Genomic DNA, 55,754 nt, shown 5'->3' with positions numbered 1-55,754 from the left:
GAATCCGAAGGCGCCAGGGTCGAACCGTCGCTGGTCAGGTCGTAACGATAGGATGGCTCCTCGCCCGCTGCGCCGGTAGCGGGCTTCGGGCCGATCGAACCGGCGAAATCGAAGGTCGAGCGGCCGGTTTTCACCAGCAAGCTTTCGACCTGGATCTTGTTCGACCCGGCGACGAGCGTCGCATCGAGATCGATGTCGGCCGGAAGCAGGCCGCGCGAACCGAGATTGAGCACCGACCCGGTCAGTGACAGGGCAGCGGTCAGCCGCGAACTGTTGTCGCCGGTCCCTTCCGACCCCGCCAGCTTCAAGGCGATCGCGCCCAATTTGCCGCCTGCTGCCGCAGCTTCGGCATCCGCCGCCTGGATGCTGGCATCCAGCGTGGTGATGCGTCGCGTCGCCGGATCGCGGGTGGCGGAAGCGGCGATGGTAAGTCCCCTGCCGTCGACATCCGCATCGGATGAAAACTCCATGCTTCCCGGTCCCGTCTGCGACACGGAGGCGTCGGCGATGGTGACCGACTTGACCGATCCGGTCTCGGGCAGTGCCAGCTCGACGTTGCGCAGATCGATCTGGCGCATCGAATCCACGCGCACCGCATCGAGCGCGCGGTTGACGTTGGCGAAGACGGCGGCGGAAAGTTTTTCCGGATCGATGAGGCCATCCTGGTTGCGCAGCCCGGCCGTCCAGTCGCCGCCGGACGGCATCGCGGCCATGACGATGTGCGCGTCGGAAATCCGGGCGCTGGTCAGCCGTACCTCGCCCGAAAGCAGCGGGATCAGCCGGATGCCGAAGCGGACCCGGCCGGCATCGGCCATCGGTTTGCCGTCGGCGGTCTTGAGGCTGACGTCGCTGACCTGCAGCGCAATGAAGCTCGACCCGTCAAGCGTCAGCCGGGCCGGCCCGACGGCAACGTCGACATCGAAGCCGGCCAATCTCTCGATTGCCGTTTCGGCTTCCGCGCGAAGCCGCTCCGAGCCGAAGCCGGACACGCCGATCGCGTAGACGCCGGCGCCAGCCAGCAGCACAAGGGCGACAAGGCCGGCAAACAGCCGCGCCATCAAACGGACGCCGCGACCGATCGACGCCTGGCCGAGCGGCGGGACGCGGCACGCGGACGGAAAGGTTCCCAGGTCGGTGATCTCGTCACGCCTGAACCTGATCTTCTCGTGCTGCGGTAGCTCCTGATCCACGCAATCTTCCGTTGAAACGAATTCGATCGTGGACGAATCCCCGCTCGACATTATATCGATGCAGCCTGGCGCGTAACCTCAAACAAGGGCATCGGTATGGCTGGCCTCGACGTGGGCGATGTTGCGCCGCAGTTCGATCTTCCGCGCGACGGCGGCGGTTCACTCAGCCTCGCCGCATTGCTGGGAAAACCCATCGTACTCTATTTCTACCCACAGGACGACACCACAAGCTGCACCAACGAGGCGATCGGCTTTTCGCAGTTGAAGCCGGAGTTCGAAAAGGCCGGCGCTGTCGTCATCGGGCTCTCGCCGGACAGCGTCAAGAAACATGACAAATTCAAGGCGAAATACGATCTGAGCGTCAACCTTGTCGCCGACGAAGAGCGCAAAGTGATCGAGGCTTACCATTTGTGGGTGGAAAAGAAGCTCTACGGCCGCACCTATATGGGCGTCGAGCGGGCGACGTTCCTGATCGGCCGGGACGGACGCATCGCCAGGATCTGGCGCAACGTCCGCGTCAAGGGGCACGCCGAAGAGGTGCTGGAGGCGGTTCACGCCCTTTGAGAGCTGCGCCAGGCCGCTGTAATTCGATACCCGTTTTGCGCGAAGACCTTTGCCTGTCGTTCGATCGGCAAAACTTTGTTAACCCTAATAATGTGTAATCAGGCTTGTCGTTGGTGTCGTAACGAAAGCTTGGTCCCGTGAACGTAGCCAGTCAGTCAGCGGTCTTCGGCAGACGCAGAGAGCCCCACACGGTCATCATCGCCCGGGGCGACCAGATAAGGCATTTCACCATACGCCCGTGGCTGGCTGCATTTTGCGGCTCGGCGCTGGCGGCGGTCGTCATCGGCTACCTGCTGGCGACCTCCTATCTGGTGCTGCGCGACGATCTAATCGGCGCCACGACGGCGCGGCAGGCGCGCATGCAGCAGACCTACGAAGACCGCATCTCGGCACTGCGCAGCCAGGTCGACCGCATCACCAGCCGCCAGCTACTCGATCAGCAACTGATGGAAACCAAGGTCAGCGAGCTGCTGGAACGGCAGAGCCAGCTCAGCCTGCGTCACGGCCGTCTCGGCCCGATCCTCGAACGAGCCGAAAACGAGGTCGCAACGCCGCCCATGCCGACGGCAAAGCCGGACGAACATGCCGACGCGACCGGCAGCATCCAGCCGACGGCCTATTCCGTCGCCAGCCTTGCCGCCCCCCTTGCCGCTCCTGTGGGCGTTGACGACACCAGGCCGTTCTCGCTGTGGTCGACCCGCGCCGATCCGCTGCCGAGCGAAAGCGCGGCCGACCGGGCAGACAAGCTCTTCGTTTCGATCAACAACTCGCTGAAGGCCATCGAGAGCCAGCAGCTCACCCGCATCGCCACACTTGCCGACAATGCCTACAAAAGCGCCGACGCGATCTCGCAGGCGCTCGAGGCCGCCGGCCTGCCCGTTGATAGCGAATTCGAAAAGAGCGACGTTGGTGGCCCGCTGATACCACTCGACAGCTCGTTGGTCTTCGACAGCAAGGTCAAGGAGTTGGACGAGGCTCTTGACGCGCTGGATCATCTTAAAAAGGAAGCGCGCCGGCTGCCGCTCGCCAACCCCGCCCCCGGCCGCAGCGTTACCAGCCCGTTCGGCGTGCGCACCGACCCCATCCTCGGCACGGCCGCCTTGCATTCCGGCATGGATTTCAGGGCGCCGGTCGGTATGCCGGCCAAGGTCACGGCAGGCGGTGTCGTGGTCAAGGCCGGCTGGAACGGCGGCTACGGCCGCATGATCGAGGTCGACCACGGCAACGGTTTTGTAACGCGTTACGGGCATCTCAGCGAAATCGACGTCGCCGTCGGCCAGAAGCTCGATGCCGGAGACGTCATCGGCAAGACCGGCAACAGCGGCCGCTCGACCGGCCCGCACCTGCACTACGAGGTCCGCCACAATGGCGAGGCGATCGATCCGCTGCGGTTTTTGACCGTCGGCAAGAAGGTCGAGCGGTATCTGTAGAGCCGGCGATTCATTCGGCGTGAAGCCGGCGCGCGGCCAACCGCCCGCCAGGCAATATCAGAGATAGATCGCATTCAGCCCTCAGCAGCGGCCATGAACGCGCCGAGCCGCCGGTTGAACGGCTCACCGGTCTGCTGAACGCTGTGCCCCGCGCCGGCGATCACGGCACGATCGGCACCAAGCACGTTTTCGAGCACGTCGCAGACGGCGTCGAATGCTGCGCTGTGCCCGCCGGATACCACCAGTTTCGGGAACGGCGCATCGGCAAGTTGCCGAAGCGGAATTTCGGCCTCCCATGGCCCGCGTTCGACGACGAGCATGGCCGCGCCTTGCGCGAGCGGGGGCGGCAGCGGGTCTGGCAATTGTGTCGCCGAGCCGACCAGATGGAGGAACTGGCGCAAGAAAAGCGCGGGATCGTCGCGGGGTCCGCTTTGCCAGTGGGCCTTCAGGCGCGTCACGAGTTCATTGACGGCAACATCCCCGCGCGCAAGGTCAAAGGCCGGCGGCTCGATCACCGTGAGCGAACGGATTGCTCGCGGGCGCATCGCTGCTGCAAGAAGAGAGATGACGCCGCCATAGGAATGCCCGACCAGATGGACGCGGCTTTCGCCCCAGAGGTCATGCTTCCGATCGAGGAATCCGGCGACCAGTCCGGCGTCGACGACGAAATCCTCGCGTTCGGCAGGGGAACTTGATCCGTATCCGGGCCGGTCGACCACAACCAGCTTCCAGCGCTCCGCAAGCGGTAGCTGCGCGGTCCATGTCATCATGCCGTTCGTGACGCTGCCGTGGACGAACAGAACCGGCGGCCCGTCGCCGCGCACCTCATAGCCGAGATCAATCCCGTCGAGGGTCAGCTTCGGCATCGCATCTCCTCCCGCAGACCGACGAGAGCAAGTATGCTCCCTGCAACGGAAAGGCGCAACGAACTCCGATCCCTGGCCGGCTCACAGCCGGTTCCGAAATGGGCTTCAGGGCGCTGATCGGAATGCCGGTCAAAGGTCATGCCTGGCGTCCCGTCCAGCCGGTGGCGCTTCATACTGGAAAATTGCCAGAGTTGGCCCATCCGCCGGCGGGCGCGAATCCGCCGGCGTTAGAAGGCCTTGGCCACAGGCGAATTATTTTTGAATTCCATTTGACTGAATAAATATTCGGTGCGAACCTCTGCTCTCTCGAGAGGGCGCCAGACATGGCATTGCGCGGGACCAATCAGGAGTTCGGGCGGCCGTATAACCGGCGCATCGTGCTCGAATCCATCCGCCTTCACGGACCGATCGCCCGCGGCGATATCGCCAGGCGGGTCGGACTCACCGTGCAGACGGTGTCTACCATCGTTCGCGAGCTGGAAGAGCACGGTTACGTGTTGTCGCTGCGCGAAGAGCCCAAGGGGCGCGGCCTGCCACCGGCAACGCTGCGCATCAATCCCGAAGGCGGCTATGCCGTCGGCATCCACGTCACCCCGCTGGGCATCAATGCCGCCCTGATCAACCTAAGCGGCGATGTTATCGAGAGCACCTACCGCGAAGCCCCAAATGCAACGCCCGACCACGCTTTCGAGCTGATCGGCGCCATGGTGCTCGAATTGACGGCATTGCGGCCCGGGGGCCGCGTTCTCGGCATTGGCATGGCGCTGCCCGGACCGTTCGGCGTGGAGTCCATGAGCTTTGTCGGGCCGACCACCATGACCGGCTGGAAGGATGTGGCGCTGCGCGAGCGGCTGGCCGCCTCGACCGGACTGCCGGCCTTTTTCGAAACCGATATGGCGGCGGCTGCTATCGGCGAGCGCCTCTACGGCCTCGGAACGGCGTATTCCGAGTATTACTATCTTTATTTCGGCGTCGGTCTCGGCGGCGTCATGGTGCATGACGGGGCGGCATTGCGCGGCGCCTGGGGAAACGCCGGTGAAATCGGCCACATTCCCGCAGTGCCGGGCGGGGAGCCCTGCCCGTGCGGCAATCGCGGCTGCCTCGAACGGTATCTCTCGCTCGAGGCGCTGCGGCGCCGCAACATCGCCGACGCCGAGTGGGTGAGCGAGATTGCGCCGATCTTCCGCAACGCCGTCACCATCATCGAAAACCTGTTCGATCCCGAAACCATCATCCTCGGCGGGCTGGCGTCCACCGAGCTGCTCGAAAGGCTTGCCGGCGCGGCCGCGCACCTGCCCAATTCGGTCTCGGCGCGAAGCGATCGCACGACGCCCCGCGTCAGCGTCGCGCGCGGCGGCCAGCATGCGGTGTTGCGCGGCGCCGCCGCGCTTGCCGTTTCCGGGGTGCTTTCGCCGCGCTTCGGCCAGATCTTCACCGCCGAGCGCGAACGCGGGCGAGATCTCTTGCATAACAAGGGGATCGCGGCATGAGCGAACCGCTGCTGGTGCTCGACAACGTAGCCAAGAATTACGGCGCCATCGAAGCGCTGAAAGGCATCAGCTTTTCGATCGACAAGGGCGAAGTGGTGGCGCTTCTGGGCGACAACGGCGCCGGCAAATCGACGCTGGTCAAGATCATTGCCGGCGGCCTGGAGCCGACCTCCGGCCGCATGCTGTTCGAAGGCAAGGAATTCCTGGCCAAATCTCCCGCCGAGGCCAAGGCCGCGGGGATCGAGACGGTCTACCAGGACCTGTCGCTTTGCACCAATGTCGACGTGGTCGCCAATTTCTTCATGGGCCGCGAGATCACCAGGAAGGTTCTCGGCATTCCGGTGCTCGACGAGCGCGCCATGGAGCAGGTGGTGCAAAAGGCGCTGGCCAGCGCCGGCACCCGCATTCCCTCGCTTCGCACCAATGTCGAGCATCTTTCCGGCGGCCAGCGGCAGGCCATCGAGCTCAACCGGTTCGTGCATTTTGGCGGCAAGCTAGTGCTTCTCGACGAGCCGTTCGCGGCGCTCGGTGTCGAGCAGACGCGGCGCGGCCTCGACATGATCCGCCAGGTGGCGAGCCAGGGCATCGGCGTCGTCATCATCACCCATATCATGCAACAGGCCTTCCAGGTCGCCGACCGGATCGTGGTGATCCGGCAAGGCGTCGTGGCGGGCGATGTCGCACGCAACAAAACAAGTCCCGACGCGGTGATCAACATGATCACCGGAGAGACGCTCGCCGGTGCCGGACCGGCGAACTGAGGGACAAATGAGGGGTCCGGCGCAAGAGGAGCGAACGACATGAAGAAAATACTTCTTTCCGTCTTCGGTATCCTGGCACTGGCCTTTGCCACGCTCACGCCGGCATTCGCCCAGTCCAAGGGCACCGTCTACTACATGGTGCCGACATTGCTCGATGAGTTCCAGACCGGCTCGGTGAGCGCGCTGGAACTGTTCCTGAAGCAGGTCGGCTACGAGATGAAGACGTTGAACGCCGACAACAAGACCGACGCTCAGCAATCGCAGATGAACGACGTCATCGCGCTGAAGCCGGCGGCGATCATCCTTGCCGCCGTCGATTTCAATGCGCTGAAACCGTCGATCGAGGCGGCCCGTGCCGCCGGCATCCCGGTCGTCGAGTTCGACCGCCAGATCACCTCGACCCCGTCCGACTTCACCTCGGTGGCCGGAACCGTCGAGATCGGCTACGTCGCCGCCGACCAGGCACAAAAGCTCCTGACCGCGAAGAACGGCTCGGTGAAGGGCAAGATCCTGCAGGTGCTCGGCGATCCGGGCGATCCCTACACGCTCGACATCCAGAAGGGTTTCGAGGAGAAAATGAAGGCGTTCCCGGACGTCAAGATCATCTCGCTGCCGGCCATGCAATGGGAGGCCAGCAACGCCGGCACCATCGTTGCCGACCAGATGCTCGCCAACCCCGACATCGACCTGATCTTCAGCCATGCCGCGCATCTTTCGGTCGCTGCCGTCGCCTCGCTCGAGGCCGCCGGCAAGAAGCCGGGCGACGTCATGCTGATGAGCTCGAACGGCGCTCCGGTCGGCCTCGACCTGATCCGCAAGGGCTGGCTCAACGTCGAAGTCGAGCAGCCGCTCTACGCGCAGGCCGCGGCGGTCGCGATGTTCATGGACAAGGTGGTCAACAAGCAGGAGATCAAGCCCGGCGAATATGATGTGCTTGGCCTGAAATCAACCCTGACCAAGGAAGCGTGGGGACCGAACATCAAGATCCCCGGCGCTGCGATCACCAAGGAAAATGTCGATAACCCGGCCTTCTGGGGCAACATGAAGCCGCCGACCGAAACCATAAAGCCGGTCGAATAGCGAACTCGCCAGAAGCTCCGGGCCATGCCGGCCCGGAGCCCAGCCCTGCAGCCCGGGTGCGTTCAAACGGACGCGCGCGGGAATGCTGCAGCAATTTTCAACCACGCCTGATAGTCCGAAAACCGAGTGGTTTTTCGGGGTCGGCGCCAACCGGATCCTGAGATGAACCCCCGCACGCGCCAAACCCTCGAGCTCATCCTCGACAATCTTGTCTGGTTCATGCTGGTCTTCGTGCTGGTGGTCTTTTCCATCCTTATCCCGAACTACTTCCAACTCGGTATCTTCGCCAACATCATCGAGGCGTCGAGCGTGCTCGGCGTGATGTCGATCGGCCTGGCGCTGGTCATCATCGCCGGCCATATGGACCTGTCGGTCGAATCGGTGGCGGCGCTCAGCGCCATGGCGGTCGGCATCCTGTTCTGCTCGTCCGGCATCGGCCTTGGCGTCCAGTTGCAGCCGCAATGGCTCATGGTTCCGGTTTCGCTGCTCATCGCGCTTGCCATCGGCGGCCTCATTGGCGCCTTCAACGGCTATCTGGTGGTCAGGGTCAAGATGAGCGCCTTCATAATCACGCTGGCTTCTTACATCTGGGTGCGCGGCCTGGTGCTGGTCATTTCCGGCGGCCGCTCGGCGCAGGACCTTGCGCCGGCGATCCGCTGGTTCGCCATCCAGCGCCTGCTCGGCCTGCCGCTCACCGCCTGGATCGCGATTGCCTGTTTCGTCATCTCTTCGCTGGTCATGGCCAAGACGCCCTTCGGCCGCCATCTGGTCATGATCGGTGGCAACGAGACGGCGACCTTCCGCGCCGGCATCCGCGTCAACCGCAACCTCGTCATAGCCTTCGTTCTCGCCGGCGCCATCGCCGGCCTTGCCGGCTGGCTGCTGGCGATCCGCACCTCCGGAGCCAGCGCCAATCTCGGTGCGGGATTCTTGTTCAACGCCTTTGCCGCCGTCGTCATCGGCGGCGTCAGCCTGAAAGGCGGTGTCGGCACCCTGCCCGGCGTCTATGCCGGCGTGCTGCTACTCTCGGCGATCAACACGGCGATCAATTTGATGGGCCTGCCAGCCAATTTCACCCTGGTGATACACGGCCTGCTGGTGCTTGCCGCCGTGCTGCTCGACGCATTCAGGCAGACAATCCGCCAGAGGCTGGCATGACCGGCCGTCTGGAAGACAAAGTCGCGCTGATCGTCGGCAGCGCACGTGGCATCGGCAAGGGCATCGCACAGCGTTTTGCCGAAGAGGGCGCGAAGCTGGTCCTGGCCGACACCGAGGCCGAGGCGGGGCAAGCGACCGCGAACGAACTCGGCGCCGCCTTCATCCGCACCGACATCTCGCAGATGGCCGATGCGGAAGCCGCCGTGGCGCTGGCCCTCGACCGTCACGGCCGACTCGATATCATGGTGCAGAATGCCGGCATCTATCCCTGGCAATTGCTGGAAAACACCAGTTCCGACGACTGGGACCGGGTCATGGCGGTGAACTTGCGCGGCAGCTTCATCGCCGCACGCGCGGCGCTGGTGCCGATGAAGGCGCAGCATTTTGGCCGCATGCTGTTCACCTCCTCGATCACCGGCCCGCATGTCACCAGCCCCGGCCACGGCCATTATTCAGCGACCAAGGCCGGCATCAATGGGCTGATCCGTTCGGCTGCGCTCGAATTCTCGGGCTACGGCATTACGGTCAACGGCGTCGAGCCCGGCAACATCCTCACCGAAGGCATAGAGCAGCATCGCGGTGCGGCCTTCATCAAGAACATGGAAGACGCCATTCCGCTCGGCCGGCTCGGCAGCCCGCGCGACGTGGCCAACGCCTTCCTGTTCCTGGCCTCTGACGATGCCAGCTACATCACCGGCACGACCATCATCGTCGACGGCGGGCAGCTTTTGCCCGAGGGCAAGGATTTCCGGCTGCTGCCGCCATGATCCTCGATTTCGGCGGCGGTGTCTTCCTGCGCCGGGCGACCACCGCCGATCATGCAGCGCTTGCGATGATCTGTCTCAAGACCGGCGATGCCGGCAAGGACGCCAGCGGCCGCGAGGACGACCCGGAACTGCTCGGCCTCCTCTACACTATTCCCTACCAGGTGCTCGAACCCGAGCTGGCCTTCATTATCGATAGTCCCGCAGGTGCGGCCGGCTACCTGCTTGGCGCGGCCGATACGAGCGCTTTCAATGCCAGCCTGGCATCAGACTGGTATCCCGACCTTCAGCGGCGCGTGGCAGACCCGGGACCCGACAGCTCGCGCTGGCGCGGCAGCGACTGGGCGCGGCATCGGCTCCATCGTCCCGATTTCGCTGTTCCGCCTGCGCTGACCGCCTATCCGTCGCATGGCCATATCGACCTGTTGCCGCAAGCGCGCGGGAAAGGCATCGGCAGGCGCGCGATGGCCTTCCTCGAGCAGGGGCTTGCCGCGAGCGGCTCGACCGGCATCCACCTCGAAGTCATGCCGGAGAACGATGGTGCGCTAAGGTTCTACAAGGCGATTGGATTTGAGGTGGTGCAGGACGCTGATTCATCGAAGCGTTGTGTTTATGTGGCGAAACGGATTGCTCACGCTCCGGCGATTGCAGGCTGATCTGCGACAGGCCAATCGCCCAAGTTGCAAAGAACCGGGAGGCCTATGGACGTACAATGCTGCCGTTCTGCAGCAGCCAGTTGCCCCGCGTGAACACCTTTGCCGCGGGAACGAAACCTTCGTCGCGTGCTCCACCGCAGACACGAAAGTCACCAGCATCAACACGGTGCGGGGCTAATCCGAGTGTTGGCGGAGCGTCTACTAGTGCAGTATGGGCGGCAGGGGAACATCCGCGACCGTTCCCCCGGCCACAATCGAGAGCACATAAAGCAGATAAATGGCTAATACCAACAGGGCGAGGAATGAACCGCTGGCAAAGACTCCTGCAACCGCGGCGTCGGGATAAGCTTCGACTTGTTCTTTCTTGAAGGTGTCTTCTTCGTTACGGGTTGTCTTCACAACCCGATCGCCTGGAAGCCGGTTTTTTTCAGCTTCCTTCGATATCTTATCCGCGAGATCTCCTGCGATCACGGGATCGTCCGGAAGATGACTCGCAAGCCATCCAGGAATATTTTCGCTCCCGCCCATGCCCATACGCAATTGAGATACTGCAAGTTGTAGCTTTCGGCAATCGTTTCCCTCATGAGAGGCAAGCAGATCAGACTTAAGTCCCTGCGGAAAGACAGTTTGAATCAGACCAAAGTCCGAGTAGCACAGTGGTCGGATGCGTCTCACCTGGCGATCAGCTTGAGCGGTGTAGCCCAAACTGAACACATCGAGGAAAATGGTGGGCGATGACGGGCTCGAACCGCCGACATCTTCGGTGTAAACGAAGCGCTCTACCAACTGAGCTAATCGCCCGCTCCGGGCCGGACCTTTAAGCAGTTAGGACCGGCTTCGCAAGGCCAAATGAGCGGCCAGTGGCTTGGCCGGGAGCCGGTTTCGGCAACAAAGTTCGGCTTGTCAAAAAACCTTCTGCTGTTTGCTGTTATGCTGTCCGGGTCCGCTTGACACCCGGTGGCTTACCCCTTATCCACCGCCCCAACGACGAACACGGCTGACACGTGCTCGTCCATGCGCGGGTGTAGCTCAGTTGGTTAGAGTGCCGGCCTGTCACGCCGGAGGTCGCGGGTTCGAGCCCCGTCACTCGCGCCATTTCTCCTTTGGGGTCACGTCCCCTGGTGTCGGAGAAATGTCGACGTTGATTTGTCAAAAACCGTCGTCGTTCATGATGTAATCCATACGGTCTCACCTCTTGGCGAGCAGCGCCTCGACTTCCTGCAGCGTCGGCATGGACGGCGCGGTGCCTGGGCGCGTCACCGAGATGCCGGCGACGGCGCAGGCGAAGCGCACCGCTTCCAGAGGTTCGATCCCCCTCGACAGCGCGGCAGCCAGGCCGCCGTTGAAGGCGTCGCCCGCGCCTGTGGTCTCGACCACCGGGCCGGCGGCGACCGCTGCGACATGCTCGGAACGATCGGCCGTGTGCAGCAGCGCACCGTTTTCGCCAAGCGTCACGATGACTGCCCCAACGCCCTTCTCAAGCAGGCTGTCGGCGGCACGGCGGGCGTCGTCGATCGAGGACACCTTGATGCCGGTCAGTTCCTCGGCCTCGGTTTCGTTCGGCGTGACATAGTCGCAAAGCGTGTAGATGCGGTCCGGAAGCCTGGCCGCGGGCGCCGGGTTGAGGATGGTGGTCACCCCTGCCCCGCGCGCGATCTCCAGCGCCCGCAGCGCCGCCTCGATCGGCTGTTCGAGCTGGGTGACGAAAACGCCGGCCGCGCGGATCAGGCCGGCATTTGCCTCGATATCGGCGGGCGAGATCAGCATCGCCGCACCCGGACTGACGATGATCGCGTTGTTGCCGCTCGTCTCCTCGATGAAGATATAGGCGGCACCGGTGTAGCTTTCCGGTGTGTCGATGACGGCGCTCTTCACGCCGGCGTGCGACCAGGTCTGTCTCGCCATATCGGCAAAGGGGTCGACGCCGAGGCGGGTAAGGAAGGTGACGTCGGCGCCGAGCCGGCCGGCCGCCACCGCCTGGTTCGAGCCCTTGCCGCCGGGGCCGAGCGTGAAGGACGTGCCCAGGATCGTCTCGCCCATGCGCGGCTGGCGGGCGGCGCGGTAGGCCGTATCGGCGACGAAGACGCCCAATATGACAACCGGCTTCATGACGATCGGATTCGCCGGCATCCCGCTACTCCGCATCCGGTGGCACGACGCCCTTGCGGAACGCAAAACAGGCATAGAAGCGGCGCTCGCCGGTCTGGATGACGCAATAGGCCTTCTTGGCGCGTTCGTAGAAGGCGTAGCGCTCGACCGAGATCATCGGCCAGGCCTTGCCCTCGGCGGCATCGATCTCTTTTTGCACTTCCTGCTGCACGGCGGGAATGTCGTCCGGCTTGCCGACGATCTCCATGCGCGCGGCGGCATCGTCGACGAAGGTGTCCAGCGGATAGAGCGACAGTACCGCCTTGACCACGTCGGCCGCCGACGCATCGATGCGCAGCAGCCGGCCAAGCACGGTCTGGCGCGCCACCGAATCGGACGGGAAATTGGTGTCGGCGATAATCAGATCGTCACCGTGGCCCATCGCCCGCAGCGCCTGCAGCACATCGGCATTGAGCAGCGGATTGATTCCTTTGAGCATGGTATTCCTCGCGAAGTTTGCTGGGGCGAAATCAGAGACGCTTACCGGTCTCTGCGTCGAAGAGATGCACCTGGTCGAGCCGCGGTTTCAGGTGCAGTGTATCGCCCGGCTTGAAGTCGTGGCGCTCACGAAACAGCGCCACCATCTCGCCCTCGCCGAAGCGCAGGAACACCAAAGTCTCGGAGCCGGTCGGCTCGACCACCGAAATCTTCGCCGGAACACCATCGGGATGGATTTCGAGGTGCTCGGGCCGCACGCCGTAGACGACATTACGGCCATCCTCGACGGCACTGGTCGCCGCAATCGGGAACGGCGTCCCGGCGATCTCGACGACGGGCTTGTCGCCCTTGCGCACGACGCCCTTGAGCAGGTTCATCGAGGGCGAGCCGATGAAGCCGGCGACAAACAGGTTGGCCGGCCGGTCGAATAATTCCAGCGGCGCGCCGACCTGTTCGATGCGACCGTCGCGCATCACTACGATCTTGTCGGCCATTGTCATCGCCTCGATCTGGTCGTGGGTGACGTAGATGGTGGTGGTCTTCAGCCGCTGGTGCAGTTCCTTGATCTCGGTGCGCATCTGGACACGCAGCTTGGCGTCGAGATTGGAGAGCGGCTCGTCGAAGAGGAACACCTGCGGGTTGCGCACGATGGCGCGGCCCATGGCGACGCGCTGGCGCTGGCCGCCAGAGAGCTGGCGCGGATAGCGCTTGAGGTAGGGATTGAGGTCGAGGATGTCGGCGGCGCGCTTGACCCGCTCAGTGACCACCGCCGGGTCGGTTTTGCGCAGCTTGAGAGCAAAGGCCATGTTCTGCTCGACCGTCTTGTGCGGATAGAGCGCGTAGTTCTGGAACACCATGGCGATGTCGCGCTTGGCCGGCGGCAGATGGTTGACGATGCGCTCGCCGATGGCGATGGTGCCGCCGGAGACCGTTTCCAGCCCGGCCACCATCCTCAGCAGCGTGGACTTGCCGCAGCCGGAAGGCCCGACCAGCACCACGAACTGCCCGTCGGCGATGTCGACGCTGACATCGTGCAGAACCTTGACGGTTCCGAACGCCTTGGCCACATTGCGGATCGCGACTTGAGCCATCATTCCCCCTTCAGTTGCCGTGAAGCTAAACAACGCAAACGGCGAGGGCAAGTCAGTCTCTTATAGATAAAAAACCCATTCACGTTGACACCGCACTTCGTTGTGCGAATAGTGACAGTGTCCGGCTTATGACCCTGTTCCGGGCGCACCGGTACGCTTGTCCGGCACTGAATGCCAAGCGTCGCGGGAGGGAGAATTCGGGCCGCTATTTACCGGAGTCGCTGTCGTTGGGGAACATAATCGGCGCTCCACCATCTGAACCAATTCACAATTGACCTTCTGGGAGGAACGAAATGAAAGTCAGCCTTTATAACCAACTTGTCCGCGCCGGGGCCACCCGCCGCGACGTGCTGAAGGGAGCGGCCAGCATGGCCGCCCTCGCGGCGGCCTCAAGCGCCGGACTTGGTGCGCTGACGCGCACGGCTGCGGCCGCCGACGACCTGCGTGCGCAGATCCTGCAGATCCCGGGTGTCGGCAAGGGTCAGCCGACCGATGCCGACTTCCAGCAGGTCGGCGAGCTTTGCCTTGGCGCCACCAAGGCCAATGTCAAGGAAGGCGAATTCGCCGGTGTCGAACTCACCTTCATGGGCCTCAACAACCAGAACCTGCACAATGTACTGTTTCGCGGCTTCCTGAAGCCGTGGGAGACCTATACCGGCGCCAAGATCAACTGGATCGACTTGGCGCAGGCTGACTACAACGCCCGCCTGCAGCAGTCGATCGCGACCGGCACCGTCGATTTCGACATCATCGAAATGGGGGCACCGTTCGAAGGCGACGTCTGCGGCAAGGGTCTCACCTCCGAGATGCCGGACTGGGTCAAGGACCAGATCGACATGAAGGATGTCGTGGCCTATCTGCAGCCGCCGGTGGGCACATGGGACGGCAAGCAATATCGCGTGACCGTTGACGGCGACGCACATAATTTCAACTACCGCACCGACGTGTTTGCCGATGCCGACCTCGCCAAGGCCTGGAAGGACGGCGGCGGAGAAGGCGAATGGGGCGTGCCGAAGACCTGGCAGCAGGTGCAGGCGGTGACGAAATTCCTCAAGGGCAAGCAGGTGAAGGGCCAGGATGTCTTTGGCTACCTCGATGCGCCCAAGCCCTGGGGCGGTTTCGGCTTCTATTTCCTCGGCAGCCGCGCCAGCGCCTACGCCAAGCATCCCGATGACAAGGCCTGGCTGTTCGATGCCGACACGATGAAGCCGCGCGTCAACAATCCGGCATGGGTGCGGGCGATCCAGGACGTCATCGATGCCCTGCCCTCCGAACCTGCCGACCAGATCAACGCCGACCCGAACACCACCGCCTTCCAGCAATTCTTGGCAGGCACCGGTTCGATGGTTACCTGGTGGGGCGACGTCGGTTCGAACGTCAAGACCAACGATTCCTCGGTCGTCGGCGACATCACCGGCTTCTCGATCCTGCCGGGCTCGGACGATGTCTACAACTCCAAGACCGGCCAGTGGGACAAGCTCGCCAGCGGCCCGAACCATGCGCCGAACTGCGCCTATCTCGGCTGGGGCGTTTACGTCATGGCCCGCGTCGACAGCGACGAAAAGAAGAAGAAGGCGGCATGGTCTGCCGCTGCCCATCTCGGCGGCAAGGACCTGTCGCTCTGGTGCGCGGCCTATCCGTCGGGTTTCCAGCCCTATCGCAACTCGCATTTCAACATTCCGGAATGGGTGGCGGCGGGCTACGACGAGGCGTTCATCACCTCGTATCTGAAGTCGGAAGCCGACAGCTACAACCATCCCAACGCGGCGATCGAGCCGCGCATCCCCGGCATCTTCCAGTACTACAGCGCCGCCGAGGACATTTTGGCCAACACCTTTGCCGGCAAGATGAAGGCGCAGGAAGGCGCCGACGCCATCGCAGCCGCCTGGGAGAAGCTAACCGACCAGATCGGCCGCGACAAACAGGTCAAGCTCTACAAGGCCTCGCTCGGCATGTAGGCTGAGATCGTGAAACCTGGTCCGGCGGCGCACAGCCGCCGGACATCCGCTTGACCGGCCCGGCCTCGATCGGCTCGGCCGGTCATCGAGCCTCCTGTGAACAGGCAAGACGCGTGGCTGACCGGACCCTGGCTGACCAGACTTTGTCGACAAGTGAATGGCCGGCAGGCGCCGTGCCATCCGACCTGATTCCGCGGAGCCGCAAACGGCTTGGCTGGGCGCTGATGGCTGCTGCGACGCTCGGCCTTCTGGCGGTGATCGCGCTGCAAATCCTCTACAAGAGCGAGGTCGACACTATCGGCTTCGACACCTGGCGGCCGGTGGTCTATGCCTACGTGCTGTGGGGTGTCGCGCTCGGCATCGGCCAGGTACTGACGCGCGGCGAGGACGGCCAGCGCGCGCTGTTCCTGCTGCCGGCGCTGCTGTTTACCATTGCCATGGTGATCTTCCCGACGCTGTTCGGCTTCTACATCGCGCTGACCGACTGGAACCTCAGTTCCTTCAGCGGACGGCAGTTCAACGGGCTCGACAATTTCTGGCAGATGCTGAACGACGCCTATTATCGCAACGCGCTGTTCAACATGGTGCTCTACGTGCTGGCGGTGTTCGTCGAATATGTCATCGCCTTCGGCCTGGCGCTGCTGCTCAACGCGCAGATTAGGGCACGAAAATTCTTTCGCGTCGTCTTTCTCATGCCGCTGATGCTGTCGCCGGTGGCGGTGTCGTGGATGATCGGCAAGTCGCTGATGGAATACCGCTTCGGGCCCGCCGCGACGCTGGCGCGCCATCTCGGCTGGGAAAACCCGGCCTTCTTCTCCAACCCGATCACCGCCCGCATCTCGATCATGGTGCTCGACGCGTGGACGTTCATCCCGTTCATGATGATCATGCTGCTCGCCGGCCTGCAGGCGATGTCGCGCGAGGTGCTCGAGGCAGCGCGTGTCGATGGCGCCACTGCCTGGCAGACCTTCTGGCAGGTCACCTTCCCGCTGATGCTGCCGGTGTCGGTGACAGCGGTCATCCTGCGCATCATCTTCAAGCTGAAGCTCGCCGATATCATCATCACCGTCACCTCCGGCGGGCCGGGCGGCGCGACCGATTCGGTGTCCAGTTTCATCTACCGCGAATATCGCGACCGCTCGAACGTCGGCTACGGGACGATGCTGGCGATGGCCTATTTGATCATCATCATCGTGTTCGTGACCTGGCTGCTGAAATTCGCCAGCCGCTTCGTGCGCAACGTCAACTGATCGGGCCGGCAAGATGAGCGTTCAGACCACCGACTATGCCGCTTCCGAAATCCGCTCGCCGGCGAGCTTCGTCGCCAACCGCGTCTTCATCTATGGCGCGCTTATCTTCTGGGCTTTCATCTGCCTGTTCCCGATCTATTGGACGATAACCACCTCGTTCAAGACCGCGGTCGACGTCACCCAGGGCCATCTGATCCCGTTTCTCGATTTCAAACCCGACTGGAAGGGCTGGCGTTCGCTCGGCCTGTCGCCGGACTCGATCTTTCGGACGTCGACGGTGCGCGACGAATTCATCAAGCGTTTCATGAATTCGGTCATCACTTCGGTCGGTGCGTCGACCCTCGCCATCGTCATCGGCAGCCTCGCCGCCTACGGGCTGACCCGCTATCGTTACAAGTTTGCCTGGTTCAGGAACGAGGATATTTCCTTCTTCTTCCTGTCTCAGCTGATCCTGCCGCCGGTGGTTTTGGCCTTGCCCTTCCTCGTGCTTTACCGGGAGGTCGGCCTGCTCGACACACGCGTCGGGCTGATCCTGCTCTATACGCTGATGGTGCTGCCGATCGTCATCTGGATCATGCGAGACCAGTTCAACTCCATCCCGGTGGAGCTGGAGGAGGCAGCACTCGTCGACGGCCTGTCGATCTGGGGCGCCTTCTTGCGCATCGTCATGCCGATCGCGCTGCCGGGCATGGTCGCCGCCTTCATCCTGGCGATGGTGCTGTGCTGGAACGAGTATTTCTTCGCAGCGCTTTTGACCTCGACCGACGCAAAGACCATTCCTGTCATGGTGGCCAGCCAGACCGGCTCACAAGGCATCAACTGGTGGTCGATGGCAGCGCTTGCCACCGCCGCCATCACGCCGCTCGCCGTCATCGGCATCGCGCTCGAGCGTTACCTGATCATGGGCATGACAGCGGGCGCGGTGAAATAACTGCGCCGGCTCTCCCTTCTCCCCTTGTTGCGGGAGAAGGGAAAAGCGCGCTAACCCGAAAGTGTTGCCCGCAAATGCTCGAGGATCATGGCAACCCCTTTTTGCCCCAATTCCGCCGAAGCTTCGGGCGCACTTGCCGTGTACCAGCCGGTGTTGTCGGCGAAGCGGCCGGCATCCACCGCCTCCGGGCACAGCGCCAGCATCAGCGACGTCTCGCCGATGCCGGCATGGTCGAACGGGTACTGGCTGTGCATTGAGGCCGGCATCAACGGATGCACCTGCACCCAGTTGAAGAAATTGCTGCCCTCGGCGTGTTCGGCATAATAGTCAGCCATCGCCGCAGAGCCCCACCAGCCTTCGCCACGTTCTTTCTCCAGGAAGCGGAAGATCGCCTGCCGGCCGGCGGCCTTGAAGGCGAGATCGGTTGGCATGCCGGCGGCAAAATTTTCGGTCTGGTGGTGAATGATGGCGTGGATGTTGCGGAAGCCGATGCGCAGCAGGCTATAGAACAGTTCTTCCGCGAATGGCGCCAGCACATTGCCGCCGACCTGCAGCGAACCACTGCCCTCCGGTGCTGCAACAGCATAGCTCGCCGCGCCGTAATAGAAGGGCGGCAGAATGACGATCTCGGCTTCTTTTTCGAACAGTTCCAGGCTCTTGACCACCGCCAGCGTGTCCATGCCGACGGCCATGTGCTCGCCGTGATATTCAAGCACACCCAGCGGCAACACGACCGGCCAGTTTTCGGCGATCACCTTGCGTATCTGATGCGGCAGCATCAATTCGTAGCGCATGACACCTACTCCATATTGGTGTGGCGGGCGCGCATCGCTCCCGGCGAGACGCCGGTCAGATCCCTGAGCTTCAGCACCATCACTTCGAAGAGGACGAACAGCACGCCTTCGAAAACCGAGCCCATCGGCAGGACGGATGTCTTTTCGGGACCCTGGTCGTCGGCCATGGTCTGAGCCGGGATAAGCAATGTGAAGTCGGCCAGCTTTGCGGCAGTGCTGTCGGCTTGCGCGGTGAGCAGCAGGACTGTGGCACCGGCCTCGCGCGCGACCTGCATCAAGGTCAGCACCGTCGACGTCTCACCCGGGCCGGAACTGGCGAGGAAGACATCGCCCTCGCCCAGCGGCGGCGTGGTCATGTCGCCGACGACCGACACCGGCAGACCGAGATGATAGAGCCGCATGGCAAAACCCTTGACCTGCAGCGCCTCGCGGCCGCAGCCATAGGTGACGATCTTTTTCGCACCGGCCAAGATGGCGCAAGCGGCGTCGATGCGGCTTGCGTCGATACGCTCCAGCACGGTGCCAAGCTCGTTCAGCGCAATCCCAAACAGGTTTTCGCCGGCGTCCGTCATGACATTTGCACCAGCCTGCCGGTGCCGGAGAACCATTTGAATATCTCAGTCACCTTTGCCCCGAACAGCTTGTTTTCATTCATGCTATCACCGCGAAAATCGGTGTCCAACGACACGCAGTGCTTTTGATGCGCTACAGCCGTGATAGTGTCACGGCAAATCGTGAATGAGGAAACGACGACATATGAAGACACGGCATTTCGACCGCATCGGCAATGGCGGCATCACCTTCACCGAGCTCGGCTTCGGCACCGCACCGCTCGGCAATCTTTACCGCGCCGTCTCCGACGAGGATGCCAATGCTACGCTGGAGGCGGCATGGCGGGTCGGCTGCCGCTACTTCGACACCGCGCCGCTTTATGGGCTAGGCCTAGCCGAAACGCGGCTCAATCCGTTCCTGCGTTCGAAGAAGCGCGACGACTACGTGCTGTCCAGCAAAGTCGGGCGCATAATGCGCGCCTGCCCGCCGGAACAGCGCACCGGCATCGGCAAATTCTTCGACACCCCATCGCGCCGAGAGCTCTACGATTACAGCTATGACGGCGTCATGCGCTCCTTCGAGGCCTCGCTGGAACGGCTCGGCGTCGACCGCATCAACATCCTCTTCGTGCACGATGTCGACATCTTCACCCATGGCAGCAAGGAAGCCTCGGACCAGCGCATCCAGGAATTCATGAGCTCCGGCTACTACGGATTGCTGGCATTGCGCGACCAGGGCGTGATCAAGGCATTCGGCGGCGGCATCAACGAGTGGCAGGTTGCCCAGACGCTGGCCGAGCGCGGCGATTTCGATCTGTTCCTGCTTGCCGGGCGTTACACGCTGCTGGAGCAGGAAGCGCTGCAGTCTTTCCTGCCGCTATGCCAGCAACGCGGCATCGGCATCGTTCTCGGCGGGCCTTACAATTCCGGCATCCTGGCAACCGGGCCGAAGCCCGGCGCCTACTACAATTATTCGGAGGCGCCGCAGGACATCATCGACCGCGTCACCCGCATCGAGGCCGTCTGCAAACGCCACGGCGTGCGCCTGATCGAGGCGGCGCTGCAGTTCCCGCTGCTGCATCCTTCCGTCGTCTCGGTAATCCCCGGCGGCCAGCGGCCGGGCGAAGTCGAAAGCAATCGCTCCCTGCTCGACGCAAAGCTGCCATCGGCGCTGTGGACCGATCTCAAGAAAGAAGGCTTGATGCGCACGGACGCGCCGACGGCATAACGCCGCCTTTTCCAACAGAAAAGAAAAACCGGATATGCCGGCTTTTCTTTTCTCTGAAAGACTTAAGGAGGCGCCTAGTTGACCGCGTCCTTGAGGCCCTTGCCGGCCGAGAACTTCGGCACGGTGCGCGCCGGGATCTTCACTTCCGCACCGGTCTGCGGATTGCGGCCGGTCGACGCGGCGCGTTTTGACACGGTGAAATTTCCGAAGCCGACAAGCCGGACATCGCCGCCCTTTTTCAGTTCGCCGGTGATCACGGAAAACACCGCATCAACCGCCGACTGCGCGTCACCCTTCGAAATACTCGCGGCATCGGCGACAGCGGACACCAGTTCGTTCTTGTTCATAAAAATTCCCTTCCATGAGAAAACCGGAACACTCGACTCATCCGGCAGGAAACGGACTTTAGAAAGAAGCGCTCCGGCAACCAAGTCGAAAAGCGCCAGGAAAGTCGAAAAAAGCCCGGAAATCCGCGGTTCTTCACATGAAAAAGCCGGGCTCAAGGCCCGGCTCTCTCTTTGTGCATTGCAACTTTAGCAAGCACTAATGCGCCAGCGATTTACCAGCCTCGTCTCCGACATCGACCACGGCCGGCGCATTGACGGGTTCGACCCACTGGATCGGTTCCGGCATGCGCACCAGCGCATGGCGCAACACTTCGCCAACCCGTGAGACCGGAATGATCTCCATGCCGCTCTTCACGTTCTCCGGAATCTCCGCCAGATCCTTGGCGTTCTCTTCCGGGATCAGCACCTTCTTGATGCCGCCGCGAAGTGCGGCAAGCAGCTTTTCCTTAAGGCCGCCGATCGGCAGCACCCTGCCGCGCAGCGTGATCTCGCCGGTCATCGCCACATCGGCCCTGACCGGGATACCGGTCAGCACCGAGACGATCGCCGTCGCCATCGCCACGCCAGCCGACGGTCCGTCCTTCGGGGTTGCACCCTCCGGCACGTGGACGTGGATATCGCGCTTGTCGAACAGTGGCGGCTCGACGCCGAAATCGATGGCCCGCGAGCGGACGTAAGAGGCCGCCGCAGAGATCGATTCCTTCATCACATCGCGCAGATTGCCGGTCACGGTCATGCGGCCTTTGCCGGGCATCATGACGCCTTCCACCGTCAACAGCTCGCCGCCGACTTCCGTCCAGGCGAGCCCGGTGACCACGCCGACCTGATCGTCGCTCTCGACCTGGCCGAAGCGGAAGCGCGGAACACCAAGGTAATCGGCAAGATTGTCCGCCGTGATGTTGATCGTCTTCTTCTTCGTCTTCAGGATCTCGGTCACCGCCTTGCGCCCGAGCTTCATCAACTCGCGCTCCAGGCTCCTGACGCCCGCTTCACGGGTGTAGGTCTGGATGATGCCGCGGATCGCGTCCTCGCCGACGGAGAACTCCTTCGGCTGCAACGCGTGGTCGCGGATCACCTTGGGCATCAGGTGACGCTTGGCGATCTCGATCTTCTCGTCCTCGGTGTAGCCGGCGATGCGGATGATCTCCATGCGGTCCATCAAGGGCGCAGGGATGTTCAGCGTGTTCGCCGTCGTCACGAACATCACGCTCGACAGGTCGTATTCGACCTCGAGGTAATGGTCCATGAACGTCGAGTTCTGCTCGGGATCGAGCACCTCGAGCAAAGCCGATGACGGATCGCCGCGGAAATCCTGGCCCATCTTGTCGATCTCGTCGAGCAGGAAGAGCGGGTTGGATTTCTTCGCCTTCTTCATCGACTGGATGACCTTGCCAGGCATCGAGCCGATGTAGGTGCGGCGGTGACCACGGATCTCGGCCTCGTCGCGCACGCCGCCCAGCGCCATGCGGATGAACTCACGGCCGGTCGCCTTGGCGATCGACTTGCCGAGCGAGGTCTTGCCCACGCCGGGAGGTCCGACGAGGCACAGGATCGGCCCCTTCAGCTTCTTCTGGCGGCTCTGCACAGCGAGGTATTCGACGATGCGGTCCTTGACCTTGTCGAGGCCGAAATGATCGGTATCGAGCACATTCTGGGCAAAGGCCAGGTCCTGCTTGACCTTGGAGTTCCTGCCCCACGGGATCGACAGCAGCCAGTCGAGATAGTTGCGCACGACGGTCGATTCAGCCGACATCGGCGACATCGTCCGCAGCTTCTTCAGCTCGGCTTCCGCCTTTTCGCGGGCCTCCTTGGAGAGCTTGGTCTTCTTGATCCGCGCCTCGATCTCGGCGGCTTCGTCGCGGCCGTCCTCGCCCTCGCCGAGTTCCTTCTGGATCGCCTTCATCTGCTCGTTGAGGTAGTATTCGCGCTGCGTCTTCTCCATCTGGCGCTTGACGCGCGAGCGGATGCGCTTCTCCACCTGGAGCACCGAGATTTCGGCTTCCATGAAGCCCATCGCCTTTTCCAGCCGTTCCTTGACGGACAGCGTGGCGAGCATCTCCTGCTTCTCGGGGATCTTGATGGCAAGATGCGAAGCGACCGTGTCGGCGAGCTTGGAATAGTCGTCGATCTGGCTGGCGGCACCCACCACTTCGGGCGAGATCTTCTTGTTCAGCTTGACGTAGTTCTCGAAGTCGGTGACCACGGAACGGGCCAGCGCCTCGACCTCGACCTCTTCCTCCTCCGGTTCGACCAGCGCAGCAGCACGGGCCTCATGGAAGTCGGGACGGTCGGTGAACGCGACGATTTTCGCGCGCGAGGCACCTTCGACCAGCACCTTCACGGTGCCGTCCGGCAGTTTCAGCAATTGCAGCACATTGGCGAGCGTGCCGATGTCAAAGATGGCATCGGGCTCCGGATCGTCGTCGGCGGCATTCATCTGGGTCGCGAGCAGGATCTGCTTTTCCTGACCCATCACTTCTTCCAGCGCCTTGATCGACTTTTCACGCCCGACGAAGAGCGGAACGATCATGTGCGGGAACACCACGATGTCGCGCAGTGGGAGGACTGCGAAGACGCCGTCGCTGGGAGCCTTGGATAATTTGGCCATTGTCCAACCTTTCATGTCGCGGCCGCCAATCGGCCAACCGCGAATCTCATATTAACGACCGGGGATCGTTCCGCCTACCACCGTTTGTGACGGGAGTTTTACAGCACAGAATTCGGCACCACGGCCTTCCGCCTTTAGTTGGAGGCACAGGGGGTAAAGATCAAGGGTCAACACGGTCCGTCCTCCAATCCGCAGCCATTACGCGGCGTCGTACGCGGTGTGCGACAGCAAAACGGCGCCCTGCGGCGCCGTTTCAGAAAAATCCATTGCCGGCTCACGTCAGGCGCTGACGTTGCCCTTCTTTTCCTTCTGCTCGGAATAGATGTAGAGCGGCCTGGCGTTGCCTGACACCACCTCTTCCGAAATAACCACTTCGCGCACGCCTTCCAGTGCCGGCAGCTCGAACATGGTGTCGAGCAGGATCGCTTCCATGATCGAACGCAGGCCGCGTGCGCCGGTCTTGCGCTCGATGGCGCGCTTGGCGATCGCCGACAGCGCGTTCTCATGGAAGGTCAGGTCGACATTCTCCATCTCGAACAGCCGCTGATACTGCTTGACCAGCGCGTTCTTCGGTTCGGTCAGGATCTGGATCAGCGCCGGCTCGTCGAGATCCTCCAGCGTCGCCAGGACAGGCAGACGGCCGACGAACTCGGGAATGAGGCCGAACTTCAACAGATCCTCAGGCTCGACCAGGCGGAAAACATCGCCGGTGCGGCGATCCTCGGGCGAAGCGACGATGGCGCCGAACCCGATCGAGGTCTTCCTGCCGCGATCCGAGATGATCTTGTCCAGGCCGGCGAAAGCGCCGCCGCAGATGAACAGGATGTTGGCGGTGTCGACCTGCAGGAATTCCTGCTGCGGATGCTTCCTGCCGCCCTGCGGCGGCACGGAGGCGACGGTGCCTTCCATAATCTTCAAAAGTGCCTGCTGCACGCCCTCGCCCGACACGTCGCGGGTGATCGAGGGATTGTCCGACTTGCGCGAGATCTTGTCGATCTCGTCGATATAGACGATGCCGCGCTGGGCGCGCTCGACATTGTAGTCGGCCGACTGCAACAGCTTCAGGATGATGTTTTCGACGTCCTCGCCGACATAGCCGGCCTCGGTCAACGTCGTCGCGTCGGCCATGGTGAAGGGGACGTCGATGATGCGGGCCAGCGTCTGCGCCAGCAACGTCTTGCCGCAGCCGGTCGGGCCGATCAGCAGGATGTTCGACTTCGCCAGCTCGACGTCGTTGTTCTTGCCGGCATGGGCGAGGCGCTTGTAGTGGTTGTGGACGGCCACCGACAGCACGCGCTTGGCGTAAGGCTGGCCGATGACGTAGTCGTCGAGAACCTTGAGGATTTCCTGCGGGGTCGGCACGCCCTCGCGCGACTTCACCATCGAGGTCTTGTTCTCCTCGCGGATGATGTCCATGCACAGTTCGACGCATTCGTCGCAGATGAACACCGTCGGCCCGGCGATCAGCTTGCGCACTTCGTGCTGGCTTTTGCCGCAAAACGAGCAATAAAGCGTGTTCTTGGAATCACCGCTGTTGTTGCCGACCTTGCTCATTTTCATGTCCTTTCATGGCCGCCCGCCGATGGTCTGGTTGAAAGGGCGCATATTCAATCTATCGCGGGAATCCGCCGCCGCCAGTGCCCCGGCTCCCGCAACGCATTCCGTACGAAACACAAATCGGAAAACGGGGCAATGATTCGAACAACCCCACGCAAAGCTAAGCCGTCGAAAATCAACATAGCCTTAACGTAGGCAATTGCACCCGTCGAGGGAACAGCCAATTGTGGCCGAAATGCCGCAAGCTGCGCCAAAAGCGCGTGATCCCGCCACTCATTGCCACCGCGGAGCCACCGCGGGCCTATAAGGCAATACCTTCGACCGGCTCACGTGACGAAATGACCTTGTCGATGAGGCCGAAATCCCTGGCCTCGTCGGCAGTCATGAAATGGTCACGGTCGAGCGTTTTTTCAATCTCATCATAACTCTTGCCGGTGTGCTTGACGTAAACCTCGTTGAGGCGGCGCTTCAGCTTGATGATGTCCTGGGCATGGCGCTCGATGTCGGAAGCCTGGCCCTGGAAACCGCCGGAAGGCTGGTGGACCATGATGCGGGCGTTCGGCGTGGCAAAGCGCATATCCTTGTGGCCCGCCGTCAAGAGCAGCGAGCCCATCGAGGCGGCCTGACCGATGCAGAGCGTCGACACCGCAGGCTTGATGAACTGCATGGTGTCGTAGATCGCCATGCCGGAGGTGACGACGCCGCCGGGCGAGTTGATATAGAGGTTGATTTCTTTCTTCGGATTCTCCGCCTCGAGGAACAGCAGCTGCGCGCAGACCAGCGTCGCCATGCCATCCTCGACCGGGCCGGTGATGAAAATGATGCGCTCCTTGAGGAGCCGCGAGAAAATGTCGTAGGCCCGCTCGCCGCGATTGGTCTGTTCGACCACCATCGGAACGAGGTTCATGTAGGTTTCGACGGGGTTCTTCATGGACTATCCCTTTTTGAGGATGGGATTCCGGCGCCGGAGATTTGCAATCGGGCAGAATCGGTTCTGGATCGTTATTGTGTAAATAGGATGCCGGCTCACCCTAGCGCAAGGCCGCCTCTCCTAGCCACTTGGTTAAAACGAATCAAGCTTGCCGGACGGTGCCCGGAGGATGCGGCACGGATCCTGGTGGATTGACTTCACCTCTTTGATCCCACGGTTTCGCGCGGCCATGGTGGCACTGGCGTCGCTCGCAACGCGAAGGACCTGGAACGTCGTATCGGGCGAGGAAGATTGACTGCGTTCCCGGGACGGCTAAGTAGCTGCCTCCGCGGGATTAAGCAGGCATTACCTGGCCCAACAGAAGCCGAACGCGCAACCACTCACTGATACTTTTTGCGAGACCGCGAAGGAATTCGACTCATCGAGTGCGATACGGATCAGCCTTGACCTGTCGCGGGGCCGGAACATGTTCTGAAACTCGTCCGGCAACGCGTCGGCGACCGACAGAATCTTTTCGACTGTTCCTCTTGCACGCTCGGTTCCGTTACCCACGTCGACCGCCATTCCCTCGCGCAGCGAAAACAGATAGTTGTCCGGCAGATAGGCGAGGACGTAGGACTTGCCGCCGTCGATCTGTAGAAGCGGATCGCCGAACCGCAGCACCTGGCCAGGGACCGGCACCTTGGCGCCAACGACCCCCTCCGTGACCGAGCGGATGTTTCCGCCGTCATATATGGCCTTTACCTCATCCATAGCCTCGCCCGATCTCGCACGGAATTGCGCCACCAGGGCGAGTTCGGATTTGGTCGCTTGCAGTTGACCGGTCAGATCAGCCAGATGTTCGGCGGCCTGGAAGCTGCCACGAACGGCTTCGTCCTTCGTCGAAGTCGAGACGATGCCTGCCGTGACGATGGTGTCGATTCTCGCAAGTGTCGTCCTGGTTTCACGCGCTGTCCGCTCGGCCAGCGGCATCACGGACTGGATCGCTTCGTGTCGGCTGTGGAGCTGGCCCTCGCGAACGGCGAGTTCACCCTGTCGCAACAGCAGCTCCGCGATCTCCTTGACCATGTCGAACGATTGAAGCTCGACGAGCAATGTACCGGGCTCGACCTTGTCTCCTGCCTTGACAAAGACATGCGTTACCTTGGCCGGATAGGCGGCATCGACGGCATACCGATCCTTCAGGACAATACCGTCCGCTGACAAGACGACCGCATCACCAATGAGGTAGTAGACGATCGAAGAGGAAAACAAACCGAGGAGAGCGAGGTAAACGATGCGATCCCAACTTCCCACACTCGCGCGCTGCTGTTTTCCCAGATTGTCCACTCGGACGTGTTTTCGAATGTATTTCATCTGAAGCTCGTTCTCTACCAGGGCCGCTCTAGCCGAACTTTGATCGGCGTGTAGTTGTCGCGATGTGAACCTGAGAACACCCATTCATCGATATAGGCGATCAATCGAACGGGTCTCATCACATAGGTCATGAACAGGGAGTAGCCGGGCAGGAACCATATGCTTCGCCAGAACCCCTGCCGCTCGGTGGTCCAACTGGCCAGCGCCAGCACAAACACGTCGAGAACCAGGAGGCCGCACTGCATGCCGATGAGGATCGCGGGCGTGAAAGAGCCGTACTGGAGGGCAAGCCAGACGAGATAGAGCGGGAATATCGCGGCACCAACGACGTTGAAAAGGAGGAAATCCCATTGGTGTAGGGCCTCCGGAAGCCGGAAACCCGAGTCCGAGACACGAAACAGGCGGTAGTGTTTGCGAAAGCGTAGCCAAATGGCATCGCGTTCCCAGCGCAATCGCTGGCGGATATATTGGTATGCGGTTATCGGGACGTCCGTATAGCAGATCGCATCCGGGACATAGGCCATGCGCCAGCCCGCCCGCCGCAATCTCAGCGTGACATCCAGATCCTCGCCACCGCCTACGTCGAACCCCCCAACCCCCAAAAGGGCTTTGCGCCTGAAGGCGCTGAACGCTCCCGAAATGCAAACGACCTGATCGAGAGCTCCAGCAATACGCTTTCCGACCGAAATCGACTGTAAATATTCGATCTCCTGAAACTGGGCGACGATAGTCGCGTGGCCGTTGCGCGGTGCAATATCGCCGCATGCCGCTCCAACCGCTGGATCCGAAAAGGGACCGAGAATATTCTCGATCGCGTACCGATCAAACGAACAGTCGCAATCGACATTGATCAGTATGTCGCCTTTGGCTACGCGGCACGCCAGATTGATCCCGCTCGCCTTGCCGCCCCTCAGATCCGTCGAAATGATGCGCGAGGCATAACCTCTCTTGACCAGAGCTTGCGAGACCCTGCTCATCCGATCGGTCGAACCATCACTGACAATGACAACTTCGAAGTCATTGAAAGACTGTTCCCGCAACGAGCGGACGCAGGTTTCGATGGACTCTGCCTCATTATGGCCAACCAGAATGATGCTTACATTGGGCCGTAATGGACGCTCATGCTCAATCGAACCCGCGGCATCACGCGAACGCATGGTCACAGCGGCCGCGACGAACGGAATGATGTAACGGGGGAACTCAAAGACCAGCGTGTACCAGAAAACGGAGGCCAGGCTCGCCGTCGATTGAGCTAGCAGGAATGCAAATCCGAGTTCGAGATCATTCAACGCGAGGCTTGCCCCGTTTTGGTCGCCACCCGAGGGCGAGGGTCAAGCTTTTCGCCCAAAGACGCCTCGCAGATTGAAAGCATTGCCGATATCTGCTCCGACAATGTCTCGTCGCCCTTCGCCGTCATGATGAAATAGTCGGCGGCGGCGCCTTTGTGCACCGATCCTGTCTCCGCAAGGTAATTGCTCAGGTTTTCGATGAAGAGACGGCGCAGTTTCTCAAACACGTCCTGGCCCTTTGATTTTATGAGCGAATCTCGTGCTCCGTAACGCAATTCCGTGACCGCCAACGGCGGGCCCTTCGCTCCGGTCATGCGTGCGCGGTCGAGTTCCTGAACCAGGGATGGCGGCAACCCCAACAAGGACGTTGGCAGCTTTTTCTCCGGACTGGTGAGCAGAGACAGCGCCTGATCCGTGAGTGCGTAGGAAAAAAAGTCGATACGTTTAACGCTGTCGCCATCAGCCCGCGCATCACAATCCTGGCAGACGAATCCAACAGCCGGCTCCGATGTCGAATCCTTGCACCTCCTGCAGATTTGCGAGTGGCCGGGCTTGTCATAGTCCTTTCCATAGTGACGCAATTGCTGGCTGCATTTGGGGCAGACCAGTGCGCTTCCCTGCCGAAAATCGCCTTCAGGACGAAGAGCCGCGCAACGATAATGATGAATAAGCTCGGCCTCGAACATATCGGCCGAACGGCAGGAGGGACATTCCTCGCGAACGGTAAGCCGCCGCGACCCGCAGGCGCCGCACTCATGCACGCGGTCGAAGAAGGTCTTAAGCAGAAGTCCGCGATGGGAGAGATCTTCGGCGATCGGGATTGTCTTGGCCGCCGACGGAAAGCCCGGATAGCTTATGGAGGCCGACGTCATCGGATAGCGCTTGGCTTCGATGCTTCTGCCGGCGGCGAAGGCATGCGCAAGAAAGCGCGTTTCGGGCGTATTTGTCGAACGGATGTGCGCGGCAAGCTGTTGGCGGCGGCGGCGAAAATCGAGTATGCATTTTGCCGTCTCCGCCCAAGTCGTTTGCTGCATCAGATCGAAATGTACATCCGCGAACCGGCCGGCACGGCCGCCCAGATCGATGACAGGCACCATCGCCAGCGGAATGTGGTCACGCAGGTTGTCCAGCGGCGAGTTACGCCGCTCATCGGCCAGAAGAACGGCATCGATGTCCCCTTCCGACGAGGAGTCGAACATCGTGCGGTAGATCGCCGAATGCAGAACGACCACGCGTGGGAACCATTCGACGGCAGGCTTCCAGGACAATCCCATTCTGGCCCAGAGTGCCAGGCAAAGGTCGGTGAGTTCATGGCTTGCGGTGGAAGCCGTCGGTGCCGGCAGTTGCACAACGGATTTCGGAACAAGTTCTGCGGGCATGTCGGCCTCCATTTGCCCGGCGCTCGCAAAGGAACGCCGCCACAGGTACGACTTGCAGCCTGGGTGGAGGATCCAAGGGCAACGTCACATTTACTGAAAGGATTATTGCAGGACGAGATATGCGGAAAACGCGGGATCGCATGCGACACCGGATGGCCAGCTACGTCCCCCCACGACGTTCCTGACCAGCGACCAAGTCAATCAACTCGAATACGTCAAATGTTATTCGTTGATTGTTAGCGGATGCTTAATTGGCAGCAAGAATTTGTCTGTCGGACTCAGGTAGTCGAATTAACGAAGTTTGATGAATCGCCTTTTCCACGACATGGCTTTCCCTACAGTTCAACGTTGAACCCGCTTCATGCGGTTCAAACAGGGGGAGTTCCATGACCAGGAAAGCTTCTTCCTTCGCCATTGCCGGCCTGACCATGCTCGGCACAATGTCGGAAACGGCGGCCGGCGGACGCGCGGTCGAATGCTACGAGCAGGTCAATCGGCCGGCCTTCTACGACACGGTCTACGAGGACGTGCTCGTCAGCCCAGCCGGCCAGCAGGTGCAGTATGAAGCGCCGATCTACGGGACGCGCGAGCGCGTGGTGCAGATCGCGCCGGCGCGCGTCAGCTACGAGATCGTGCCCGCCATCACCCGCACCATCTACCGGTCCGTGAGGGTCGATGACGGCGGCTATTCCTGGGAATGGCGCATCATCGATGGCCGCCAGGTGCTGTGCAAGGTCAGGCACAAGGCGCGCTATGAACGGGTGGCCGAGATCGTCGTGGTTGAGCCGGAACGCCGGCGGCGCGTTGTCCTCCCCGCCGAATACGAGAGCGTCGCCGAAGAGGTTCTGGTGCGGCCGGAGCAACGGCGCATCATCGACATTCCGGCGTCTTATCAGACAGTGGCCCGCCGCGTGGTGGTCAGGGAGGGCTCATCCAGCTGGCGCCGCGTGCATATTCCGAGGCATTGCCAGTATTAGCGCTCAGGCCACCTCCGCCCTGAGCCATTTCTTCAGGCCGCCGACATCGCCACTGCCGACGCAGGCCGCAACCCTTCTGCCGACCGCCGCGCCGAACTTGTAGCCGTGGCCGGAGCAGGCCGAGACGATCAGGCATCTGCCTTTCCGGTGGGCCAGGAACTTCTCGTCGGCGGTGAATGTGTAGGCGCAGGTGACCACTTCGGTGACCTTGTACTCCTCGATACGAGCGATCGGCGGCGAAAACAGGTTGCGGATCGCCTCACCCTCGCCCGGTACCGGCTGACGGTTCCAGTCTGCATCGCTGGTCGGCACCCTGTGCAGGCCCGAGCCGAATTTCATGCCGGCGCCGCCTGTCGGCGGGATTGCGTAGCCGTCGACAGTGCCGCCAATGTCGAGGACAACCGGCGCTGCCTGCCAGGCTGCCTGCAGATCCGCCGGCGGTTCGACATAGGCGAGCGCGGTGCGCCAGGTTTTCAGCTCGCCGTCCAGCTCCGGGAACAGTTTCAGCACCCAGGCGCCGGCAGCGACGACGATCCGGTCGGCCTGCATCGTTTCGCCGCCTGCCAGCACGATATGCCCGGCCTCGGCGTCGATCTCGACCACCTTGCTGTTCTCGTAGACATTGGCGCCGTTCGCGCGCAGCCACCTGGCGAGGCCGGCGGCGATCTTGCGGCAGTGCAGCGCGCCGCCGTCCGGCGAAAAATACGCATAGCGGAATGAAACAGGCTGCAGGAACGGCCAGCGTTCGACCGCGGCATCCGGCTCGAACAATTCGAACGGGTAGTTCCCGGCTTCCATGCCTTCTCGGTATTCCTCGGCCTCATCTCCCGGCTGGCGCGAAATGCAGATGAAGCCGCGCGGATCGAGATGGCTTTCGCCGAGATCGGCCCACATCTCATCCCAGGCTTCATAGGCTTCGGTGATCAGCCGGCCGTAGCCCGTTCCGGCCCGGTAGGCGCGGCGGATGATGCGATGATGGTCGCCCGACGCGGCAAGCGGATTGGGGATCGGTCCCTGCTCGACGATCGAGACGAGGTGCCCGGCCCGGACCAGTGACCACGCCGTGGATAGCCCGGCAATGCCTGCACCGACCACGATCACATTCATGAAAACCGTCCTTCCGCAACCGCTTCGGCGGCTCACCTCACTGGAGGGCCAACATACGGTCTGGCACCAGACTGGCAAGCCGCGCTAATGATCTGGCATGACCGAATTGAAGCCGCCCTACCTTGCTTTTGATCCAGCCACGCGTCGCCTGCGGCTCGATCCGCACGAGCCGGCGTTCTTCCAGAATCCGTACGAAGCCTACGCCTTCCTGCATGGCGCATCGAACGCCTTCTTCTGGGAGGAGTTTGGTTTCTGGTGCTTTGGCGGCTTCGACGACGTCAACCGGCTGCTGCGCGATCGCCGCTTCGGCCGGCAGAACCCGGCCGGCATTCCGGACAGCCGAGGCATCGGTCAGGACCGCACGCACCTCAGCGCGTTCGACGGCATCGAGGCCAATTCGATGCTGGAGCTGGAGCCGCCTGTCCACACACGGCTCAGAACGCTGGTCAACCGCGCCTTCGTCTCGCGCCAGGTCGAGCGGCTCAGGCCGCGCGTCGAGGCGCTGGCCAACGAACTGATCGACCGTTTCGAGCCGGACCGGGTCGACTTGCTGCCGGCTTTCGCCGCTCCCTTGCCGATCACCATCATTGCCGAGATGCTCGGCGTGCCGGTCGACATGGGGCCGCAGCTGCTCGACTGGTCGCATCGGATGGTCGCCATGTACATGCATGGCCGCACCCGCGAGACGGAGGACACGGCCAATCGCGCCGCGCGCGACTTTTCCGATTTTCTGCGCGGCTACGTCGCCGAGCGGCGAAAGAGGCCGGGCGAGGATCTTCTGTCGCTGCTGATTGCGGCACAGGAGGACGGCCAGAAACTGTCGGAGGACGAGCTGGTATCCTCGGCCATCCTTTTGCTCAATGCCGGCCATGAAGCAACTGTCCACCAGACCGGCAATGCGGTGCGCTCGATCCTTGCGCAAGGCGGCGACCCGCGCCGCTTCTTCGCCTCACCGGAAGCAACCGCCGCGACGGTCGAAGAGTGCCTGCGCTTCGACGCGCCGCTGCACATGTTCACGCGCTACGCCTATCAGGAGGTCGAGGCCGGGCCGGGGATCATCGTCCAGCCGGGCGAGACGATCGGGCTGTTGCTCGGCATGGCCAATCGCGACCCTACTGCGTTTGCCGAGCCCCTCGCCTTCAGGCCGGACCGTGCCGACCAGAAGAACGTATCGTTCGGCGCCGGCATCCATTTCTGCATCGGCGCGCCGCTCGCCCGGCTCGAACTGCAGGTGTCGCTGAAAACCTTGTTCGACCGGCTACCGCAGCTGCATCTTGCCGAACAGCCGCGCTTCCGCGACACCTATCATTTCCACGGGCTGGAAACGCTTGCCGTCAGAATCTGAGGACGGCTTCCGACGACAGGCTTCGAAGCCGGCTCCGGCGAATTCCGGTCAAATAGGTAACATCTCAAGGCCGCGAGTGCCAAATAATCGCTGATTGAACGATGAAGCTACCGGAAGCAGGACCTCACACTAAAAATCCCGGATGCCTACAGAAATTCGGTCATGAAGCTTGAAGAGAGACGGGATTTGAATCTTTTTGCGTCGTCTCGCGGACGATGTCGAGGAAGGCCTTCAGCACCGGCGAGGGTTGTTCATGCCGGTAGATGATTGAAGTGTCGATAGACAAGGTTCGTCCCTGGATAGGGCGATAAACGACGCCGCTCCGGCGCAAATTTTGCAGACAGGCGGGCAGCAGCGAGACGCCCAGCCCGACGGATACAAGTCCGATGATTGTCTGCTTCGGCGTTGCTTCTCGAACGATCCTCGGGCTGAACCCGGATGAACGGCACAACCCGACGATCTCGTCATAGAGGGATGGATTGATGCTGCGCGGGAACTGAATCAACGCTTCGGAGGCCAAGTCGGCTAGCGCGACCTCTGCTTCCGAGGCCAGCCGATGCGTTTCCGGCAAGGCCACGATCAGGGGTTCGACCAGTATGCTTTCGACCTTCAATGCGTTGTGAACGACGGGAGGATGAACAAAACCGATATCGAGCTGGCGTTCGGCCACAGCTCTGACTTGATTGGGAATGCGCAGGTCGGTCAGGCTCAACTCGACCTCGGGATAGCGCTTGGTGAAGCGTTGGACGACAGACGGCACCACGCTGTAGATAGCCGCGTCGATGAATCCGACAGCAAGATGGCCGGTTTCGCCACGATCGGCTTTGCGAGCAAGCTCCACCGCCTGCTCTGTCTGCTGAAGCACGGCCCTAACCTCATCAAGGAACACACGCCCCGCCGCAGTCAGTTCGACCTTGCGCTTGGTGCGCTCCAGCAAGCGCACACCCATCGCCTGTTCCAGTTGCTGGATCTGCTTTGTCAGGGGCGGCTGTGAGATATGCAAGCGCGCTGCCGCGCGCCCGAAATGCAGCTCTTCGGCGACGGCTATGAAGGACTGCATCAGCTTGTGGTTCATCTTCAGCCTTTAATTTCCCAAATAGAATTACCCATGCCTCAAACGATATTGGACGGAAAGTATCGGAATCTGCAAAATCCGGAAAGCTGCAAAATCCGGGAGACGCGCTTTGAAAAAATCCGAGATTTCACGCCGCCAGATGCTGAAAGTGCCGCTCATCGGCGCGACGGTCGCCGCGACATCTCAATCCGGTCTTGTCTGCGAGGCCCTTGCCCAGCCCGTTCCAGCTTCGTCGCCAGCGCCCCCTGGCGCTTTCGCCCACAATGTCGAAGCAGTGGGCTATACCGATCTCGATCATCGCCCAGCCTTCAAAATGGCGATCAGGCAGGTTGGCGAACGTTGGTATCTCTACACTGGGCACTTCTGGCACTCCGGCTGGAGCATCGTGGACGTGACCGACCCGGCCAAGCCCGAGACGGTCAAGTTCGTGCCCTATCTCGGCACGAATACTTGGACTCTACAAATAGATTTGTCCGGCGACACGATGGTGACCGCCCTCGAAAAGCCCTTTGCTAATTTCGGCGGTGACCCCGACGCACCGTTCGGCGAAGGCGTTCTGATCTGGGATATCGCGGACCCCATCAATCCGAAACAACTCAGTCACTACCGCACCGGCGGAAACGGCACGCATCGCAACCTCTATCCCGGTGGACGTTATGTCCACCTTGCCGCCGGCATGCCGGGTTACAGGGGCAACATCTACGTCATCCTCGATATTTCGGATCGCTCGAATCCGCGCGAAGCCGGACGCTGGTGGGTGCCGGGCCAGCACGAGGCCGGCGGCGAGAGCTTTGCGGCTGCGAAGTCCGCCGCCGACCAGGAGACCGCCGATCGCTACCGGTTGCGACTGAAGCCGCAATGCATGTGCGGCGCCTTCTGCGCCAGCACGGGCGAGGATGTCTCGCTGCACGGCCCGCCTTATGTCACTGGCGATCTTGTCTATTTGCCTTATGGTGCGGCGGGAATCGTTGTGCTCGATATTAGCGATGTCTCCCAGCCGAGGCAGGTCGGCGGCCTGAGCTTCAGCCCTCCGTTTCACTCGCGCTTCGGTGTGCATAGCGTGCTGCCGATTCCAGAGCGCGGCATTGCCTTCGCCAATTCGGAGAACGTCACCTATGGACTTGGTCCGATGCATCACGCTTCGATCGTCGATATTTCCGATTCCAGTGAACCCTTTCTGCTGTCGCTGTTGCCCGAACCAGTGCCACCCGAAGGCGCTCCCTATTCGGATTTCACAACTCGTGGCGGCTGGCGCGGACCGCACAACATCAACCACCACCAGCATCATCCCGATGTCCAGAAACAAGGCGATCTGTTCTATATCGCGCACTTCAACGCCGGGCTCAGGGTCTATGACGTCTCGAATACTCGGCTTCCGCGCGAGGTCGGCTACTTCATCCCGCCGGAGCCAGTCCGACGCTACGGCCCTATGCCGGAAGACAAGCTGGTTGTTCAGACCGAGGACGTGGTCGTGGACCGGCGCGGCTTCATTTACATAACTGACAAGAACCAGGGGCTCTGGATTCTCCGCTACACCGGCCCGCGGCCGGAAACGGATCGAACGTGACGGTCACATTCACCCTGACGTTTCATGGCACCGCGACATGATCAGCCGATACGGATTTCCCGACACGGAAATCGATCGCTTTTGTAAAATCCGGCGCGATGCGAGATCAAAGCTTGATTACATACTCCTTGCGCGTCGTTTCAAGCACTTCCCAGCTTCCTCTAAAGCCCGGCCTCAGCACGAAACTGTCGCCTGCCCTGACGGTGCGCGCGTCGCCGCCGTCTTCGGCGATCACCGAAACCCCTGACAGGATGTGGCAGAACTCCCATTCGTCATATTCGATGCGCCATTTGCCCGGCGTTGCTTCCCAGATGCCGGCATAGAGGCCGCCGTCCTGTTCCTCGACATTCCAGGTGCGGAATTTCGGATCGCCCGAAATCAGGCGATCCGGCGCTGGTGCGCCAAGTTCCGGTTCGACGGTGTCGACGCCGACGGAAAGAAATTTCGGCGTGGTCATGGCGATCAAACCTTGGCGAGAGCCTGTTCCAGATCGGCGACGATGTCGTTGACGTCCTCGATGCCGACCGAAAGCCTGACCGTGTCAGGCCCTGCCCCGGCGTTGATCTTCTGCTCGTCGGAAAGCTGGCGATGCGTGGTCGATGCCGGGTGGATGACCAGCGACTTGGTGTCGCCGACATTGGCCAGATGCGAGAACAGTTCGAGCGCCTCGACGAACTTGATGCCCGCCGCATAGCCGCCCTTCAGCCCGAAGGTGAACACCGCGCCGGCGCCAAGCGGCGAGTACTTCTTCTGCAACGCGTTGTTCTTGTCGCTGGGCAGGCCGGGATAGGAAACCCAGGCGACCTTGGGATGGTTGGAAAGCCATCCGGCGACCGCCGCCGCATTGTCGCAGTGGCGCTGCATCCTGAGCGGCAAGGTTTCCAGACCGGTCAGGATAAGGAATGCGTTGAACGGCGAAATCGCCGCGCCGATGTCGCGCAGGCCGAGCACGCGAGCAGCGATGGCGAAGGCGAAATTGCCGAAGGTCTCGTGCAGGACGAGGCCGCCATATTCGGGGCGCGGCTCCGACAGCATCGGATACTTGCCCGACTTCGACCAATCGAACGTGCCGCCGTCGACAATGGCGCCGCCGATCGAATTGCCGTGACCGCCGATGAACTTGGTCAGCGAATGCACGACGATGTCGGCGCCATGCTCGATCGGCCGCAGCAGATAGGGCGAGGCCAGCGTGTTGTCGACGATCAGCGGCAGGCCGTGCTTGCGGGCGATGTCGCCGATCTTCTCGATGTCGACGAAGACGCCGCCGGGATTGGCTAGGCTCTCGATGAAGATTGCCTTGGTCCTGTCGTCGATCTGGCTCTCGAAGGTCGAGATGTCATTGGTGTCGGCCCAGCGCACCTGCCAACCGAAATTCTTGAAGGCGTGGCCGAATTGGTTGATCGAGCCGCCGTAAAGCTTTGTCGCTGAAACGAAATTGTCGCCGGGCTGCATTAGATTGTGGAAGACCAGCACCTGCGCGGCATGGCCGGAGGCGACCGCAAGGCCTGCCGTGCCGCCTTCGAGTGCCGCGATGCGCTCTTCCAGCACCGCCTGCGTCGGGTTCATGATGCGGGTATAGATGTTGCCGAACGCCTTCAGCCCGAACAGCGAGGCGGCATGGTCGGCATCGTCGAAGACGAAGGAGGTGGTCTGGTAGATCGGCGTCGCGCGTGCGCCCGTCGCCGGATCCGGCTTGGCGCCGGCATGGACGGCGAGCGTATTGAAACCGGGCGTGCGGGCCATCGAAAAACCTCCCTCAATGGTGAATGGTGAATGGTGAATGGTGAATGGTGAATGGTGAATGGTGAATGGTGAATGGCAAAGTCGGCCAGCCCCACCCTGATTGCAAGCGGCTCATATGCCGCCTTGCCCGCCGTCCAGAAAAATCTTTCTATTCACCATTCTCTATTCACTACCTACTTCTGGCGAACGCCGAAACTCTGGAATCCCGGGCGCATCAGCGGCTTCTTCGAGGACAAGACGCCGGAATTGACGCCGGTCCAGCCGATCTCGCCGGACAGCTTGCCATATTCGATCTTGGGGCAACGGTTCATCACCACCTTGATGCCGACAGCCTCTGCGCGCGTCGCCGCCTCGTCATGGCGTATGCCAAGCTGCATCCAGATGACTTTCGGCAGCGGATCGAGCCGCAACACCTCGTCCACGATGCCCGGCACGGCAGCGGAGCCGCGAAAGACGTCGACCATGTCGATTGGCTCTGGAACATCGGCCAGCCTGGCATAGGCCATCCGCCCGAGGATTTCCTTGCCGGCCTGGCCGGGATTGATCGGGAACACCGAAAACCCTTTGCCGAGCAGATATTTCAGCACGAAATAGCTCGGCCGCACGTCATTGGCCGATGCGCCAACCATGGCGATGGTCTTCACCGAATTGAGGATGCCGGCGATATAGGCGTTGTCGTAGGCGTCGTGGTTCATGCCTCGTCATACAGCGCTTTAGAGTGAGGTGCCAACAGCCGAGCAAGTGGCTTGCAATGGGCCAGGGAGAACGTCGTCAGGCCGGCAGCGAAATCGATCCGTCTTCCGCGATCGGAAAAGCCGGATTGTGCGCGACTTCCCAGACATGCCCGTCGGCATCGGCGAAATAGCCGTACCAGCCGCCCCAGAAGGCGCGCCCGGCCGGCTTGACGATCTTGCCGCCAGCCTTCTCAGCCGCCGCAAGCACTTCGTCGACCTCGGCGTCAGAGCGGGTGTTGTAGGCGAGGTAGACGGCCGACGGCGCCTTCGAGAAGCTGACGCCCGAATCCTCTTCGGCGCTTGGGCGCGGAAACAAGCCAAGAATGGCGCCGCCCATCTGGAAGAAGGCAACGCCGTCGGTGATCCCGGCATGGCGGGTCAGGCCCATCGCCTCATAGAAGCGCGTCGCACGGTCGAGATCGTCGGTGGCGATGGTGATGATGGAGATGCGCGGTTCCATATCCGCCTCCTACTCCTCCGGCCATTCCGGCTTGCGCTTGCCGATGAAGGCGCCAATGCCCTCTTCCGCATCGCGCGCCAGCATGTTCTCGACCATCACGCGCCCGGTGTAATCATAGGCCTCGGCCAGCCCCATTTCTGCCTGTTCGTAGAAGGCTTCCTTGCCGATCTTGACGACCAGGGAGGATTTGGACGCAATGGTTTGCGCGTATTTGGTGACAATCTGATTCAGATATTCGCGCGGCACGACGCGGTTGACCAAGCCGAATTCCTTGGCGGTTGCCGCATCGATCGTCTCGCCGGTCAAAAGCATCTCCATGGCGTGCTTGCGCGAGACGTTGCGCGACAGCGCCACCATCGGCGTCGAGCAGAACAGTCCGATATTGACGCCAGGCGTGCAGAAGGTCGCCTCGTGCGAGGCGATGGCGAGATCGCAGCTGGCAACCAGCTGCAATCCGGCCGCCGTCGCCAGGCCGTCGACTTCGGCGATCACCGGCTTAGGATGGCGAACGATCGCCTGCATCAGTGAAGCGCAGGCGGAAAACGTCTTTTCGAAGAAGCCCCTGCCGCGATCGGCATCGGCGCGGTGCGCGCTCAACTCCTTGAGGTCGTGTCCGGCGCAGAACACTTTGCCGGCCGCCCCGAGCACGATGACGCGGACGGATTTGTCGGCCTTGGCGCGGTCGAGTTCCGCCGTCAGCGCCGCCATCATTGCAAGCGAAAGAGCGTTGGCCGGCGGATTGGCGAGCATCAGGCGCAGCACACCGTTGTCCAGCCTGGAGACGACCGGCCCTTCGGCAACGGCAGGCTTGATGGCGACGATTTCGGCCATGATCATTCCTCTGCGATTCCGGATCGATGATGGACTAATCTAGTATGCCGCCTCGCTTCGTCCAACTCCCTCGTCCGCTTCTGCCATAATGAATGGGGTGTTGCCAGAAACGCCACGTCGTGTTCATACATGCAGGGCGCAAACCGGGAGACTGAAATGCCCGCCCACAGCAATCTCAAGCCGGTGCTGGCGGCTGCCGAAATCAACGCGCTGATGGCGACCATTTTCCCGCAGCTCAACGACCAGTTCACCTTCTACGAGGCGTTGGAGGTGTTTCCAGGCGGCTGTGTCGTGCGGCTCAACGCCGACGAGCGCCATTTGCGTCCCGGCGGCACCGTGTCGGGTTCGGCGCTGTTCACGCTGGCCGACATAGGCGGCTATGTCTGCGTGCTCTCGCATGCCGGACCGGATGCGCTTTCGGTCACCACCAGTCTCAACATCAATTTCGTCCGCAAGGCCGAGGCCGGGCCGATCGACGGCCATTGCCGCATCCTCAAGCTCGGCAAGAGCCTGATGGTGTTCGATATCGACATCGTCGCCGGCCCGGAGGGACACACGGTAGCGCACGCAACGGGCACCTATTCGATCCCGCCAAAGCGGATTGACGGTGTGGTAAAATAATACCTTTCATCCAAGGCATTGTTTTTGCTGGATTTTGATAGCTCGCCGACATTTCACGCGCCTTGACGCAGTCGCCGTCCTCTCCTATAAGCCCTCACGGAACAGCGGCCCGCAAAGGCCGCCGTTTTGTTATTGGCGGCGGGCAAGCGCCTTTCGCCAATCCAAGCAACAAGAAACGCCTTCTTTTGAAGGTCCGAACCGAAAGCAACAAGCCATGGCAACCTTTTCGCAGAAGCCTGCGGATGTGGTGAAGAAGTGGGTGCTGATCGACGCCGAGGGTCTCGTCGTCGGCCGTCTCGCCACTGTCATCGCCAATCATCTTCGCGGCAAACACAAGCCCACCTTCACCCCGCACGTCGACGACGGCGACAATGTCATCGTCATCAATGCCGACAAGGTGGTGTTCACCGGCAAGAAGTTCACCGACAAGGTCTATTACTGGCACACCGGCCACCCCGGCGGCGTCAAGGAGCGCACCGCGCGCCAGCTGCTCGAGGGTCGTTTCCCCGAGCGTGTCGTCGAGAAGGCCGTCGAACGCATGATCCCGCGTGGCCCGCTCGGCCGTCGCCAGATGAAGAACCTCCGCGTCTATGCAGGCACGGAACATCCGCATGTCGCCCAGCAGCCCGTCGTCCTCGACGTGGCCAAGCTGAACGCCAAGAACAAGAAGGTTTCGTAAGATGGCTGAGCTTTCCTCGCTCGCAGAACTCGGAGCTGCCACCGGCAATACCAACACCCAGCCGGCCGCACCCGTCCACGTCCAGAAACTCGATAAGTCGGGCCGCGCCTACGCCACCGGCAAGCGCAAGAACGCCATCGCCCGCGTCTGGGTGAAGCCCGGCTCCGGCAAGATCGTCGTAAACGACAAGGTGTTCGCCGAATATTTCGCGCGTCCGGTGCTGCAGATGATCCTCAACCAGCCGATTATCGCCGCCAACCGCGCCGGCCAGTACGACATCGTTGCCACCGTCATCGGCGGCGGCCTTTCCGGCCAGGCGGGTGCCGTGCGCCACGGCATCTCCAAGGCGCTGACCTATTACGAGCCGGCGCTGCGCGCCGTGCTCAAGAAGGGCGGCTTCCTGACCCGCGACAGCCGCGTCGTCGAGCGCAAGAAGTACGGCAAGGCGAAGGCCCGCCGCTCCTTCCAGTTCTCGAAGCGTTAAACAGAGACCGGTTTTCTATCGATTTTTTCAGAGGGGCTGCGTATTCGCAGCCCCCTTTTCTTTGTCGACATAGCAATCCCGCATCTTCAGGTGACCCAACGTAATATTAGTAGTATCTTAATTACAGGCGCGTTCCAGATCCCAGGGCAGCAGCCAACTCCACAGAGGGGGAGCTGTGCACGTTGCGACGCGCCGGTAACCCGACGCTCGCGAAGGAGGAGGCAATGCGCATCCATTCCAGCAGTGCGTTTCTGGTAGCTGTCGCCGCCACTTGGGCATTCGCCGCGCCTGCGGCCGACAAAAGCGACGAGCAGCTGATCGAGAATGCGATTACAGCAGCACCGGCGGCTGTCGGCAAAAACGCCGCCGTCGTGAATTGGGAGATGAAAACGTTGAGGAAGGGCACCAACGGTTTCACTTGCATCCCGGACGACCCGAGCACTCCCGCCGACGACCCAATGTGCACGGATGAGAACGGGATGGCGTGGATGCACGCGATCATGTCCAAGAAGGAGCCGCCTGCAGGGAAAGTTGCTTTCGCCTACATGCTAAAAGGAGGCGATGCGGCCAGCAATACCGACCCCTTTGCAACCAAGCCGCCGGAGGGAGCCGAATGGCTGCATGATGGTCCGCACGTGATGGTCATGAACGCACCAGACATGATGGCCTTGTATCCCCACGAGCCGAACCCCACACAGCCATACGTCATGTTCCCCGACACGCCCTACGCGCACCTGATGATTCCAGTCAAATAGATCAAGCAAGAGCTGCCGCGAAGCGTAGTGGCGGGTCACCTGAGGGAAGCGAGCCGCGCTTATTTTCGGGCGCGGCTCTCCCGGGTGTCAGGGCTGGCCGGCGGACGCCTTGATGAAGTCAATGAACGCCCGCAACGGTGCCGGCACGAGGCGCCGGCCGGGATAGTAAAGGAACGGCCCGGAGAAGCTCTGCCACCAGGGTTCGAGCAGCGGTTCGAGCGCCCCGCTCTCGAAGTGAGGGCGTAGCCAATCCTCGAACAGGCTGATGATGCCGGTGCCGGCGATGGCTGCATCGACTTTGAGGTCAGTCGCCCCGCCCAGGGTCACGAGAAGCGGCCCCGTCGGGTCGACCCGCACCACCTCGCCGTCGCGCTCGAATTCCCACGGCGGCATCGCACGGCTGGCAAAGCGGCCGCGCAGGCAGGCATGGCCGAGCAGGTCGCTCGGGTGTTGCGGCCGGCCATGACGATCCAGGTAGGCCGGGCTGGCGGCGGTGGCGAAGCGCTGCACGCGCGGTCCGATCGGCACAGCGATCATGTCCTGCTCCAGCCGCTCCTCATAGCGAATGCCGGCGTCGCACCCCGCCGCCAGCACATCGACGAAGCTCTCCTCCGAGATCACCTCCAACCGGATGCCTGGATAGGCGGCGAGAAAAGGCGGAACGATGCTGGGCAGCACCAGCCGCGCCGCGCTGACCGGCACATTGAGGCGCAACGTACCTGCCGGCCTGTCGCGAAAGCCGTTCACTACGTCGAGGGCCGACTCCACCTCGGTCAAGGCAGGACCGAGCCGCGCCAGCAGGCCTTCGCCGGCTTCCGTCAGGACAACGCTGCGGGTCGTCCGGTTGAGCAGCCTGACACCGAGCTGCGTCTCCAGCCGCCGCACCGCCTCGCTCAAGCCGGACGCACTGCCGCCGCTGGCGCGTGCCGCATCCCGAAAACCTTTGGCGCGCGCTACGGCCACGAAGGCGTTCAGGTCCCCGAGATCAATCTGCATTGTTCGTCGTTCCGCACAGCCCGTGCGAATTGTACCCAATTATCATGAGATCGGACAGCGTCTATCTGTGCACCGTTCCTGAAGGAGAAAGACCATGTCCAGCGTCGACCAGTCCGGCACATTCATCCTCGGCGACCGCCCAGTGAGACGGCTCGGCTACGGCGCCATGCAGCTCGCAGGGCCAGGCGTCTTCGGCCCACCAAAGGACCACGACGCGGCATTGGCCGTACTGCGCGAAGCCGTTGCACAAGGCGTCAACCACATCGACACCAGCGACTTCTATGGCCCGCACGTGACCAACCTGTTGATCCGCGAAGCGCTCGCACCCTATCCCGACGACCTCGTTATTGTCACCAAGATCGGTGCCCGACGCGGCACGGATGGCTCATGGCTACCGGCCTTCTCGGCAGAAGAGCTGACACAGGCGGTGCACGACAATCTGCACAATCTCGGACTCGACGTGCTGGAGGTGGTCAACCTTCGGGTCATGTTCGACGCGCATGGCCCCGCCGAAGGGTCGATCGAGGCGCCGCTTAAGACGCTTGCCGAGCTCCAGCGACAGGGCCTCGTGCGCCACATCGGGCTGAGCAACGTCACCGCTGCGCAGATCGCCGAAGGCCGCAGGATGTGCAGGATCGTCTGCGTGCAGAACCAGTACAATCTGGCGCATCGGGGCGATGATGCCTTGATCAACGATCTCGCCCGCGACGGCACCGCCTATGTGCCGTTCTTCCCGCTTGGCGGCTTCAACCCGTTGCAGTCGTCGACCTTGTCCAAGGTCGCCGCACGCCTCGGCGCCACGCCCATGCAGGTCGCGCTCGTCTGGCTGCTTCGCCGCGCGCCCAACATTCTTCTGATTCCCGGCACGTCTTCCGTCGCGCATCTCAGGGAGAACCTCGCCGCTGCCGATCTCGAACTGTCGGACGATGTCATCAAGGAGCTGGATGGTGTGGCAATGGCGGCCTGCGGGTAGATTACCGAAGGCAGTGATGAGCCAATCTCCCCAAGTGGGTTCCCTTGCGGGGGAGATTGCCGGCAGGACAGCGAAGGCGCGCGACCTTGCAGGCGGGACAGCCGAGACGCTGAAGGATCGTCGCATTTTTCTGCGACTACGCCACATTTTGTTCTTGCTTTGTGCCGGCAGCTATGCTACTAATCTGGGTATGGTGCTAATTGGCTCCAACGACCCGCCCACAGAGGCGGGTTTTCTGTTTCTGGGTTCCTTCGAAAGTTTGGCGCTGCCGGCCTGGGGTCGGCGGGACAGCGCCCTTCTGCCCTGCCGGGCATCATTCCCACAAGAGGGAGATCCAATTCTCGCCGCGCCGGTCTAGTTGATGCTGGCCGTGTTGGCCGGCTCGGCCGGGCGCTTCTCACCGGCATAGGGCACGCGAAAACCGTTCGCCGCCAGCCAACTGATGGCGGCCTTCGGTTCGTCGGTCTGGATGATGGTGGCGCCGCGCTCGACCCAGAAGCCATAAGTCTCGCGCGGCAGGCTGGCCGCAACCGCCAGCTCGTCGCCGCGACCGCCGGCGAGGAAGCCTCCCGGCTTGTTGACGATGGCATAGGTGTCGGCCCAGATGTGCCAGTCGCCCCTCACCGCCAGCGCGCGCATGCGCGGGCTGAACAGCGGGCCGCCGGTCTCGGTCAGTGTCTCTGATCCCATGCGCCAGTTGATCATCTCGACCGCGCGCATCGGGAAGGCCCGGCCCACTTTCTCGGCAAACATGGCGTCGCGAACCGCGTCATCGGCGATAATCGGCATGAACTGGAAGCCGCTGCCGATCGCGTCCATGGCGGCCTTGACACTGGCAATCCGCTCCGCATTCCACAGGTTCTCCTTGACGATCACCTGTTCGGCCATGCCGAGGTCGCGCGCAACCGCGACCATGCCGACGAGGCTTTCGGTGTCGAGCTTGTTGTCGAGATTGATGAGGATCCTGTCCCTGGTCGTCATCAACATCTCGCGCAACGTCGAGACCGTCTCGCCCGTAACGGCGCCGGTGCCTTCGATCACCAAACGGCACGTCTTGAGTTCGGCCATCGTGCGGTTGACCACCTCACCCTTGCAATTCGTCGTGCGGTCGAGCCAACTGTCATGCATGACGACGAACTGTCCGTCCTTCGAGCGCCTTATATCGACCTCGACGATTTCGGCGCCCATTGCGATCGACGCCTCGGCGGCGGCGATCGAATTTTCGGGATAGAGCGTCTTGCCGGATTGCATGCCGCCGGCGCGGTGCGCGGCCACTATCACATGGTCGCGCCATTGGTTGGCGTGCTCGAAGCGGTCGAGAATCTGCCTGGCGCGCGTTTCGCCTGCCGATGCCTGGCCAAGGGAGAGCGCCAGCGCCGCGGAAAGTAGAAGGCTCAGCCAAATCGTTCGCATGAGACAGGTCGTTCGCACGAGAATCGCTCCGTACCGGGATCGCACCCCGGTTAAGCGATGCCCGTGACAGGCAGGTGAACGAAGCCGGCTTGCAAAATGCCGGAAAATCAGGTCAGCGCCGGCCGAAGCAGTCTTCGGCGGCTACTTTCGGTTGCTTGCCAGGCAATCTCCTGGCGAGCCTGCCGGGTTCGCCTGGCGAGCAAGGATTTGTGACCGGATCGAATGGCCATGATCCTCCGCAGGGGTCGCAATTCTGAGAATTATGTCCAATAAGGGTGCGCGTCGACGCACAGGAGATCGCTTCATGCCGCCAAGGACCATCGATCATGCCTTCACCACCCGCTCCAGGACGGGTGCGTCGTTCGAGCCGACCTATGCCGGCGCCCTGTCGTTCATGCGGCGCAAATATTCGAAGGACGTGAAGGACGCCGATGCGGTGGTGTGGGGCATTCCCTTCGACGCTGCGGTCACCAATCGGCCGGGCGCCCGTTTCGGACCGCAGGCAATCCGCCGCGCCTCGGCCATCCTCGACAACGACCCGCAATATCCGTTTTCGCGCGATCTGTTCGAACAGCTTGCCGTGGTCGATTATGGCGACTGCCTGCTCGACAGCGGCAATCACCAGAAGACGCCTGCCACGATCGAACGCGAAGCGGCCAAGATCCTGAAATCCGGCGCCTTTCTGCTGTCACTCGGTGGCGATCACTTCGTCACCTGGCCGCTGCTCAAGGCGCATGCCGCCATCCATGGCCCGCTGGCTCTGGTGCAGTTCGACGCACACCAGGACACCTGGCCCGACGACGGCAAGCGCATCGATCACGGCTCCTTCGTCGGCCGTGCAGTCAAGGAGGGCATCATCGACCCCGACCGGTCGATCCAGATCGGCATCCGCACCCATGCGCCCGACACGTTCGGTATCAAGATCCTGTACGGCCATGAAGTGGAGGAAATGCGTGCGTCCGACATCGCCTATGCCATCGTCGACCGTACGGGCGGCAAGAAGACCTATGTCACTTTCGACATCGATTGCCTGGACCCGGCTTTTGCGCCCGGCACCGGAACGCCGGTCGCGGGAGGCCCGTCTTCGGCAAAGATCCTGTCGGTGCTGCGCCAGATCAACCAGCTCGATATCGTCGGCGCCGACGTCGTCGAGGTTGCGCCAGCCTATGATCACGCCGATATAACGGCGATTGCCGGCTCGATGGTGGCCATGCACTATCTCGGGCTGCTGGCGGAACGAAAGGCCCGGCTCGAGGAAATGAACCAAGGCAATCACAGCGTTGCCGGATTGAATCAGGCGAGCGGCATATAGCTTTGAGATAACAGGAATTTTGGCACGCAATGAAACCGAAAATCTTCATCGACGGCGAGCACGGCACCACCGGTCTGCAGATAAGGGCGCTGCTTGCCGAGCGCGGCGACCTGGAAATCATCTCCATCCCGACCGAGCGCCGCAAGGAAACGGCAGCGCGCGCCGAGTTCCTCAATGCCGCCGATGTCGCGATTCTCTGCCTACCGGACGCGGCCGCCAAGGAAAGCGTTTCGCTGATCGCCAATGACACCACCAAAGTGATCGACGCCTCGACGGCGCATCGTGTCGCCGATGGGTGGGAATATGGTTTCGCCGAAATGGACAAGGACCAGGCGAAGAAGATCGCTTCGGCGAAGCGCGTCGCCAATCCTGGCTGCTGGCCGCAAGGACCAATCGCGACGCTGCGGCCGCTGGTTGCGGCGGGGCTGCTGCCGGCCGATTTTCCGGTCACCGTCAACGGCATTTCCGGCTATTCCGGCGGCGGCCGGCCTATGATCGAGGATTATGTCGCCAAGGGCGAGGATGCGCCGGAATTCCTGCCCTACGGACTGACGCTGCAGCACAAGCACGTGCCGGAACTCAGGACCTATGCCAGGCTTTCGCACGATCCGATCATGCAGCCGGCAGTCGGCAATTTCGCGCAAGGCATGATCACGGTGGTGCCGCTGCAACTCGGCGGCCTCGACCATGTGCCGACCGGCGCCGAGCTTCACGCGGCGATCGCCGATCATTTCGCTTCCATCGATGGCGGCGTGGTCGAGGTGGCGCCGTATCTGCATCAGGAACGCATGCCCGACATCGATCCGGAGATCTACAACGGCACCAATCGGATGAAGCTCTATGTCTTTGCCAATGATAACAGGGCGCAGGCGCTGCTGCTTGCCGTCTACGACAATCTCGGCAAGGGCGCCTCGGGCGCTGCCGTGCAGAACATGGATCTGATGCTCGGCCTCTGAATGGATGCGCCAGCATTTCCGAAGCGCTGGAAGGTCGGCGCGCCCGAACTCATCGCCGAAACGTTCAGCAGCCGCATCTGGAAGGTTGATCGCGAAGACGGCTCACCGGCAATCGTCAAGGATCTAAAGCCTTTCGACGATGTCGAGGACGAGTTGCGCGGCGAGCATTTCCTCGCCTGGCGACGCGGCGAAGGCGCGGTGCGGCTGCTGGGTCGCGATGGCCACCGGATGCTGCTCGAGTATGCCGGCGAAACCTCGCTGTCACAGATGATTGCGGATCAGGGCGACAATGCCGCCACCGCGATCGCGGCGGAGGTAATGGCCAAGCTGTTCTCGCCGTCGAAGCACCCTGCCCCGCCGGACCTTCAGCCGTTGCGGATCCGGTTTTCCAGCCTGTTCAAAAAGGCGAAGGCCGATCGCGCCGCCGGCGAAAAGAGCCTGTATGTCGAAGCTGCCGAAATCGCGGAACGGCTGTTGTCCAATCCGCACGACGTGCGGCCGCTGCATGGCGACCTGCATCACGACAACATCATGCACGGTCCGCGCGGCTGGCTGGCGATCGATCCAAAGGGCGTTCTCGGCGACCCCGGCTTCGATGCCGCCAATGTGTTCTACAACCCACTCGACCGAGACGATCTTTGCCTCGATCCGCGGCGGATCGCGCATATGGCGCATGTCTTTGCAGCAACGCTCGGCCAGTCGCCGCCCGCGATACTGGACCACGCCATCGCCTATGGCTGCCTGTCGGCTGCATGGCACCATGAAGATCGCAATGCGGTCGACGAAAACCGCGAACTGGCGATTGCCGCGGCAATCCGGCGGGTGCGGCTCAGCCTCTGAGAGCGATCTCGTGGGGCAGCGGGTAAGCGCCCTTGGTACCGCGCCAATGCGCGGCGGCGAAGCCCAGCAGAAACAGCGCGAATGCCTGATGCGTCAGGGCCATGTGCAGAGGCACCTGCATCAATAGCGTGCCGATGCCGATCGACGCCTGCACCACGACAATCAGGAACAGCAGCGTCGCGCGTCGGGCATGCGTCGTGCCCGGCAGGCGCTGGCGTGTCGCAATCATGTGCCAGAGCGCGACCGCGAAGATCGTGTAGGCGCCGACCCGGTGGACGAATTGCACCGTCTTCGGGTTTTCGAAGAAATTGCGCCATGCCGGCTCCAGCAGCAGCAGGTCGCCGGGAACCAGCTTGCCGTCCATCAGCGGCCAGGTGTTGTAGCTCAAGCCGGCGTCTAGCCCTGCGACCAGCCCGCCGAGATAGATCTGGACCAGCGCCAGCAGCACCAGGAAGCCGGCCAGACGTTGCGTCGAGCGGTCGGCAGCAGGTTCCGAGTGCGGCGCCAGCCCACGCGCGACCACCATGGTCGCCGTGAAGATCAGCGCCGCCAGCGTCAGATGCGTCGCCAGCCGGTATTGGCTGACCGAAACCCGGTCAACCAACCCGGACGCCACCATCCACCAGCCTATCGCGCCCTGCAGGGCGCCGAGAAGGAGGATGCCCGACAACTTCGTGCCGAGGCCCCGCTCGATGCGGCGCGTCGCCCAGAAGAGCAGCAGCGGCAGGGCGAAGACCACGCCGACACTACGCGCCAGGATGCGGTGCACCCATTCCCACCAGAAGATCGACTTGAACGCCTCGATGCTCATGCCGTTGTTGAGTTCGGCATATTGCGGGGTCTGCTGGTAGCGCAGGAACTCCTCCTGCCACTCGGCATCATTGAGCGGCGGGATGACGCCGTGTATCGGCTGCCATTCGGTGATCGACAGGCCGGAATTGGTGAGCCTTGTAGCGCCGCCGACCAGTACCAGCGCAAACAGCACCAGGAGCACGACATAGAGCCAACCGCGTACCAGCGCGCGGTTGCGAAGGTCGCGATCGCGGGCGGCGAAAGGCGCGGCATCGGATATGGCAGCAGCCATGGATTTGTCCCGGCGGTTGAAGTCGCGGATTGGTGAACCATCGCAACCCGGCTTGCAAGACCGGACAGCGCGGCACGCCGTCGCGCCGTTTCTGGCGGGTTGCGCATATTGGCTGTTCGGCCTAAGCGATAGCGATCAACGAGATCGCGCCATGCCCATTCGCCTGAAAAAGCTGATCGGAAGCTTCCTGCTGGTAGTGCTGGTCATAGTCTATGCGCTGGTCGCCTCGATTGTGGCGGTCGCCCAATTGTCGCAGTCCGGGCCGCTGGCGCACTTCATCTTCTTCCTGCTCAGCGGGCTTTTGTGGGTGCTGCCGGCGATGGGCATCATCAAATGGCTGATCCTGGAGCCGCGGCCGAAGGGGCGAGGCAACAGTTAGATCGTCACCACCGTCTTGCCGGCATTGGCCAGCGGCGTCGTCACGCCCGACAACATTGTTCGGATGTGGGCGACGCTCTGGTAGCGGCCATTGACCGAAATGCGCGGCAGGGCGTGCAGGAAGCCGGCATGCTCGGCGCGGAGTATGCCGTGGCGGGTCGTCACCGCCGAGGCGTAGCCGGCATCGCGGACTAGGCCTACTTCGCGGCGGCCGACGGCACTGGCATAACCGTAGGGATAGGCGAAATGGCGCGGCTCCTCGCCGAGTTTGGCCTGCAATATGCGCTTGACGTCGCCGATCTCATGTCGCGCATCGCTCTCGGAAAGCCGCCTCAGATTGCAGTGATTGACGCTATGTGCGCCGATCGTCACCAGCGGGTGCCCGGCCATGGTGCGGATCTCGTCCCAGTTCATCAGCGTGCTCGGGCGCGGACCACCCAACTCGATGCCGTTCGAGCGCGCCAGATCCCGCAACACCGCACGCTGGTCCTGCTCGCGCACCTTCAGCGTCAGATGAGCGTGCAGGCGCGCATTGGCCTGGACCTTTTTTCCCGGACTCGAGCAGTCGATTGTCACCGGGCCATCCGGCGTCGTCAGCGTCAGGCGATCGCGCGCATTGACGATGTCCTCGACCACGTCCCACCACAAATCGGCAGCGCCGTCGATCAGCCCCGGCGCGACGTAGATGGTGATCGGCGCGCCGTGTTTCTCCAGCACCGGCAGCGCCTCGGTCATGTTGTCTCGATAGGCGTCGTCGGCGGTGATTGTCGCAAACTGGCCGTCCTTGTCGCCAGCCTTGATGCGCTCGATCGCCTCGTCAAGCGTGACGAAACTGTAGCCGTTCGCCTTCATGTCGGCGATCACGGTGTCGAGAAACCCGGGCGCGATGTTCAAGTGGCGGTTGACGCCATTCGGCTTTTCCGGCGTCGCGGTAACCCGATGCAGCATCAGGATGGCGCCAAGGCCGCCGATAAACGGCTTGGCCAGCGGCGCGAGACCGGAATAGCGGGCGATATTGAGCGCCAGTTTGCGGATTGCCTCGCCCCCGTCGATCATTCATTCACCTTTCGCGCCTAAGCTCATCAAGCATGGAATGCGCCTGCGCGGGACCCCCAATCGCGACGAATACGCCCTAAGGATTGAGGTATGGTTGACGCCACCGCGTCATTTGACGGCAATCGGCTGGCAAGCAGCGAGGCGTCGCCGTGTGCCTTGCCGGCCGGCAAAGCCGGCCTGTCAACCTCGGTCGCCGATAGTGCGGCGTTGGCGGCGTACGCAGAATTCTGCCATTCGGCGCTTTTTGCCCCTGCGCAAAGCGCCGGCTGGATCCTGAACTGGGCCGCACATACCGGCGCCGACGTTGTCGTTGCGACGCTGCGCGCCGAGGACAGGCCGGTTTTCTCACTGGCGCTGGAGGTCACTCGCAGTGGAGCGTTCCGCGTCGCCCGGTTCATGGGCGGCCGCCATGCAAACGGCAATTTTGCCGCCGCCGACCCGCAATGGCTGGCGAATGCCGATAGCGCGGCGATCCGCTCGATGCTGGCTGCGATTGCCAAGGCGCGGCGCGACATCGATCTTGTTGCGCTGGAGCGGTTGCTGCCCGATCTCGACGGCGTTGCCAACCCGCTCTCCGCCTTGCCGCATTTTTCGAGCCCCAATCTGTCGCTGGCCGCCGGTCTTGTGGGAGGATTTGACGCGCTGCTCACCCGCGTGAGCGGCAAGCGCAGGCGCAAGAAGCATCGCTCGCAGGCGCGCAAGTTCGAGGCCGTTGGCAGCTATCGTCGCATCGAGGCGAGAACTGCGGACGAGGTGCACATGCTGCTCGATGCCTTTTTCGAGATGAAGGAATTCCGCTTCCGCAAGATGGGCATCGCCAATGTTTTCGGTGAGGCGGAGGTGCGCGCTTTTTTCCGCTCGCTGTTTGCCGACGCGCTTCAAGAGGAAGATCCGTCCTTCGTCCTGCATGGGCTGGAAGTCGCCGGCAAACTTCGTGCCGTCACCGGGTCGAGCCGCTCGGGCAAGCGGCTGATCTGCGAATTCGGGGCGATTGCCGAGGACGACCTCGCACACACCAGCCCGGGCGACTTCCTGTTCTTCGAGAACATCCAGGAAGCCTGCGAGGCGGGTTTCGAAATCTATGATTTCTCGGTCGGCGACGAACCCTACAAGCGATTGTGGTGCGATGTCGAAACGCAGCATTTCGAGGTGCTGGTTCCGCTGACGCTGAAAGGTCGTGCGCTGGCGCTTGCGCTCAGGCAGGGCGCAAGCCTGAAGGCATTCATCAAGCACAGCCCAATGGTCTGGAAGCTGACCAAGCTGCTGCGCCGCAAAGCCGTGGGGCGGACAGCACCGGCCGCAGGCGAAGACGACAGCTGATTTCGATTTGAGAGAAAACTGCCTCAGGCGGCCGAGCGCCGTCCCGGCATTGGGCCCGGCGCCACATGGCCGATGGGCGTGACCAGCGTCAGGTCGGGATAGCCACTCTCGATGAGCGCGACCGCGGCCTGCGTCACCTCGTCGTCCGGCTCAAGCATGGAGAGCAAAACCTCGGTCCCCTCGCCCACCAGGCGGCTGATGCCTTGCGCGTCAGCCGGTCCGCATTCGACCACGACCAAATCATAGGCGGTGGTCAGCGACTGCATGATGATCGGCAGCCGGTCGGCGGCGCGCATGGCGCGGACCGGATCGGCTGTGCCGACGGGAATCACGTGGCAGTCCGAATAGAGATCGGGGTGGATCACATCGCTGAACTGCGCTTGCGAGGCGAGCAGATCGGTGATGCCCGGAAACAGCCCGCTGTCCAGCATCGGCCGCGAGGCAGCACCCGAAGCGGTGAGATCAAGCAGCAGCACGCGTAGCCCGGCGTCGGAGACTGCGCGCGCCACCAGCACTGCCGAGGCAGCCGCCTCGTCGCCTTCCGGCGAGACGAATATGGCGCGGGCGGCACCGGTGGCGATCAGTTTTTCCGCAGCCTTGTCGATGTCGACCTCGCCGAGGATAGAACGTGCCGGTTCAATGTCTCCAGCGGCCATTTCAGAGTACTCCGGTTCGATTTTCTCGGCAGCCGCTTCCGCCACCGCGACGGGTTCCGGCTCCACTTTGCTTTCAATGATATTGTCGTCGTCGGCCTCATCGATCTCAACGACTGCCGGTTCGGACCGGCCAACCGACGGGTCGGGCTCGGCCATCACGCGTTCGGCCTGGACAGCCGGCATCGCAACCTGCTCGATGCGCTCGAAATGGGCACCGGCGGCCGGACGCATGGCGCGGCCGGAAAACAGTTCCTGCAGCAGCGTGACGATCGCCATGATGAGCAACGAGCCGACAAAGGCCGCACTGACAATCGGACCAATCTTGGGGAAATAAGGTTCGGCCGGCACCTGGGCCTCCGAAAATACGCGAGCGTCGACGGGCAGATAGTTGCGATCCTTGCGTGCGGCCGCCTGGAGATAGCTGGATGAATAGAGATCGAGCTGCTGACGCTTGGTCGCGGCATCACGCTGCAGCGCATCGAGTTCCACCTGCTCTTCGCCGGCGCGGGCGGACGCCGCCTTCAGCGTGTTGACGTCTGCCACGAGTTGAGCCTCTCGCGCCTTCGCCGTCTCGGCCTGCGCCATCAGACCTTTCATGATCTTTTCCGCTTCGTTGCGGATCTGGCGGTCGAGATCCGCGAGCTGCGACTTCAGCGCGCGGATGCGCGGATGGTTGTCGAGCAAGGTGGTGGAAAGGTCGGCGATGTTGTTCTTGAGTTCGACTTGCCGCTCGCGCAGGCGCTGGATCAGTTCGGAAGACAACACCTCCGGAACGGCATCCAGCGAGCCGCCATTGCGCAACGCCCTGCGCACGCTGTCAGCGGTCGCTTCCGCCGAAGCGCGATTGGCGCGCACGCGTGACAGTTCGCTCGACAATTCGGACAGCTGCTGGGTGGCAAGCACCGAATTGTTGCCGCCCATCAAAAGATCGGACTGCGCACGGAATGCGGCAACCTTGGCTTCCGCCTCCTTCACCCGGTTCTGCAGATCCGCGATTTCCGGCGCCAGAAAGTCGGTGGCGGCGGAATTCGATTCGAGCTTGGCATTGCCCTTGGAGGCGATATAGGCGTTTGCAATGGCGTTCGGGATCGCGGCGGCAAGCTTTGGATCCTCTGACGAGAACTCGATTGCGATCGCGCGGGTTTTTTCAACGCCATAGACGTTGAGCTTCTCATGCATTGCGTCCAGCACGCGCTCTTCCAGCGGAATCTCGAACGGATCGCTTTTCAAGCCAACAAGGACAAGGGCGCGGCTCAGCGCCGACATCTTCAGCGCCTCGTCGAATTCGGGCAATTTCGCCAGGTTGAGCTTCGCCGCCACCTGCTTGAGGATGTCGGGGGACGAGATGATCTGGACCTCGGTGGCCACAGCCTCTTCGTCGGGAATCGACCGCTCGTTGCCGTTGGCCCCGGCTGGCCGCGTGAACTCCGATTCTCGAGGCCCGATCTCCAGCTTGGCTGCCGCCTTGTATTCGGGCGTTGCAAGCCAGGCGAGCGCAAAGGCCAGACCGGTTACAACCAGTGCGACGACAAGGATGCGCAGCCAGTTTCGCGCCAGGCCGGCGAAAAGCTGCCTGAGATCGACGTCGACATCTGCGGCCGCGGATTGAACGGACATGCATCCCTGCTCCGGTACTGAGTCAGCATGCACCGTAAACAACTATGGTAACTCAGCCGTTAATATCGCGGTAAGAACCTGTCAGGCTCTATTAACAAGCCGCAAACAAGAGGCTGAAAACCATCTGCATTCGTCGATCCGGCCCGCATCGGCCGCGCGCCTTTACCGGCCATTAACCCTGACAGGATGATAACCGAGCTCGATCGTTAAGGTTTGCCGCAGAGTCGCCGGCTATTCAAAGGTACGTGTCCGCTCATGAAAAGCACTGCTCCCCTTTTCCGCGCGCTGCTTGCCGTATCGATGCTTTCGGGCTGCTCCAGCTACCGGCCGACGCCGGCCGCATTCCATGAAGTTCTCGACCAGCCCTATCGCCTCGGCGCCGGCGACCGCGTCCGCGTAACCGTGTTCGAGCAGGAAGGACTGACCAATACCTACAGCGTCGATCAGTCCGGCTATCTCTCGCTGCCGCTCGTTGGCAACGTGCCGGCGCGCGGCCACACCGCCCAACAGCTTGAAAGCGAGATCGCCGAGAAACTGCGCCAGGGTTATTTGCGGGATCCCGATGTTTCGGTAGAAATCGATCGCTACCGGCCGATCTTCGTCATGGGTGAAGTGGGTGCGGCGGGGCAGTATTCCTACGTTCCAGGCCTGACCGTGCAGAAAGCCGTCGCCATCGCCGGCGGGTTCACGCCACGCGCCAACCAGGAAAGCGTCGACATTACCCGCGACATCAACGGCAAGGTGATAACCGGACGCGTGGTGATCTCCGACCCGCTGCTGCCCGGCGATACAGTCTATGTTCGCGAACGCCTGTTTTGATGTGCTGACAAAGTGGCGGACACACTCAGGATCGTCCACTGCTTTCGCTCACCGGTCGGAGGCATCTTCCGGCATGTGCGCGACCTGACCGAGGCTCAGGTCGCCGCCGGCCATGCCGTCGGCATCGTCTGCGATTCGACG

General features: G+C 62.2%; 54 protein-coding genes and 2 tRNA genes (2 of these 56 only partly in view). 28 read left to right on the top strand and 28 right to left on the bottom strand.

Annotated features, from left to right (window positions below; all coding sequences use genetic code 11):
- On the bottom strand, positions 1–1,190 hold the 5' end (the start) of the coding sequence (locus NKH28_RS04625) for a hypothetical protein (protein WP_352833260.1). 2,188 nt of this gene lie to the left of the window's left edge; the window shows 1,190 of its 3,378 coding nt (coding positions 1–1,190); its start codon is at positions 1,188–1,190; its stop codon lies off the left edge, out of view.
- Positions 1,191–1,286: 96 nt separating this feature from the next.
- Here NKH28_RS04625 and NKH28_RS04620 point away from each other — a divergent pair, with 96 nt between their 5' ends.
- Together NKH28_RS04620 and NKH28_RS04615 are read left to right on the top strand one after the other, a co-directional pair.
- On the top strand, positions 1,287–1,754 hold the full coding sequence (locus NKH28_RS04620) for a peroxiredoxin (RefSeq protein ID WP_352471944.1): 468 nt from the start codon (positions 1,287–1,289) through the stop codon (positions 1,752–1,754).
- A 137-nt stretch (positions 1,755–1,891) separates the two neighbouring features.
- On the top strand, positions 1,892–3,184 hold the full coding sequence (locus NKH28_RS04615; protein WP_352977975.1) for a M23 family metallopeptidase: 1,293 nt from the start codon (positions 1,892–1,894) through the stop codon (positions 3,182–3,184).
- Between the two features lie 74 nt (positions 3,185–3,258).
- Here NKH28_RS04615 and NKH28_RS04610 read toward each other — a convergent pair whose 3' ends face one another.
- Positions 3,259–4,050, bottom strand: a complete 792-nt coding sequence (locus NKH28_RS04610) for an alpha/beta fold hydrolase (protein ID WP_352977973.1) — start codon at positions 4,048–4,050, stop codon at positions 3,259–3,261.
- A 323-nt stretch (positions 4,051–4,373) separates the two neighbouring features.
- Between NKH28_RS04610 and NKH28_RS04605 the strand changes: the two genes are divergently transcribed.
- The 6 genes from NKH28_RS04605 to NKH28_RS04580 all read left to right on the top strand — a co-directional run bounded on the left by NKH28_RS04605 (position 4,374) and on the right by NKH28_RS04580 (position 9,959).
- Complete coding sequence (locus tag NKH28_RS04605; RefSeq protein ID WP_352471948.1) at positions 4,374–5,540, top strand: ROK family transcriptional regulator; 1,167 nt, start codon at positions 4,374–4,376, stop codon at positions 5,538–5,540.
- The gene (locus NKH28_RS04600) at positions 5,537–6,301 is read left to right on the top strand and encodes an ATP-binding cassette domain-containing protein (RefSeq protein ID WP_352471950.1); all 765 of its coding nucleotides are present in this window, start codon (positions 5,537–5,539) and stop codon (positions 6,299–6,301) included. The genes NKH28_RS04605 and NKH28_RS04600 overlap by 4 nt, the downstream gene beginning before the upstream one ends.
- 39 nt (positions 6,302–6,340) lie before the next feature.
- Positions 6,341–7,381, top strand: a complete 1,041-nt coding sequence (locus tag NKH28_RS04595) for a sugar ABC transporter substrate-binding protein (RefSeq protein ID WP_352471951.1) — start codon at positions 6,341–6,343, stop codon at positions 7,379–7,381.
- Positions 7,382–7,543: 162 nt separating this feature from the next.
- Positions 7,544–8,539 carry an ABC transporter permease gene (locus NKH28_RS04590; RefSeq protein ID WP_352977971.1) on the top strand — a complete coding sequence of 332 codons (996 nt, stop codon included), beginning with the start codon at positions 7,544–7,546 and terminating at the stop codon, positions 8,537–8,539.
- Positions 8,536–9,306, top strand: coding sequence for an SDR family oxidoreductase (locus NKH28_RS04585; RefSeq protein WP_352977969.1), 771 nt, complete (start codon positions 8,536–8,538; stop codon positions 9,304–9,306). The genes NKH28_RS04590 and NKH28_RS04585 overlap by 4 nt, the downstream gene beginning before the upstream one ends.
- On the top strand, positions 9,303–9,959 hold the full coding sequence (locus NKH28_RS04580) for a GNAT family N-acetyltransferase (protein WP_352977967.1): 657 nt from the start codon (positions 9,303–9,305) through the stop codon (positions 9,957–9,959). The genes NKH28_RS04585 and NKH28_RS04580 overlap by 4 nt, the downstream gene beginning before the upstream one ends.
- Positions 9,960–10,160: 201 nt before the next feature.
- Here NKH28_RS04580 and NKH28_RS04575 read toward each other — a convergent pair whose 3' ends face one another.
- Positions 10,161–10,664, bottom strand: a complete 504-nt coding sequence (locus tag NKH28_RS04575; RefSeq protein ID WP_352471956.1) for a hypothetical protein — start codon at positions 10,662–10,664, stop codon at positions 10,161–10,163.
- A 20-nt stretch (positions 10,665–10,684) separates the two neighbouring features.
- Positions 10,685–10,760: transfer RNA gene (locus NKH28_RS04570), tRNA-Val, on the bottom strand.
- A gap of 217 nt (positions 10,761–10,977) precedes the next feature.
- Here NKH28_RS04570 and NKH28_RS04565 point away from each other — a divergent pair.
- Positions 10,978–11,054 (top strand) — tRNA-Asp (locus tag NKH28_RS04565).
- Positions 11,055–11,147: 93 nt separating this feature from the next.
- Here NKH28_RS04565 and rbsK read toward each other — a convergent pair.
- The 3 genes from rbsK to NKH28_RS04550 are packed head-to-tail and all read right to left on the bottom strand — an operon-like array spanning position 11,148 to position 13,636.
- Positions 11,148–12,089 carry a ribokinase gene (rbsK, locus tag NKH28_RS04560; protein WP_352501556.1) on the bottom strand — a complete coding sequence of 314 codons (942 nt, stop codon included), beginning with the start codon at positions 12,087–12,089 and terminating at the stop codon, positions 11,148–11,150.
- Between the two features lie 4 nt (positions 12,090–12,093).
- On the bottom strand, positions 12,094–12,546 hold the full coding sequence (locus NKH28_RS04555) for an RbsD/FucU family protein (protein ID WP_352977965.1): 453 nt from the start codon (positions 12,544–12,546) through the stop codon (positions 12,094–12,096).
- A 31-nt stretch (positions 12,547–12,577) separates the two neighbouring features.
- Complete coding sequence (locus NKH28_RS04550) at positions 12,578–13,636, bottom strand: ABC transporter ATP-binding protein (RefSeq protein ID WP_352449436.1); 1,059 nt, start codon at positions 13,634–13,636, stop codon at positions 12,578–12,580.
- 293 nt (positions 13,637–13,929) lie between these two features.
- On the opposite strand from NKH28_RS04550, the gene NKH28_RS04545 reads away from it, so the two are divergent.
- The 3 genes from NKH28_RS04545 to NKH28_RS04535 all read left to right on the top strand — a co-directional run bounded on the left by NKH28_RS04545 (position 13,930) and on the right by NKH28_RS04535 (position 17,775).
- On the top strand, positions 13,930–15,594 hold the full coding sequence (locus NKH28_RS04545; RefSeq protein WP_023674663.1) for an ABC transporter substrate-binding protein: 1,665 nt from the start codon (positions 13,930–13,932) through the stop codon (positions 15,592–15,594).
- A gap of 128 nt (positions 15,595–15,722) precedes the next feature.
- Complete coding sequence (locus NKH28_RS04540; protein WP_352456633.1) at positions 15,723–16,844, top strand: carbohydrate ABC transporter permease; 1,122 nt, start codon at positions 15,723–15,725, stop codon at positions 16,842–16,844.
- A 13-nt stretch (positions 16,845–16,857) separates the two neighbouring features.
- On the top strand, positions 16,858–17,775 hold the full coding sequence (locus tag NKH28_RS04535) for a carbohydrate ABC transporter permease (protein ID WP_352977963.1): 918 nt from the start codon (positions 16,858–16,860) through the stop codon (positions 17,773–17,775).
- A 50-nt stretch (positions 17,776–17,825) separates the two neighbouring features.
- On the opposite strand, the gene NKH28_RS04530 is transcribed toward NKH28_RS04535, so the two are convergent.
- Both NKH28_RS04530 and hxlB read right to left on the bottom strand, forming a co-directional pair.
- Positions 17,826–18,569, bottom strand: a complete 744-nt coding sequence (locus tag NKH28_RS04530; protein WP_352926055.1) for a creatininase family protein — start codon at positions 18,567–18,569, stop codon at positions 17,826–17,828.
- 5 nt (positions 18,570–18,574) lie between these two features.
- On the bottom strand, positions 18,575–19,141 hold the full coding sequence (gene hxlB, locus NKH28_RS04525; RefSeq protein WP_352977961.1) for a 6-phospho-3-hexuloisomerase: 567 nt from the start codon (positions 19,139–19,141) through the stop codon (positions 18,575–18,577).
- Between the two features lie 184 nt (positions 19,142–19,325).
- On the opposite strand from hxlB, the gene NKH28_RS04520 reads away from it, so the two are divergent.
- Entirely contained in the window at positions 19,326–20,348 is a 1,023-nt protein-coding gene (locus NKH28_RS04520; protein WP_352977959.1) for an aldo/keto reductase, read from the top strand.
- Positions 20,349–20,422: 74 nt separating this feature from the next.
- Here NKH28_RS04520 and NKH28_RS04515 read toward each other — a convergent pair whose 3' ends face one another.
- The 7 genes from NKH28_RS04515 to NKH28_RS04485 all read right to left on the bottom strand — a co-directional run bounded on the left by NKH28_RS04515 (position 20,423) and on the right by NKH28_RS04485 (position 29,827).
- Positions 20,423–20,695: an HU family DNA-binding protein gene (locus tag NKH28_RS04515; RefSeq protein ID WP_006201846.1), complete on the bottom strand. Its 273-nt coding sequence runs from the start codon at positions 20,693–20,695 to the stop codon at positions 20,423–20,425.
- Between the two features lie 196 nt (positions 20,696–20,891).
- Positions 20,892–23,303 carry an endopeptidase La gene (lon, locus tag NKH28_RS04510; protein WP_352501552.1) on the bottom strand — a complete coding sequence of 804 codons (2,412 nt, stop codon included), beginning with the start codon at positions 23,301–23,303 and terminating at the stop codon, positions 20,892–20,894.
- A 279-nt stretch (positions 23,304–23,582) separates the two neighbouring features.
- Entirely contained in the window at positions 23,583–24,857 is a 1,275-nt protein-coding gene (clpX, locus tag NKH28_RS04505) for an ATP-dependent Clp protease ATP-binding subunit ClpX (RefSeq protein ID WP_006332719.1), read from the bottom strand.
- A gap of 304 nt (positions 24,858–25,161) precedes the next feature.
- Positions 25,162–25,791 carry an ATP-dependent Clp protease proteolytic subunit gene (locus NKH28_RS04500; RefSeq protein WP_023674655.1) on the bottom strand — a complete coding sequence of 210 codons (630 nt, stop codon included), beginning with the start codon at positions 25,789–25,791 and terminating at the stop codon, positions 25,162–25,164.
- Between the two features lie 345 nt (positions 25,792–26,136).
- A complete protein-coding gene (locus NKH28_RS04495; RefSeq protein WP_352977957.1) occupies positions 26,137–27,120 on the bottom strand; it encodes an HlyD family secretion protein in 984 nt (327 codons plus the stop codon).
- Between the two features lie 41 nt (positions 27,121–27,161).
- Positions 27,162–28,436: a glycosyltransferase family 2 protein gene (locus NKH28_RS04490; protein WP_352977956.1), complete on the bottom strand. Its 1,275-nt coding sequence runs from the start codon at positions 28,434–28,436 to the stop codon at positions 27,162–27,164.
- Positions 28,433–29,827: a TackOD1 domain-containing metal-binding protein gene (locus tag NKH28_RS04485; RefSeq protein ID WP_352977954.1), complete on the bottom strand. Its 1,395-nt coding sequence runs from the start codon at positions 29,825–29,827 to the stop codon at positions 28,433–28,435. Before NKH28_RS04485 ends, NKH28_RS04490 begins: the two co-directional genes overlap by 4 nt.
- 374 nt (positions 29,828–30,201) lie before the next feature.
- On the opposite strand from NKH28_RS04485, the gene NKH28_RS04480 reads away from it, so the two are divergent.
- A complete protein-coding gene (locus NKH28_RS04480) occupies positions 30,202–30,792 on the top strand; it encodes a hypothetical protein (RefSeq protein ID WP_352918817.1) in 591 nt (196 codons plus the stop codon).
- A gap of 3 nt (positions 30,793–30,795) precedes the next feature.
- On the opposite strand, the gene NKH28_RS04475 is transcribed toward NKH28_RS04480, so the two are convergent.
- Positions 30,796–31,899: an NAD(P)/FAD-dependent oxidoreductase gene (locus NKH28_RS04475; protein WP_352977952.1), complete on the bottom strand. Its 1,104-nt coding sequence runs from the start codon at positions 31,897–31,899 to the stop codon at positions 30,796–30,798.
- A gap of 97 nt (positions 31,900–31,996) precedes the next feature.
- On the opposite strand from NKH28_RS04475, the gene NKH28_RS04470 reads away from it, so the two are divergent.
- A complete protein-coding gene (locus tag NKH28_RS04470) occupies positions 31,997–33,244 on the top strand; it encodes a cytochrome P450 (protein WP_352977950.1) in 1,248 nt (415 codons plus the stop codon).
- A gap of 160 nt (positions 33,245–33,404) precedes the next feature.
- On the opposite strand, the gene NKH28_RS04465 is transcribed toward NKH28_RS04470, so the two are convergent.
- On the bottom strand, positions 33,405–34,319 hold the full coding sequence (locus NKH28_RS04465; protein ID WP_352977948.1) for a LysR family transcriptional regulator: 915 nt from the start codon (positions 34,317–34,319) through the stop codon (positions 33,405–33,407).
- A gap of 109 nt (positions 34,320–34,428) precedes the next feature.
- Between NKH28_RS04465 and NKH28_RS04460 the strand changes: the two genes are divergently transcribed.
- Complete coding sequence (locus NKH28_RS04460) at positions 34,429–35,886, top strand: LVIVD repeat-containing protein (RefSeq protein ID WP_352977946.1); 1,458 nt, start codon at positions 34,429–34,431, stop codon at positions 35,884–35,886.
- 106 nt (positions 35,887–35,992) lie between these two features.
- Here the strand turns inward: NKH28_RS04460 and NKH28_RS04455 are convergent, their stop codons facing one another.
- From NKH28_RS04455 to NKH28_RS04435, 5 genes are all read right to left on the bottom strand, one after another.
- Positions 35,993–36,343, bottom strand: a complete 351-nt coding sequence (locus NKH28_RS04455) for a cupin domain-containing protein (RefSeq protein ID WP_352542614.1) — start codon at positions 36,341–36,343, stop codon at positions 35,993–35,995.
- Between the two features lie 5 nt (positions 36,344–36,348).
- Complete coding sequence (locus NKH28_RS04450) at positions 36,349–37,629, bottom strand: O-acetylhomoserine aminocarboxypropyltransferase (RefSeq protein WP_023674650.1); 1,281 nt, start codon at positions 37,627–37,629, stop codon at positions 36,349–36,351.
- A 173-nt stretch (positions 37,630–37,802) separates the two neighbouring features.
- Positions 37,803–38,324 (bottom strand): CoA-binding protein, encoded by a 522-nt coding sequence (locus NKH28_RS04445; RefSeq protein ID WP_352977944.1) that lies wholly within the window; start codon positions 38,322–38,324, stop codon positions 37,803–37,805.
- Between the two features lie 76 nt (positions 38,325–38,400).
- The gene (locus tag NKH28_RS04440) at positions 38,401–38,823 is read right to left on the bottom strand and encodes a VOC family protein (protein WP_352977942.1); all 423 of its coding nucleotides are present in this window, start codon (positions 38,821–38,823) and stop codon (positions 38,401–38,403) included.
- A 9-nt stretch (positions 38,824–38,832) separates the two neighbouring features.
- Entirely contained in the window at positions 38,833–39,654 is an 822-nt protein-coding gene (locus NKH28_RS04435) for an enoyl-CoA hydratase (RefSeq protein ID WP_352978101.1), read from the bottom strand.
- A 156-nt stretch (positions 39,655–39,810) separates the two neighbouring features.
- On the opposite strand from NKH28_RS04435, the gene NKH28_RS04430 reads away from it, so the two are divergent.
- The 4 genes from NKH28_RS04430 (at position 39,811) to NKH28_RS04415 (ending at position 42,193) form a co-directional block, all read left to right on the top strand.
- Positions 39,811–40,275 carry a PaaI family thioesterase gene (locus tag NKH28_RS04430; protein WP_352542427.1) on the top strand — a complete coding sequence of 155 codons (465 nt, stop codon included), beginning with the start codon at positions 39,811–39,813 and terminating at the stop codon, positions 40,273–40,275.
- 214 nt (positions 40,276–40,489) lie between these two features.
- Entirely contained in the window at positions 40,490–40,954 is a 465-nt protein-coding gene (gene rplM, locus NKH28_RS04425; protein WP_023674645.1) for a 50S ribosomal protein L13, read from the top strand.
- A 1-nt stretch (position 40,955) separates the two neighbouring features.
- Positions 40,956–41,438 carry a 30S ribosomal protein S9 gene (rpsI, locus tag NKH28_RS04420; RefSeq protein WP_023674644.1) on the top strand — a complete coding sequence of 161 codons (483 nt, stop codon included), beginning with the start codon at positions 40,956–40,958 and terminating at the stop codon, positions 41,436–41,438.
- Positions 41,439–41,662: 224 nt separating this feature from the next.
- Positions 41,663–42,193, top strand: coding sequence for a hypothetical protein (locus tag NKH28_RS04415; protein ID WP_352977940.1), 531 nt, complete (start codon positions 41,663–41,665; stop codon positions 42,191–42,193).
- Between the two features lie 87 nt (positions 42,194–42,280).
- Here the strand turns inward: NKH28_RS04415 and NKH28_RS04410 are convergent, their stop codons facing one another.
- A complete protein-coding gene (locus NKH28_RS04410; protein ID WP_352449334.1) occupies positions 42,281–43,189 on the bottom strand; it encodes a LysR family transcriptional regulator in 909 nt (302 codons plus the stop codon).
- A 94-nt stretch (positions 43,190–43,283) separates the two neighbouring features.
- Between NKH28_RS04410 and NKH28_RS04405 the strand changes: the two genes are divergently transcribed.
- Entirely contained in the window at positions 43,284–44,162 is an 879-nt protein-coding gene (locus NKH28_RS04405; protein ID WP_352977938.1) for an aldo/keto reductase family oxidoreductase, read from the top strand.
- 354 nt (positions 44,163–44,516) lie between these two features.
- Here the strand turns inward: NKH28_RS04405 and NKH28_RS04400 are convergent, their stop codons facing one another.
- Entirely contained in the window at positions 44,517–45,575 is a 1,059-nt protein-coding gene (locus tag NKH28_RS04400; RefSeq protein ID WP_352745892.1) for a glycerophosphodiester phosphodiesterase family protein, read from the bottom strand.
- A 304-nt stretch (positions 45,576–45,879) separates the two neighbouring features.
- On the opposite strand from NKH28_RS04400, the gene speB reads away from it, so the two are divergent.
- From speB to NKH28_RS04385, 3 genes are read left to right on the top strand one after another with little or no spacing between them, the layout of a single operon-like run.
- Positions 45,880–46,887, top strand: a complete 1,008-nt coding sequence (gene speB / locus NKH28_RS04395) for an agmatinase (protein WP_352471982.1) — start codon at positions 45,880–45,882, stop codon at positions 46,885–46,887.
- 29 nt (positions 46,888–46,916) lie between these two features.
- Positions 46,917–47,843 (top strand): N-acetyl-gamma-glutamyl-phosphate reductase, encoded by a 927-nt coding sequence (argC, locus tag NKH28_RS04390; protein WP_352501535.1) that lies wholly within the window; start codon positions 46,917–46,919, stop codon positions 47,841–47,843.
- Positions 47,844–48,683 carry an aminoglycoside phosphotransferase family protein gene (locus NKH28_RS04385; protein ID WP_352977936.1) on the top strand — a complete coding sequence of 280 codons (840 nt, stop codon included), beginning with the start codon at positions 47,844–47,846 and terminating at the stop codon, positions 48,681–48,683.
- On the opposite strand, the gene NKH28_RS04380 is transcribed toward NKH28_RS04385, so the two are convergent.
- Positions 48,673–49,767 (bottom strand): COX15/CtaA family protein, encoded by a 1,095-nt coding sequence (locus tag NKH28_RS04380; RefSeq protein WP_352745893.1) that lies wholly within the window; start codon positions 49,765–49,767, stop codon positions 48,673–48,675. The two genes, NKH28_RS04385 and NKH28_RS04380, sit on opposite strands and share 11 nt — an antisense overlap.
- Positions 49,768–49,918: 151 nt before the next feature.
- On the opposite strand from NKH28_RS04380, the gene NKH28_RS04375 reads away from it, so the two are divergent.
- Entirely contained in the window at positions 49,919–50,146 is a 228-nt protein-coding gene (locus NKH28_RS04375) for a DUF2842 domain-containing protein (protein ID WP_023674629.1), read from the top strand.
- On the opposite strand, the gene NKH28_RS04370 is transcribed toward NKH28_RS04375, so the two are convergent.
- A complete protein-coding gene (locus NKH28_RS04370; protein WP_352977934.1) occupies positions 50,143–51,201 on the bottom strand; it encodes a polysaccharide deacetylase family protein in 1,059 nt (352 codons plus the stop codon). The two genes, NKH28_RS04375 and NKH28_RS04370, sit on opposite strands and share 4 nt — an antisense overlap.
- A gap of 90 nt (positions 51,202–51,291) precedes the next feature.
- Here NKH28_RS04370 and NKH28_RS04365 point away from each other — a divergent pair, with 90 nt between their 5' ends.
- Entirely contained in the window at positions 51,292–52,521 is a 1,230-nt protein-coding gene (locus NKH28_RS04365; RefSeq protein ID WP_352977932.1) for a GNAT family N-acetyltransferase, read from the top strand.
- Between the two features lie 23 nt (positions 52,522–52,544).
- Here the strand turns inward: NKH28_RS04365 and NKH28_RS04360 are convergent, their stop codons facing one another.
- On the bottom strand, positions 52,545–54,794 hold the full coding sequence (locus NKH28_RS04360; RefSeq protein WP_352977930.1) for a GumC family protein: 2,250 nt from the start codon (positions 54,792–54,794) through the stop codon (positions 52,545–52,547).
- Between the two features lie 255 nt (positions 54,795–55,049).
- On the opposite strand from NKH28_RS04360, the gene NKH28_RS04355 reads away from it, so the two are divergent.
- Together NKH28_RS04355 and NKH28_RS04350 are read left to right on the top strand one after the other, a co-directional pair.
- Positions 55,050–55,613, top strand: coding sequence for a polysaccharide biosynthesis/export family protein (locus NKH28_RS04355; protein WP_352682029.1), 564 nt, complete (start codon positions 55,050–55,052; stop codon positions 55,611–55,613).
- A gap of 12 nt (positions 55,614–55,625) precedes the next feature.
- Positions 55,626–55,754: the 5' end (the start) of a glycosyltransferase family 4 protein gene (locus NKH28_RS04350; RefSeq protein WP_352491881.1), read on the top strand. Its footprint extends 996 nt past the window's final position; 129 of the gene's 1,125 nt are visible here — the first part of the coding sequence; its start codon is at positions 55,626–55,628; its stop codon lies beyond the right edge, outside the window.

This window comes from Mesorhizobium sp. M1227 (genome assembly GCF_040318315.1).
In the GTDB taxonomy this organism is placed as follows: domain Bacteria; phylum Pseudomonadota; class Alphaproteobacteria; order Rhizobiales; family Rhizobiaceae; genus Mesorhizobium.
This window is presented reverse-complemented; position numbering and strand designations above follow the sequence as displayed.

What these genes read in the sequence shown, in the direction of transcription:
- NKH28_RS04620 (WP_352471944.1), top strand. Translation starts at nt 1,287, where the DNA reads ATGGCTGGCCTCGACGTGGGCGATGTTGCGCCGCAGTTCGATCTTCCG.
- NKH28_RS04610 (WP_352977973.1), bottom strand. Translation starts at nt 4,050, where the DNA reads ATGCCGAAGCTGACCCTCGACGGGATTGATCTCGGCTATGAGGTGCGC.
- NKH28_RS04605 (WP_352471948.1), top strand. Translation starts at nt 4,374, where the DNA reads ATGGCATTGCGCGGGACCAATCAGGAGTTCGGGCGGCCGTATAACCGG.
- NKH28_RS04600 (WP_352471950.1), top strand. Translation starts at nt 5,537, where the DNA reads ATGAGCGAACCGCTGCTGGTGCTCGACAACGTAGCCAAGAATTACGGC.
- NKH28_RS04595 (WP_352471951.1), top strand. Translation starts at nt 6,341, where the DNA reads ATGAAGAAAATACTTCTTTCCGTCTTCGGTATCCTGGCACTGGCCTTT.
- NKH28_RS04590 (WP_352977971.1), top strand. Translation starts at nt 7,544, where the DNA reads ATGAACCCCCGCACGCGCCAAACCCTCGAGCTCATCCTCGACAATCTT.
- NKH28_RS04585 (WP_352977969.1), top strand. Translation starts at nt 8,536, where the DNA reads ATGACCGGCCGTCTGGAAGACAAAGTCGCGCTGATCGTCGGCAGCGCA.
- NKH28_RS04580 (WP_352977967.1), top strand. Translation starts at nt 9,303, where the DNA reads ATGATCCTCGATTTCGGCGGCGGTGTCTTCCTGCGCCGGGCGACCACC.
- rbsK (WP_352501556.1), bottom strand. Translation starts at nt 12,089, where the DNA reads ATGCCGGCGAATCCGATCGTCATGAAGCCGGTTGTCATATTGGGCGTC.
- NKH28_RS04555 (WP_352977965.1), bottom strand. Translation starts at nt 12,546, where the DNA reads ATGCTCAAAGGAATCAATCCGCTGCTCAATGCCGATGTGCTGCAGGCG.
- NKH28_RS04550 (WP_352449436.1), bottom strand. Translation starts at nt 13,636, where the DNA reads ATGGCTCAAGTCGCGATCCGCAATGTGGCCAAGGCGTTCGGAACCGTC.
- NKH28_RS04545 (WP_023674663.1), top strand. Translation starts at nt 13,930, where the DNA reads ATGAAAGTCAGCCTTTATAACCAACTTGTCCGCGCCGGGGCCACCCGC.
- NKH28_RS04535 (WP_352977963.1), top strand. Translation starts at nt 16,858, where the DNA reads ATGAGCGTTCAGACCACCGACTATGCCGCTTCCGAAATCCGCTCGCCG.
- NKH28_RS04530 (WP_352926055.1), bottom strand. Translation starts at nt 18,569, where the DNA reads ATGCGCTACGAATTGATGCTGCCGCATCAGATACGCAAGGTGATCGCC.
- hxlB (WP_352977961.1), bottom strand. Translation starts at nt 19,141, where the DNA reads ATGACGGACGCCGGCGAAAACCTGTTTGGGATTGCGCTGAACGAGCTT.
- NKH28_RS04520 (WP_352977959.1), top strand. Translation starts at nt 19,326, where the DNA reads ATGAAGACACGGCATTTCGACCGCATCGGCAATGGCGGCATCACCTTC.
- NKH28_RS04515 (WP_006201846.1), bottom strand. Translation starts at nt 20,695, where the DNA reads ATGAACAAGAACGAACTGGTGTCCGCTGTCGCCGATGCCGCGAGTATT.
- lon (WP_352501552.1), bottom strand. Translation starts at nt 23,303, where the DNA reads ATGGCCAAATTATCCAAGGCTCCCAGCGACGGCGTCTTCGCAGTCCTC.
- clpX (WP_006332719.1), bottom strand. Translation starts at nt 24,857, where the DNA reads ATGAGCAAGGTCGGCAACAACAGCGGTGATTCCAAGAACACGCTTTAT.
- NKH28_RS04500 (WP_023674655.1), bottom strand. Translation starts at nt 25,791, where the DNA reads ATGAAGAACCCCGTCGAAACCTACATGAACCTCGTTCCGATGGTGGTC.
- NKH28_RS04485 (WP_352977954.1), bottom strand. Translation starts at nt 29,827, where the DNA reads ATGGAGGCCGACATGCCCGCAGAACTTGTTCCGAAATCCGTTGTGCAA.
- NKH28_RS04480 (WP_352918817.1), top strand. Translation starts at nt 30,202, where the DNA reads ATGACCAGGAAAGCTTCTTCCTTCGCCATTGCCGGCCTGACCATGCTC.
- NKH28_RS04475 (WP_352977952.1), bottom strand. Translation starts at nt 31,899, where the DNA reads ATGAATGTGATCGTGGTCGGTGCAGGCATTGCCGGGCTATCCACGGCG.
- NKH28_RS04470 (WP_352977950.1), top strand. Translation starts at nt 31,997, where the DNA reads ATGACCGAATTGAAGCCGCCCTACCTTGCTTTTGATCCAGCCACGCGT.
- NKH28_RS04465 (WP_352977948.1), bottom strand. Translation starts at nt 34,319, where the DNA reads ATGAACCACAAGCTGATGCAGTCCTTCATAGCCGTCGCCGAAGAGCTG.
- NKH28_RS04455 (WP_352542614.1), bottom strand. Translation starts at nt 36,343, where the DNA reads ATGACCACGCCGAAATTTCTTTCCGTCGGCGTCGACACCGTCGAACCG.
- NKH28_RS04450 (WP_023674650.1), bottom strand. Translation starts at nt 37,629, where the DNA reads ATGGCCCGCACGCCCGGTTTCAATACGCTCGCCGTCCATGCCGGCGCC.
- NKH28_RS04445 (WP_352977944.1), bottom strand. Translation starts at nt 38,324, where the DNA reads ATGAACCACGACGCCTACGACAACGCCTATATCGCCGGCATCCTCAAT.
- NKH28_RS04440 (WP_352977942.1), bottom strand. Translation starts at nt 38,823, where the DNA reads ATGGAACCGCGCATCTCCATCATCACCATCGCCACCGACGATCTCGAC.
- NKH28_RS04435 (WP_352978101.1), bottom strand. Translation starts at nt 39,654, where the DNA reads ATGGCCGAAATCGTCGCCATCAAGCCTGCCGTTGCCGAAGGGCCGGTC.
- NKH28_RS04430 (WP_352542427.1), top strand. Translation starts at nt 39,811, where the DNA reads ATGCCCGCCCACAGCAATCTCAAGCCGGTGCTGGCGGCTGCCGAAATC.
- rplM (WP_023674645.1), top strand. Translation starts at nt 40,490, where the DNA reads ATGGCAACCTTTTCGCAGAAGCCTGCGGATGTGGTGAAGAAGTGGGTG.
- rpsI (WP_023674644.1), top strand. Translation starts at nt 40,956, where the DNA reads ATGGCTGAGCTTTCCTCGCTCGCAGAACTCGGAGCTGCCACCGGCAAT.
- NKH28_RS04415 (WP_352977940.1), top strand. Translation starts at nt 41,663, where the DNA reads ATGCGCATCCATTCCAGCAGTGCGTTTCTGGTAGCTGTCGCCGCCACT.
- NKH28_RS04410 (WP_352449334.1), bottom strand. Translation starts at nt 43,189, where the DNA reads ATGCAGATTGATCTCGGGGACCTGAACGCCTTCGTGGCCGTAGCGCGC.
- NKH28_RS04405 (WP_352977938.1), top strand. Translation starts at nt 43,284, where the DNA reads ATGTCCAGCGTCGACCAGTCCGGCACATTCATCCTCGGCGACCGCCCA.
- NKH28_RS04400 (WP_352745892.1), bottom strand. Translation starts at nt 45,575, where the DNA reads ATGCGAACGATTTGGCTGAGCCTTCTACTTTCCGCGGCGCTGGCGCTC.
- speB (WP_352471982.1), top strand. Translation starts at nt 45,880, where the DNA reads ATGCCGCCAAGGACCATCGATCATGCCTTCACCACCCGCTCCAGGACG.
- argC (WP_352501535.1), top strand. Translation starts at nt 46,917, where the DNA reads ATGAAACCGAAAATCTTCATCGACGGCGAGCACGGCACCACCGGTCTG.
- NKH28_RS04385 (WP_352977936.1), top strand. Translation starts at nt 47,844, where the DNA reads ATGGATGCGCCAGCATTTCCGAAGCGCTGGAAGGTCGGCGCGCCCGAA.
- NKH28_RS04380 (WP_352745893.1), bottom strand. Translation starts at nt 49,767, where the DNA reads ATGGCTGCTGCCATATCCGATGCCGCGCCTTTCGCCGCCCGCGATCGC.
- NKH28_RS04375 (WP_023674629.1), top strand. Translation starts at nt 49,919, where the DNA reads ATGCCCATTCGCCTGAAAAAGCTGATCGGAAGCTTCCTGCTGGTAGTG.
- NKH28_RS04370 (WP_352977934.1), bottom strand. Translation starts at nt 51,201, where the DNA reads ATGATCGACGGGGGCGAGGCAATCCGCAAACTGGCGCTCAATATCGCC.
- NKH28_RS04365 (WP_352977932.1), top strand. Translation starts at nt 51,292, where the DNA reads ATGGTTGACGCCACCGCGTCATTTGACGGCAATCGGCTGGCAAGCAGC.
- NKH28_RS04360 (WP_352977930.1), bottom strand. Translation starts at nt 54,794, where the DNA reads ATGTCCGTTCAATCCGCGGCCGCAGATGTCGACGTCGATCTCAGGCAG.
- NKH28_RS04355 (WP_352682029.1), top strand. Translation starts at nt 55,050, where the DNA reads ATGAAAAGCACTGCTCCCCTTTTCCGCGCGCTGCTTGCCGTATCGATG.